This window comes from Emticicia fontis, assembly GCF_054779675.1.
The window spans coordinates 74,881-132,551 of record NZ_BAAGXU010000052.1 but is presented as its reverse complement, the minus strand read 5'-3'; the positions used below and the strand labels follow the sequence as shown (position 1 = coordinate 132,551).

Annotated in this window: 48 protein-coding genes and 1 pseudogene (1 of these 49 running past the window's edge); 35 read left to right on the top strand and 14 right to left on the bottom strand. The window is 39.1% G+C overall.

Annotated elements, in window-relative coordinates; translation table 11 throughout:
- From ACYVFA_RS22755 to ACYVFA_RS22735, 5 genes are all read left to right on the top strand, one after another.
- Window positions 1-690, top strand: the final stretch of a protein-coding gene (locus tag ACYVFA_RS22755) for a SusC/RagA family TonB-linked outer membrane protein (RefSeq protein WP_460474169.1). It extends 2,499 nt beyond the left edge of the window; 690 of the gene's 3,189 nt are visible here — the last part of the coding sequence; its start codon lies beyond the left edge, outside the window; it ends in the stop codon at window positions 688-690.
- Window positions 691-761: 71 nt separating this feature from the next.
- Complete coding sequence (locus tag ACYVFA_RS22750; RefSeq protein ID WP_460474168.1) at window positions 762-2,207, top strand: SusD/RagB family nutrient-binding outer membrane lipoprotein; 1,446 nt, start codon at window positions 762-764, stop codon at window positions 2,205-2,207.
- Window positions 2,208-2,537: 330 nt separating this feature from the next.
- On the top strand, window positions 2,538-5,570 hold the full coding sequence (locus ACYVFA_RS22745; RefSeq protein ID WP_460474167.1) for a SusC/RagA family TonB-linked outer membrane protein: 3,033 nt from the start codon (window positions 2,538-2,540) through the stop codon (window positions 5,568-5,570).
- A 23-nt stretch (window positions 5,571-5,593) separates the two neighbouring features.
- Window positions 5,594-6,985 (top strand): RagB/SusD family nutrient uptake outer membrane protein, encoded by a 1,392-nt coding sequence (locus tag ACYVFA_RS22740; protein WP_460474166.1) that lies wholly within the window; start codon window positions 5,594-5,596, stop codon window positions 6,983-6,985.
- A 105-nt stretch (window positions 6,986-7,090) separates the two neighbouring features.
- Complete coding sequence (locus tag ACYVFA_RS22735; protein WP_460474165.1) at window positions 7,091-7,750, top strand: hypothetical protein; 660 nt, start codon at window positions 7,091-7,093, stop codon at window positions 7,748-7,750.
- 102 nt (window positions 7,751-7,852) lie between these two features.
- Here the strand turns inward: ACYVFA_RS22735 and ACYVFA_RS22730 are convergent, their stop codons facing one another.
- Together ACYVFA_RS22730 and ACYVFA_RS22725 are read right to left on the bottom strand one after the other, a co-directional pair.
- Window positions 7,853-9,001 (bottom strand): cysteine desulfurase family protein, encoded by a 1,149-nt coding sequence (locus tag ACYVFA_RS22730; RefSeq protein WP_460474164.1) that lies wholly within the window; start codon window positions 8,999-9,001, stop codon window positions 7,853-7,855.
- Window positions 9,002-9,105: 104 nt separating this feature from the next.
- The gene (locus tag ACYVFA_RS22725; protein ID WP_460474163.1) at window positions 9,106-9,573 is read right to left on the bottom strand and encodes an Lrp/AsnC family transcriptional regulator; all 468 of its coding nucleotides are present in this window, start codon (window positions 9,571-9,573) and stop codon (window positions 9,106-9,108) included.
- A gap of 150 nt (window positions 9,574-9,723) precedes the next feature.
- Between ACYVFA_RS22725 and rocD the strand changes: the two genes are divergently transcribed.
- Both rocD and ACYVFA_RS22715 read left to right on the top strand, forming a co-directional pair.
- The gene (rocD, locus tag ACYVFA_RS22720) at window positions 9,724-10,962 is read left to right on the top strand and encodes an ornithine aminotransferase (RefSeq protein WP_460474162.1); all 1,239 of its coding nucleotides are present in this window, start codon (window positions 9,724-9,726) and stop codon (window positions 10,960-10,962) included.
- 2 nt (window positions 10,963-10,964) lie between these two features.
- Window positions 10,965-11,588, top strand: coding sequence for an FMN-binding negative transcriptional regulator (locus tag ACYVFA_RS22715; protein WP_460474161.1), 624 nt, complete (start codon window positions 10,965-10,967; stop codon window positions 11,586-11,588).
- On the opposite strand, the gene ACYVFA_RS22710 is transcribed toward ACYVFA_RS22715, so the two are convergent.
- The 4 genes from ACYVFA_RS22710 to ACYVFA_RS22695 all read right to left on the bottom strand — a co-directional run bounded on the left by ACYVFA_RS22710 (window position 11,569) and on the right by ACYVFA_RS22695 (window position 15,060).
- Window positions 11,569-12,123 (bottom strand): hypothetical protein, encoded by a 555-nt coding sequence (locus ACYVFA_RS22710; RefSeq protein ID WP_460474160.1) that lies wholly within the window; start codon window positions 12,121-12,123, stop codon window positions 11,569-11,571. The two genes, ACYVFA_RS22715 and ACYVFA_RS22710, sit on opposite strands and share 20 nt — an antisense overlap.
- A 90-nt stretch (window positions 12,124-12,213) precedes the next feature.
- The gene (locus tag ACYVFA_RS22705) at window positions 12,214-13,101 is read right to left on the bottom strand and encodes an FKBP-type peptidyl-prolyl cis-trans isomerase (protein ID WP_460474159.1); all 888 of its coding nucleotides are present in this window, start codon (window positions 13,099-13,101) and stop codon (window positions 12,214-12,216) included.
- A gap of 15 nt (window positions 13,102-13,116) precedes the next feature.
- Window positions 13,117-13,959 (bottom strand): FKBP-type peptidyl-prolyl cis-trans isomerase, encoded by an 843-nt coding sequence (locus tag ACYVFA_RS22700; RefSeq protein ID WP_460474158.1) that lies wholly within the window; start codon window positions 13,957-13,959, stop codon window positions 13,117-13,119.
- Window positions 13,960-14,019: 60 nt separating this feature from the next.
- The gene (locus ACYVFA_RS22695; RefSeq protein WP_460474157.1) at window positions 14,020-15,060 is read right to left on the bottom strand and encodes a DHH family phosphoesterase; all 1,041 of its coding nucleotides are present in this window, start codon (window positions 15,058-15,060) and stop codon (window positions 14,020-14,022) included.
- Window positions 15,061-15,290: 230 nt separating this feature from the next.
- Here ACYVFA_RS22695 and ACYVFA_RS22690 point away from each other — a divergent pair, with 230 nt between their 5' ends.
- Window positions 15,291-16,793: a glycoside hydrolase family 32 protein gene (locus tag ACYVFA_RS22690; RefSeq protein ID WP_460474156.1), complete on the top strand. Its 1,503-nt coding sequence runs from the start codon at window positions 15,291-15,293 to the stop codon at window positions 16,791-16,793.
- 40 nt (window positions 16,794-16,833) lie between these two features.
- On the opposite strand, the gene ACYVFA_RS22685 is transcribed toward ACYVFA_RS22690, so the two are convergent.
- Window positions 16,834-17,040, bottom strand: coding sequence for a hypothetical protein (locus ACYVFA_RS22685; protein ID WP_460474155.1), 207 nt, complete (start codon window positions 17,038-17,040; stop codon window positions 16,834-16,836).
- Between the two features lie 66 nt (window positions 17,041-17,106).
- Between ACYVFA_RS22685 and ACYVFA_RS22680 the strand changes: the two genes are divergently transcribed.
- From ACYVFA_RS22680 to ACYVFA_RS22615, 14 genes are all read left to right on the top strand, one after another.
- On the top strand, window positions 17,107-18,504 hold the full coding sequence (locus ACYVFA_RS22680) for a Gfo/Idh/MocA family protein (protein WP_460474154.1): 1,398 nt from the start codon (window positions 17,107-17,109) through the stop codon (window positions 18,502-18,504).
- A 5-nt stretch (window positions 18,505-18,509) separates the two neighbouring features.
- Window positions 18,510-18,902: a hypothetical protein gene (locus tag ACYVFA_RS22675; protein ID WP_460474153.1), complete on the top strand. Its 393-nt coding sequence runs from the start codon at window positions 18,510-18,512 to the stop codon at window positions 18,900-18,902.
- Between the two features lie 232 nt (window positions 18,903-19,134).
- On the top strand, window positions 19,135-19,566 hold the full coding sequence (locus ACYVFA_RS22670; protein ID WP_460474152.1) for a PH domain-containing protein: 432 nt from the start codon (window positions 19,135-19,137) through the stop codon (window positions 19,564-19,566).
- A 5-nt stretch (window positions 19,567-19,571) separates the two neighbouring features.
- Window positions 19,572-20,996: an anthranilate synthase component I family protein gene (locus ACYVFA_RS22665; RefSeq protein ID WP_460474151.1), complete on the top strand. Its 1,425-nt coding sequence runs from the start codon at window positions 19,572-19,574 to the stop codon at window positions 20,994-20,996.
- A 71-nt stretch (window positions 20,997-21,067) separates the two neighbouring features.
- Window positions 21,068-21,634, top strand: a complete 567-nt coding sequence (locus ACYVFA_RS22660; RefSeq protein WP_460474150.1) for an anthranilate synthase component II — start codon at window positions 21,068-21,070, stop codon at window positions 21,632-21,634.
- A gap of 14 nt (window positions 21,635-21,648) precedes the next feature.
- Window positions 21,649-22,635: an anthranilate phosphoribosyltransferase gene (trpD, locus tag ACYVFA_RS22655; RefSeq protein WP_460474149.1), complete on the top strand. Its 987-nt coding sequence runs from the start codon at window positions 21,649-21,651 to the stop codon at window positions 22,633-22,635.
- 31 nt (window positions 22,636-22,666) lie between these two features.
- Window positions 22,667-23,455: an indole-3-glycerol phosphate synthase TrpC gene (trpC, locus tag ACYVFA_RS22650; RefSeq protein ID WP_460474148.1), complete on the top strand. Its 789-nt coding sequence runs from the start codon at window positions 22,667-22,669 to the stop codon at window positions 23,453-23,455.
- Window positions 23,456-23,564: 109 nt separating this feature from the next.
- Window positions 23,565-24,203 carry a phosphoribosylanthranilate isomerase gene (locus tag ACYVFA_RS22645; protein ID WP_460474147.1) on the top strand — a complete coding sequence of 213 codons (639 nt, stop codon included), beginning with the start codon at window positions 23,565-23,567 and terminating at the stop codon, window positions 24,201-24,203.
- Window positions 24,204-24,236: 33 nt separating this feature from the next.
- The gene (trpB, locus tag ACYVFA_RS22640; RefSeq protein WP_460474146.1) at window positions 24,237-25,445 is read left to right on the top strand and encodes a tryptophan synthase subunit beta; all 1,209 of its coding nucleotides are present in this window, start codon (window positions 24,237-24,239) and stop codon (window positions 25,443-25,445) included.
- A gap of 86 nt (window positions 25,446-25,531) precedes the next feature.
- Window positions 25,532-25,867: a Dabb family protein gene (locus tag ACYVFA_RS22635; protein ID WP_460474258.1), complete on the top strand. Its 336-nt coding sequence runs from the start codon at window positions 25,532-25,534 to the stop codon at window positions 25,865-25,867.
- Window positions 25,868-25,953: 86 nt separating this feature from the next.
- Window positions 25,954-26,730, top strand: coding sequence for a tryptophan synthase subunit alpha (gene trpA / locus ACYVFA_RS22630; protein WP_460474145.1), 777 nt, complete (start codon window positions 25,954-25,956; stop codon window positions 26,728-26,730).
- 181 nt (window positions 26,731-26,911) lie between these two features.
- Window positions 26,912-28,183, top strand: a complete 1,272-nt coding sequence (locus ACYVFA_RS22625) for an aspartyl protease family protein (protein ID WP_460474144.1) — start codon at window positions 26,912-26,914, stop codon at window positions 28,181-28,183.
- A 377-nt stretch (window positions 28,184-28,560) separates the two neighbouring features.
- On the top strand, window positions 28,561-30,417 hold the full coding sequence (locus ACYVFA_RS22620) for a tetratricopeptide repeat-containing sensor histidine kinase (RefSeq protein WP_460474143.1): 1,857 nt from the start codon (window positions 28,561-28,563) through the stop codon (window positions 30,415-30,417).
- On the top strand, window positions 30,414-31,037 hold the full coding sequence (locus tag ACYVFA_RS22615) for a response regulator transcription factor (protein WP_460474142.1): 624 nt from the start codon (window positions 30,414-30,416) through the stop codon (window positions 31,035-31,037). The genes ACYVFA_RS22620 and ACYVFA_RS22615 overlap by 4 nt, the downstream gene beginning before the upstream one ends.
- A gap of 85 nt (window positions 31,038-31,122) precedes the next feature.
- Here ACYVFA_RS22615 and ACYVFA_RS22610 read toward each other — a convergent pair whose 3' ends face one another.
- Complete coding sequence (locus ACYVFA_RS22610) at window positions 31,123-33,369, bottom strand: S8 family serine peptidase (protein ID WP_460474141.1); 2,247 nt, start codon at window positions 33,367-33,369, stop codon at window positions 31,123-31,125.
- 20 nt (window positions 33,370-33,389) lie between these two features.
- Complete coding sequence (locus ACYVFA_RS22605) at window positions 33,390-33,692, bottom strand: LytTR family transcriptional regulator DNA-binding domain-containing protein (RefSeq protein WP_460474140.1); 303 nt, start codon at window positions 33,690-33,692, stop codon at window positions 33,390-33,392.
- A gap of 285 nt (window positions 33,693-33,977) precedes the next feature.
- Here ACYVFA_RS22605 and ACYVFA_RS22600 point away from each other — a divergent pair, with 285 nt between their 5' ends.
- Both ACYVFA_RS22600 and ACYVFA_RS22595 read left to right on the top strand, forming a co-directional pair.
- Window positions 33,978-35,306: a dihydroorotase gene (locus ACYVFA_RS22600; protein WP_460474139.1), complete on the top strand. Its 1,329-nt coding sequence runs from the start codon at window positions 33,978-33,980 to the stop codon at window positions 35,304-35,306.
- A 114-nt stretch (window positions 35,307-35,420) separates the two neighbouring features.
- Window positions 35,421-36,137 carry an SIMPL domain-containing protein gene (locus tag ACYVFA_RS22595; RefSeq protein ID WP_460474138.1) on the top strand — a complete coding sequence of 239 codons (717 nt, stop codon included), beginning with the start codon at window positions 35,421-35,423 and terminating at the stop codon, window positions 36,135-36,137.
- Window positions 36,138-36,217: 80 nt separating this feature from the next.
- Here the strand turns inward: ACYVFA_RS22595 and ACYVFA_RS22590 are convergent, their stop codons facing one another.
- On the bottom strand, window positions 36,218-39,163 hold the full coding sequence (locus ACYVFA_RS22590) for a S9 family peptidase (protein WP_460474137.1): 2,946 nt from the start codon (window positions 39,161-39,163) through the stop codon (window positions 36,218-36,220).
- Window positions 39,164-39,249: 86 nt separating this feature from the next.
- On the bottom strand, window positions 39,250-39,432 hold the full coding sequence (locus ACYVFA_RS22585) for a hypothetical protein (RefSeq protein WP_460474136.1): 183 nt from the start codon (window positions 39,430-39,432) through the stop codon (window positions 39,250-39,252).
- A 288-nt stretch (window positions 39,433-39,720) separates the two neighbouring features.
- Between ACYVFA_RS22585 and ACYVFA_RS22580 the strand changes: the two genes are divergently transcribed.
- From ACYVFA_RS22580 to ACYVFA_RS22530, 11 genes are all read left to right on the top strand, one after another.
- A complete protein-coding gene (locus ACYVFA_RS22580) occupies window positions 39,721-41,484 on the top strand; it encodes a phospho-sugar mutase (RefSeq protein ID WP_460474135.1) in 1,764 nt (587 codons plus the stop codon).
- 235 nt (window positions 41,485-41,719) lie between these two features.
- Entirely contained in the window at window positions 41,720-42,898 is a 1,179-nt protein-coding gene (locus tag ACYVFA_RS22575; protein ID WP_460474134.1) for a sensor histidine kinase, read from the top strand.
- Between the two features lie 155 nt (window positions 42,899-43,053).
- Window positions 43,054-43,806: a LytR/AlgR family response regulator transcription factor gene (locus tag ACYVFA_RS22570; protein ID WP_460474133.1), complete on the top strand. Its 753-nt coding sequence runs from the start codon at window positions 43,054-43,056 to the stop codon at window positions 43,804-43,806.
- 455 nt (window positions 43,807-44,261) lie between these two features.
- The gene (locus ACYVFA_RS22565) at window positions 44,262-44,672 is read left to right on the top strand and encodes a LytR/AlgR family response regulator transcription factor (protein WP_460474132.1); all 411 of its coding nucleotides are present in this window, start codon (window positions 44,262-44,264) and stop codon (window positions 44,670-44,672) included.
- A gap of 298 nt (window positions 44,673-44,970) precedes the next feature.
- Entirely contained in the window at window positions 44,971-47,052 is a 2,082-nt protein-coding gene (locus tag ACYVFA_RS22560; protein WP_460474131.1) for a bifunctional aldolase/short-chain dehydrogenase, read from the top strand.
- A gap of 252 nt (window positions 47,053-47,304) precedes the next feature.
- Window positions 47,305-48,315, top strand: a complete 1,011-nt coding sequence (locus tag ACYVFA_RS22555; RefSeq protein ID WP_460474130.1) for a GntR family transcriptional regulator — start codon at window positions 47,305-47,307, stop codon at window positions 48,313-48,315.
- Window positions 48,316-48,334: 19 nt separating this feature from the next.
- Window positions 48,335-49,615, top strand: coding sequence for a TIM barrel protein (locus ACYVFA_RS22550; RefSeq protein WP_460474129.1), 1,281 nt, complete (start codon window positions 48,335-48,337; stop codon window positions 49,613-49,615).
- Between the two features lie 111 nt (window positions 49,616-49,726).
- Complete coding sequence (locus ACYVFA_RS22545) at window positions 49,727-50,599, top strand: 3-keto-disaccharide hydrolase (RefSeq protein WP_460474128.1); 873 nt, start codon at window positions 49,727-49,729, stop codon at window positions 50,597-50,599.
- Between the two features lie 115 nt (window positions 50,600-50,714).
- Window positions 50,715-51,455: a (Fe-S)-binding protein gene (locus ACYVFA_RS22540; RefSeq protein ID WP_460474127.1), complete on the top strand. Its 741-nt coding sequence runs from the start codon at window positions 50,715-50,717 to the stop codon at window positions 51,453-51,455.
- Complete coding sequence (locus ACYVFA_RS22535) at window positions 51,452-52,840, top strand: lactate utilization protein B (protein WP_460474126.1); 1,389 nt, start codon at window positions 51,452-51,454, stop codon at window positions 52,838-52,840. Before ACYVFA_RS22540 ends, ACYVFA_RS22535 begins: the two co-directional genes overlap by 4 nt.
- A gap of 6 nt (window positions 52,841-52,846) precedes the next feature.
- Window positions 52,847-53,410: a LutC/YkgG family protein gene (locus ACYVFA_RS22530; protein ID WP_460474125.1), complete on the top strand. Its 564-nt coding sequence runs from the start codon at window positions 52,847-52,849 to the stop codon at window positions 53,408-53,410.
- Between the two features lie 212 nt (window positions 53,411-53,622).
- Here ACYVFA_RS22530 and ACYVFA_RS22525 read toward each other — a convergent pair whose 3' ends face one another.
- The 3 genes and pseudogenes from ACYVFA_RS22525 to ACYVFA_RS22515 form a co-directional block, all read right to left on the bottom strand.
- Window positions 53,623-54,528 carry a DUF4249 domain-containing protein gene (locus ACYVFA_RS22525; RefSeq protein ID WP_460474124.1) on the bottom strand — a complete coding sequence of 302 codons (906 nt, stop codon included), beginning with the start codon at window positions 54,526-54,528 and terminating at the stop codon, window positions 53,623-53,625.
- Window positions 54,529-54,558: 30 nt separating this feature from the next.
- Entirely contained in the window at window positions 54,559-56,919 is a 2,361-nt protein-coding gene (locus ACYVFA_RS22520) for a TonB-dependent receptor (protein WP_460474123.1), read from the bottom strand.
- 430 nt (window positions 56,920-57,349) lie between these two features.
- Window positions 57,350-57,671, bottom strand: a pseudogene (locus ACYVFA_RS22515) (hypothetical protein); the annotation flags it as partial.

Below are 57,671 nucleotides of genomic sequence, written 5' to 3'. Positions count from 1 at the left end.
AGAACCTTAACAGTAAATGCTCGCGTAGGTGAGCAATGGGGTCTTCTGGAAGGCAAAGGCTATGTAACCAATGATAAAGGCGAAAGAGTAATTGGCCCGGACGGACATTATTTAGTAAAAGATACTAAGCCATTAGGCTCTGTACTTCCTAAATTCAAAGGTGGATTCCTGAACGTATTTACTTATAAAAACATTTCGTTACGTGCGAATATCGACTTCATTGTTGGTGGTAAATTCTTCTCTACTACCCGTATGTTTAACGCTTATGCAGGTCTGGCAGCAGAAACAGCAGGCTTAAACGAACTGGGTAAACCAAAACGTGACGCAGTAGCAGACGGTGGGGGTATCTTATTACCTGGTGTAACAGCTGACGGCAAACCAAATACGGTTCGTGTAGAAACACAGTCATTCTACGAAGATAAAATGTTTGGTTTTAACGAAGCCTGGATTTATGATCAGACCTATGTAAAATTGAGAGAGGTTGCTTTAAACTACAATGTTCCTAAATCATTATTCAACGGAAAAGTATTCAAATCAGCTAGAGTTGGTTTAATCGTACGTAATCCTGTCTTGATTTATAGTGCAGCTGGTGGTGGTATTGATATTTCAGAAGCTGAGCTTTACTGGACAGAAGGTGGTCAGTTACCTCCGGTTCGCTCATATGGTATCAACCTTAATTTAGGATTCTAATCATTAGAGACTCGGCAATAAATGCTTTATTTTCCCGTTAAGTATTACTGCCGTTAAATACTATTAAAAAAATGACAAAAATAACAACATACAAATCATTAGCAGTGGCGCTTGGTTTAGCAATTGCCACTACTTCGTGCGATCCGGGTGATTTTGATAATATGAATCTCAGCCCCAATAACCCGTCGACACCTAATACTTCTGCCTTCCTTACAGGGGCTTTGCGTAATATAGGAACTATGGTTACTGAAATGGTTCCGGCATTATATACGCAACAATTCGGTGATGTAACCTATATTGAGGATTCTCGTTATAAAACCATCAATTTCAACTTCAATGGTTACTATACCGGCCCATTGGTAACATATCAGAATATTATTGATTTAAATACCAACGAGGCTACTAAAGTTACGGCAGCTGCCAATGGCTCAAACGCCAATCAGATTGCCATTGCGCGTATAGCCAAGGCGTATACGTTTATGTGGATGACTGATAAATGGGGAGATATTCCTTACTCTCAGGCATTGAAAGGCAAAGAAAATTTTAGCCCTGCGTATGACACTCAACAATCAATCTATACCGATTTGTTTAAAGAGTTGAAAGAAGCACAGGCACAGTTTGATGGTGGTGCGACTGTAAAAGGTGATATTCTTTTAAGCGGTAATGCTACACGCTGGAAGAAATTTGCTAATACTTTACGTATGATTATGGCACTTCGCCTATCTAAAGTAGACCCGGCAAAAGGTAAGACTGAGTTTGCTGCAGCTATGGCTGATGGTCCGTTGGCATCAAACGCTGATAACGTAAAATATGGTTATCTGGCAGAAGCAAACAATGAAAACCCATTGTATAACAACTATATTACGACCAACCGTAAGGATTTTGCCGTAAGTAGTACATTTATGAACTATCTGGTTAAAGTAAATGACCCTCGTATTCCTGGCATGGCCGATCAAAATATCCTACAAAAATATGTAGGTGTTCCTTATGGTGTATTCCCTCCTACCTGGAAAGCACAGGATGTTTCGTTGGCAGCTAGTTCAATTCGTCAGCAAAATTCACCTGCAAACGTAGTAACTTATGCACAGGTATTATTCTCTGAAGCAGAAGCTGCTAAATTGGGATGGATTCAAGGTGATGCGAAGGCTTTATATGAAAGCGCAATTAAAGCATCCATTCAACAATGGATTGGCGCAGCTGGTACTGATGCAGTAGTAGAGGCATATTTAGCACAGCCTGATGTAAAATATGATGATGCCAAAGCATTAGAGCAAATAGGTACGCAAAAATGGATAGCATTGTTCTACCAAGGCAACGAAGCATGGGCAGAATGGCGTCGTACTGGATACCCTGCATTGACTCCGGCATCTAACGCGCTAAACCCAAGCGGCCAGATTCCTCGTCGTAATGCATACCCTGTTACAGAGCAGACTCTGAACAAAGTTAACTACGACAAAGCAGTATCCACTCAAGGAGCTGATACTCAGGATACACGCGTGTGGTGGGATAAAAAATAAGCATAATTACCGAAACACATATATCGCAAAGAGGCAGTCATTAGGCTGCCTTTTTTGTTTTTTTAGCCTCGACTTAAAAAAAATTAATGTCTTTAATGCACAAATATTCTAACTAAAAAAAATACACAATTTCAATTTCATAATCGCCTGAAAATCAATAAAATACGAAAAGACTTTTTTATATTTTATTGAAAATATTCAAACTTTTTCTTTGTTTTTTTAGAAAAAAACTGTTGTTTTTTGAATTTTCTCTCCATTATTTTTGTAGAAAGATTACTCTAAAAGGGGTATTTTTTCTAATAAAACAAACTAAAAACCAAACAAACGATTATGAGGAAATCTCTTCTACCAAGTCTTTTATTGGTGTTGTTTTGGAGTGTGCAAGTATTTGCACAAGACAGAACTGTATCCGGAAAGGTAACATCATCAGACGATGGTTCTACCCTTCCGGGTGTAAGTGTCACCGTAAAGGGCTCTACAAAAGGTACAACAACAAACGCAGAAGGTGTTTACAGCATCACGGTACCTGGCAACGCCACGCTTACATTTAGTTTTATCGGTTTTGTTACACAACAAGTTCAGGTAAACAACCGCGCAGTAATTGATTTACAATTAGCTTCTGACGCTCAGGAACTGGCCGAAGCGATTGTAGTAGGTTACGGTACTACTTCTACCATCAAAAAAACGGGTGCAGTAGGTGTAGTTGGCTCTGAAAAAATTGAAAACTCACCATTTACCTCTGTCGACAAAGCAATTCAGGGACGTGTGGCAGGTTTGCAATCGGCCGGTGGTTCTGGCCAACCTGGTTCAATCCAGAATATCCGTATCCGCGGTATTGGTTCAATGACAGCGGGTTCAGATCCGTTATACGTGGTTGATGGTATTCCGATTAACTCAGGCGACTTAACAAGAACTACTACTACTGCCAATGCGCTGGCAGGTATTAACCCTAACGACATTGAGAGCGTAACTGTATTGAAAGATGCCGCTTCTGCTTCTATTTATGGTTCTCGTGCAGCCAATGGCGTTATCCTGATTACTACGAAAAAAGGTAAAGCCGGAAAAACAAAAATCCGTTTCGATACTGAAATCGGGGTAGCTAACATTGCTTACTTAAGCGATGCGAACCGCCCATTAACTACTTCAGAATGGCGTGATTTAACAGCAGAAGGTCTTGTAAATAGCGGTCAGGCTACAGATAAAGCACAAGCCCTGACACTAGTAGATGGAAACTTCAGAACTGATAAGGGCGTAAATACCAACTGGCTTGATGAAGTAACCCGCACAGGTACACAACAACAATACAACCTTTCGGCGAGTGGTGGTAATGAAAAAACACAGTTCTATTTTTCGGGTGGATACTTCAAACAAGAGGGTACCGTTATTCAGTCTTTGTTCAATCGTTACACAGGTAACATGAACCTGACTAATAAAATTACAGATAGATTGACATTGAAAGTGAACCTAATGCTTTCTTCTACTGGTCAGAAAGGCCCTGGCACAGGAGGTTTATTTGCTAATCCTGTATTGAATGCGTATTTCTTATTGCCTTCTTATAATCCAAGAAATGCCGATGGTACACCAAATATTTCTGCTCCTGATTTCCCAGCTGGTGGGCTTTACAATCCGCTTGCTATTGCATCAATGGATAAAAGAAAAACCAATGGCTTGAAAGGTATTACTACTACGGCACTGGAATACCAGGTTTTAAAAGATTTGAAAATCTCTACAAAAATCGGTATTGATTACAATAACTACGAAGAAGATGTCTACAACAACCCATTCTATGGTGACGGTAGAAATGATGGTGGTCGTTCGTATAGATATTATACCCGTTATTTCAACTGGGTTTGGACAAACTTAGCTGATTATACATGGGATATTACCAAAAATGATGATTACGTATTAAACGTAATTGCAGGTTATGAGGCACAAAAATCTCAAATGCTTAACTCAAATGTAATAGCCTATGGTTTACCTTCAAATACCAATGTAATTGTTCCGTCGGCGGGTTCGGTTTATAACTCAGCCGTTGGTACAAACAGCGATTATTCGTTCTCTTCAGCTTTGGCAATGGCTAACTTTTCAGTACAAAACAAATATGTTTTATCGGGTAGTTTCCGTAGAGATGGTTCTTCAAGATTTGGTAGCAACAACAGATATGGTAATTTCTGGTCAGTAGGTGGTGCATGGAATATCCACAAAGAATCTTTTATGACTGACCTGACCTGGATTGATGCCTTGAAATTAAGAGCTTCTTATGGTGTAAATGGTAATGCTGCTATTGGTGACTATGACTGGCAACCAACTTATTCTTACGGTGCCACACTTACTACCAACTACAACTATCAAGGCTTAACAGGTAGTGGCCCTAGCGCTGTAGGAAATATAAACCTAACCTGGGAAGAAAACCGTCCGTTTGATATAGGTTTTGATGCAACGTTATTGAAAAAACGATTGAATGTTACGTTTGAGTGGTATACCAGAAAAACAAACAATTTGTTGTTAAATGAGCCATTATCAAGAACAACCGGATTTACCAGTTTCAAAAACAACCTGGGTTCAATGCAAAACCAAGGGATTGAAATCGCTCTTTCAGGAACACCTGTAATTGCCGGAGATTTCACCTGGGATGCCAGTTTCAATATCGCATTGAATAAAAACAAAATTTTATCGCTTGTAAACAATGCCGACCAAGTAGATGGTGCGTTTATCAGAAGAGTAGGCCAGGATTATCAATCATTTTATGTGAGAGAATGGGCAGGTGTTAACCCTCAGACTGGTGCTCCACAATGGTGGATTGACAATACACATGCCGAAAAAACAGGAACATATAATAGCGCAAAACAACAAATTGTAGGTTCAGCTACCCCTAAGGCATTTGGTAGTTTTGGTTCTACATTTTCTTATAAAGGCATAAGTCTTGACTTCTTGTTCTATTATAATTTCGGGAATTTAGTACGTGATACCTGGGCTAATTATACACAAAGTGATGGGTATAACGCTACCTTCAACAGAGTGGCTGCACAGTTGAATAGATGGCAAAAACCAGGTGACATTACCAATGTTCCAAAATATGTATACGGTGGTGCAAATGCATCAAACTCTTTTTCAAGCAGATATTTGTATGAAGGAGATTATATCCGTCTGAGAGATGTATCATTAGGTTATACATTGCCATCAAACATCGTTTCGAAAGTGAAATTGAGCAATGTAAAAATATATGTGAGAGGAAGTAATCTTTGGACTTGGGTAAAAGACAAAAACTTACCTTATGACCCTGAGACTGCTATCAACAGTTCGACTAACTTAGATATCTATCTTCCAAAAACGTTTACAGGTGGTTTACAAGTCGCGTTTTAACACAAAATTTCTAAAGAATTATCATGAAAAGATTCAATTATAAAATTGTAGTCCTGGGAGTTCTTATTACAAGTTTTCTTTCTTCTTGTAAAGAATCTTTCCTCGAACTATCTCCATATACCCAGGTTCCGAATGAGGCAGCTGTTGCCACTGAAGCCGATTTAATTGTAGCTTTAAGAGGAGCTTACTCACAGTTAAGAAATGCCAATTTGTTTGGTCGTACGATTCAGGTTATCGGAGATTTAGGTGCTGATAACGTATATCTTTCTTCAAGAAACTCTGGTAGATATTTTGCCTTTGACCAATATGTAATTACGATTAATAGTGCCGATTATGAAGGTTACTGGAATAATGCCTATTCAGGTATTTTAAGAGCTAACAACATTATTGATGCAAAATTGACTGATAACGCCAATGTAAGCCAGATTAAAGGTGAAGCTTATGCATTGAGAGCTTTGTTGTATTTCAATTTGCTCCGCAGTTTCTCAAAAGCTGGCGAACCAGCAACAGAAGGAGTACCTATTGTATTGCATTATGACCCAACCTTGAAACCAAAACGCAATACTGTTCAGGAAGTATATACGCAGATTCAGGCGGACTTAGACAAGGCTTATACCTCAATGAGTGCATATAATGGTTCTGCCAGATTCTCTAAATTTGCCGCTCGTGCTTTAGCAGCGAAAGTTAGCTTCTACCAAGGTGATTACGAAAAAGCATTGACCTATTCACAAGATGTAATTACTAACGGCGGTTTCACTTTACTGACATCAGACGCAGTAGCAGCCTATTGGGCTAATCCGGCATCTACCTCTACCAAAGTTGAAACGTTATTTGAAGTATCAGCAGATGCTACTTTGAATGCAGGTACTGATGAGCTAGGTTATATCTACAATCAGGCTGGTTATGGCGATTTATTGGCAAATGAAGAGTTATACAAATTATACGCAGATACTGACGTTAGAAAAAAACTAATCATCATTGGTTCAAGAGCACAAGCTGAAAACCCTGCTTATATTGTAAATAAATATCAGAACGTAGCAGGTGACAGAGATGATAAAAAAGTACTTCGTATCTCGGAAGTATACCTGATTGCAGCAGAATCGGCCGCTCGTACAAACAAAGAAGCAGATGCCTTGAAATATCTGAATACTTTGGTTGCACAAAGAGACCCTGGCTTTGTTTACGCTTCAACAGGCGCTACTTTGCTTGAAGATATCATTACAGAACGTAGAAAAGAACTGGCTTTTGAAGGCGATAGATTCTTTGACTTGAATCGTCTGAAGAGAGACATTGTTCGAGTAGGTGGTAAATATTCTGTGAGAACTGTTCCATTCACAAGTAATTTCAGAATCGGGCCAATCCCGCAAACTGAAAGAAACGCGAATCCGAATATTTCTCAAAATCCCGGGTATTAATCCTATTTTCTATAAAAAAGCCCGGCTTAGTCATAAGTCGGGCTTTTTTATACCATAACTACCTATTTGTCGTTGTATCATATTATTTGCTAAAACTATTCCATTATGAAAAAAACTATTTTGTACACGGCTCTTTTTCTGGCTGCTCTGACTACACAAGCGCAATATATGCAGGATGTTAACGGTAAGCCTTTGATGTCTGGGAAGTATATGGACATAGTCGGTTCTCCTTATCTTTTTGAAAACTGGACAAAAGGTGAAGTCACTTTAGATAATGGAAAAAACCACAAAGATCTTGATTTGAAGTATGACCAGATAGAGGGGATTGTATTCTTTAAAGGCAAAAACGGTGCTGATTTAGGCTTTACCTCAACTGTAAAATCTTTTATTCTGTATCCTAACAATGTGGCAATGAGCTTTATTATGGTGCCAGAAATAAAAGAAAAAGAGGCTGAAAAAGACCCTTATTTTGAAGTACTGAGTGATGGCAAAAAAGTGAAGTTTTTGAAGAAAACCATGAAGGTAATCAGAGAAGGAAGTGGTTATGGCTCAGCCACCGTAACAAAGAAGTTTTCTGAAAATACTGCTTATTATCTATTAAAAACAGATAGTACTTATACTAAAGTAAAGAAAGATAAAAAAGCAATTACGAGCATATTAAACGATAAATCGGCAGAAGTAGAACAGTACATTAAAGACAATAAAACAAACTTCAAAGAAGACGCTTCTATCGCCGCCTTGGTAAATTATTATAATACTTTGTAAACGTATAAGGGGCTTTTTAGCCCCTTATACTAACCTAATTTTTTCTAGTATATGTCTTTTTTTTCCCCTTTAGGGACGGTCCGCCGCTGCGGCTAGGGATTTTTACACCAAAACCTTCTTGGCATATATTTCTGTCAACACTTCTATCACTTTATCAATCTCTTCTTCTGTATTGTACTTGCCAAAAGAGAAACGAACATTGCCTCTGTCAGGATGTACATTTAAAGCGCCTAAAACATGAGAACCTACATCAGTACCGCTTGAACAGGCGCTCCCTCCCGAACAGGAAATCTGCGCAATATCCAGATTAAACAGCAACATATCGTTATCTGCACTTGGTGGGAAACTTACACTTAATACTGTATAAAGGCTATTCTCCACATCTGCCGAATCTCCATTGAAAGTTACACCCGGAATATTAGCGGTCAGCTTCTCAATCATTCTGGTTTTCAGCCCTTTGATATGATTTTGGTGTGCTTCCATTTCACGATAGGCGATTTCCAAAGCCTTTGCCATGCCTACAATTCCGTATACATTCTCGGTACCGCCACGCATATTGCGCTCTTGCGAGCCTCCATGAATGAATGGGTGAATCTTGTTGTTGGCATTGATATACAAGAAACCTACCCCCTTAGGTCCATGAAACTTATGCGCTGCTCCTACAATGAAATCTATGTTTAAATCTTGTAAATTATGGGTATAATGTCCCATTGTCTGCACTGTATCAGAGTGGAAAATGGCATTATATTTTTTACATATTTCGCTAACCTGCTTCAAATCCAATAAGTTACCAATCTCATTATTTCCATGCATCAAAGAAACCAATGTCCGGGGTTTGGTACTTAGTAACTCCTCCAAATGTGTAAGATCTACCTGACCTTTTTCGTTCAATTTTACATAACTCAGCTCAATAATGCCTTGTTTGGCGAGATGCTCTAAGGTATGCAAAACCGCATGATGCTCGGTTGGAGAAGTGATAGCGTGTTTGAGTTGATAGGTATCAATACTACAGGTAATAGCAGTATTGTCTGCCTCGGTACCGCCTGAGGTAAAGAAGATTTCTGACGGTGATGCACCCAGCAAAGTAGCGATACTTTTACGCGCTCTTTCAATGGCCGAACGCACCTGGCGCCCATGTGCATGAATAGAAGATGGGTTCCCAAAATTTTCCGTCATCAGAGGTAACATGGCCTGCAAAACTTCGTCGTCAAGACGAGTAGTAGCGGCATTATCAAGATATATACGAGGCATTTTTTATTTGGTTTCTGCAAAATTAATATTTGTTTTTGTATTGTACAACCCACAAAACCAATAGACTAAGCAAATTTTATTTGGCAAAACTTACTTATCTAAGGCTAGAGCTCTACACTCACATTTCTTTTGAAAGCTGCTCCAAAGTCAATCATTGATTCTGTTTTGAGTACCCCACTGATGTTATCGATTTTATCATATAGTACCTTCCGCATATGCTCACTCGACTTAGCGACAATACGCGCATACAAAGTGTACTCACCTGTAATATAATAACATTCGGTTACTTCAGGTATTTTTCTCAGTTCTTCAATAATCAGTTTTGAGTCTGAATCTTCTTTTAGAATAATGCCTGTAAAGGCGCTCCATTCATATCCTAACTTCCGTTCGTCTAAAATAATTCCTGCGCCTTTCAGAATTCCTACTTTCTTCATACGGGCTATGCGTTGGTGTACCATTGTATTGGAAATGTTCAGATTTTTGGCAATTTCCGAATAAGGTTTGCGCCCATCTTTTTCTAATTGAATCAGAATCTGTTTATCAAAATCATCTAAAAAAGTTTCATTTAACATAAGTCAAAATAAATTTTATCAATCACAAAATCAACATTATTATCTTTATATTTTATTATTAAAGTAAATATAACTTAATTATTGTTTATTAAAAGTCATTTTAACATTTTTGTCGTATATATATCCAGAGAAAATTAAAACACTACAGATATGTTAGTAGATACTCAACTAAGCGAACAACTAATTGAATTAGAAGAACGCTACGGAGCTCATAATTATCATCCGCTTTCGGTAGTTTTAGATAAAGGGAAAGGCGTGTATGTATGGGATATTGAAGGGAAACGTTACTACGATTTTTTATCAGCTTATTCTGCAGTTAATCAGGGACATTGTCATCCACGAATTATCAATGCTTTAATTGAACAATCACAAAAACTGACATTGACCTCAAGGGCATTTTATAATTCAGTGCTCGGGCGTTTTGAAGAATATATCACGCAATACTTTGGCTATGACAGAGTATTGCCTATGAATACAGGCGTAGAGGCTGTTGAAACTGCCATGAAATTATGCCGTAAATGGGGTTATCAGGTAAAGGGTATTCCTGAAAATAAGGCAAAAATTATTTTTGCCGGAGGTAATTTTCATGGTCGTACTTTATCAGTTATTTCGGCCTCTTCTGATCCAACAGCTAAAAAAGATTTTGGCCCATATATGACAGGCATTGAATTGGTGCCATATAACAATATAGAAGCGCTGGAAGAAGCCCTAATCAACGACCCATATGTGGCGGGTTTTATTGTGGAACCTATCCAGGGAGAAGCAGGTGTGGTAGTACCTGACGACCAGTATTTACCAGAGGCTTATCGCTTATGTAAAGCCAGCAATGTTCTTTTCATTGCGGATGAGATTCAGACAGGTATCGCCCGTACAGGTAAGTTACTCGCAACCGACCATTATAATATCCGCCCTGATATGTTAATCTTAGGCAAAGCCCTTTCAGGAGGAGTTTTACCGGTATCAGCAGTATTGGCAGATGATGAAATTATGCTTACCCTGAAACCTGGTGAACATGGCTCTACTTATGGTGGGAACCCACTTGCCTGTGCTGTAGCAATGGAAGCTTTGAAAGTTGTAAAAGAGGAGAATCTGGCACAAAATGCTGAATATTTGGGCAATATCTTCCGCCAGGAAATGCAGAAGCTGGTGAATGAAACTTCTATTGTTACGCAAGTCCGTGGTAAAGGCTTACTGAATGCTATTTTGATAGATACTGAAGAAGATTCTGATTTAGCCTGGGATATTTGTAACAAACTAAAAGATAATGGAGTATTAGCGAAACCTACCCATGGCAATAAAATACGTTTGGCTCCACCATTGGTCATGACAGAATCTCAATTATGGGATTGTATTGATATTATTTCAGACACTATCAGAAGTTTTGAGTAGGCATGTATATACCTAAGATATTCAGAAATGAAAATCCTGAAGAGATAGAGGCATTTATTAGTCAGAATAGCTTCGGGATTTTGGTGAGTACAGAAAACGGGATACCACTTGCTAGCCATATTCCGATTGAATTAGAAGAAAGAGAAGGTAAAAAAGTGCTTTGTGGACATTTGGCAAGGGCAAATGGGCAATGGCGCAGTTTTGAAGAGAATAAAGAAGTACTAGTCATTTTTACAGGCCCACACGCCTATATTTCGTCTTCCTGGTACACAAACGAAAGCGTGCCAACCTGGAACTATATAGCTGTACACGTGTATGGAAAAATCAGGATTATTGAAGGGCCGGAATTATGGCAATCGTTAAAGAAACTGGTAGATAAATACGAAAAAGCTTCTGAAAATCCGGTTAGTCTGGAAACTATGTCAGAAAAAATGGTAGAAAATCAGATGCGGGCAATTGTAGGTTTCGAGATTGAAATTACGGATATTCAGGCCAAATACAAACTTTCACAAAACCGGAATGCCGAAGATTATCAGCGGGTAGTTGAGCAATTACAACAATCGTCTGACCCTATTGCCTTTCAGGTATCCGAACTTATGAAAAAGATTAATACTCCCAGCTTGTAGGTATGCCCATTTGTTTGGCATAATAAGCAGGCGCATACTTATGCACTCTTTCCAGTAATTTATTTACATCCCGCTCAAATTCTATATAATAATCTTCATGGAGTTTGGGCAATTTTTTTAGAACAAACTCTGTCCGTTTAGCTATATACAAAGCTACTGTATCAGATTTACTGTTATATTTCTCTAATAATTTCATTTGATTATCGAAGAAACTATTCAGAAGGTTGAGTGTCAATTCTATCTCACCATATTTATCTTTGGTTACTTTTACATGTTGCGTGATTCTACTATTCAGGTCCCGCATATCCATCATCATCCAACCGGGGGTATCATGATACATCTTCGATACCCGCTGAATACTCTTTTTAATTTCATCACGTCTATCCCCTAAAAACGATTCGTTTTCGAGCAATTGATAATGCAATTGTTCTATCAATAAATCACTCTTTGCGATGAGTTTTAAAAGCATCTTGTCTTTTTCCTTGGCCGGAAGCAACAGAATTGCTTTTTCCAGTTCCTTAGGTATTTTTCCCATAGATAATAACAGTAAACATATATTGATACTATTAAACGATAAAGCCCCCGAAAAGTTCAGGGGCTTTAAATTTACAAAAAATAATGATTTTTATCTTGTGCTCTTGATCTCTACTACAAATATCAGAGGCGAATAAGGCGGTATAACATACGCTCCTGTTGACTGATTTTGAGAACCTTGCGCACCATAGCCCAGAGCCGACTTGAAAACCAGAACAGCTTTATCACCTACGCTTAGTGCCTGCAAACCTTCATCAAAACCTTTAACAACACTACCACCAGCCAGATAAACATCTAACTGACCTGTATCGAACTGTTTAATAGTACTGGCCAGGTATCCCGTATATTTTACAGTAGCTGTCTGGCCCGCGGCTAGTTTAGTACCTGTTCCTGCTACCATTTTAAGGACTTTCACACCAGATGCCGTGGTATCGCTTGATAGAAAAGTAGTGTTAGTACCAGTGGCAATATATTCGTCTATCTGTTGTGCCTCCGTCCGGTATCTCATTACTTCCAGGTCTAAAGCAATGACTGACTTACCAGGCACAATACCTTGAGTGCTAGAACCAAAAGCCAGATAAGATGGAAGTAAGAATAAGCCTCTCTCCCCTTCTCTCAGTTTAAGAAGCGCTTCTAGTACGCCTTGTATACCAATAGTACCACCGAAAATAGCCGATAAAGGAGCATTTTTTAATCTTTGTGTACTATCGATTTTTGTACCATCCAATAAAGACATCACATAATGTACTTTTACCTCATCTCCCACATTTACAGTTTGCCCTGTAGGATTTGTCTGGGTAATCTGGTAATACATTCCGTTGTCTGCTTTGGTCATCTTGAGATTTTTGGCGTTGATATACGTCAACATCTGCTGATCATTCAGCTTAGTAGTTTCTTCCAGATCATTGGACAAAAAACTATTACAAGAAGCCAATAAAACAGCGCAACATACAACTAGTCCGAGTACTATCTTTTTCATTTACAATTATATTATTTATTTCACATCGATAACTTCCATTTCAAAAATCAATGGGCTGAATGGTGGAATCGGGCCACTACCTTGCTCACCATAAGCTAAGTTTGACGGAATAAAGAAAATACTCTTTTCTCCATTTTTCATCATCATCAATGCTTGCTCCCAGCCTGGTATTACCGCACCCTGACCTATCGGAACTTCAATTGGTTGTTTGCCAATTGAACTGTCAAAAACAGTTCCGTTCATCAATTTTCCTGTATAATGTACTTTGACGGTTTTTCCACTAGGAATGGTTGCACCGGTACCCTCTTTTAAAACGACATAATACATACCATATTGCGTTTTAGTAGCCGTAGGGAAGTTTTTCTTAGCAAAATTTTCCATCAATTTTACTTCATTATTTTTCTTCTCTTCCTGTGCTTTCTGGAATTGAGCCATCGTCTGAATCGCTTTAATTTTGACGATAAATTTCATATCTGAACCTTTTGGTACGCCAGGAGGTAATGGTTGTTGCACACGCATAAATAATGAATCGGCACTTACTAAAACTGTTGCACTATCACCTACGGTTAAGTGTGTCAATGAATTTTCGAATGAACCTTTGAACGCACCTTTTTGAATAGGCATCGTAATCGGCTCTTTTCTTTTATATGTGTCTGTAAATACTGTATCGTTAGGCGCTTTTATTACTAAATCAAAAGTTACGATATCACCTTCTTTTGCTTTTGTTTTACCATCTCCTGCTTCATGGATCTGATATTTTGAGCCATCGGCCTCTTGGGTTACTTTAAAATCACCGCAAGAAAAAAGCAAACTTGTTGCTACCGCAATACCCAATGTAGGTTTCAAAAATTTTGTCATGAAATTTATTGTTATAATATATTACGTAATCAGATATTTATTCGCTGTTTAGTTATCTACTTATTCGCCGCTTAATAACTGCGCTTTGTATTGAGGCAAAAGACTAAGAAATTTTTCAAGTGTTTTAGCCAGACTCTCGTAAGAACGCCCGCCTGCCGCATTTTTGTGCCCACCGCCATTAAAATGATTTCGGGCAAATTCACTTACCGAAAAATCCTTTACTGAGCGGAAAGAAATACGTATCATGCCATCTTTCTCTACCATCATGGCTGTCATTTCTACACCTTTAATTGACAGCCCATAATTCACAATTCCTTCAGTATCGCCATTTTTAGAACCATATCTTGCTAATTCTTCGCTAGAAATAGTCATATAAGAGACTCTATATTCAGGTAAATAGACTAATTTTTGGCTGATGGCAAATCCTAAAAACTGAATCCGATCTAAAGAATTATTATCAAATATTTTTCGGTGTATGCTGTTAGTTTCCACACCTATTTCAATCAGTTCTCCCGCTACTCTGTGCAAATCTTTGGTGGTACTATCAAATCGGAAAGAACCGGTATCAGTTACCAGACCTGCATACAAACATTCAGCACAAGGAACATCAATCAATGCTTTATCGCCAAGAATTTCTATTAATTGATAGATTAACTCACAGGTAGCCGCCGCCTTCTCATTCCAGAAAATGAAATCAGCGAAACTTTCCGGTTGTTGATGATGGTCTATCAATACTTTTTGGGCAGATGCTTTCTTTACATATTCTTCCATGCTCTTGATGCGCCCTAAAGCCGAAAAATCAAGGCAAAAGATAATCTCTGCATCAGCTATTAATTGCTTGGCAAGCTCTTGTTTATCACTTTCGAAATTAATTACATCTTCCTCACCCGACATCCATTCCAGAAATTCCGGGTAATCGGTAGGTGTAATAACCGTTACAGCATGATTTTTTTTCTTTAAATAGGAAGCTAAACCCAACGATGAACCAAGTGCGTCGGCATCTGGGTTTTGATGAGTAGTGATAACAATTTTTCGGGGTGACGCCAATAAATCGTTAAATTCTTGTAATTTTTGTACTGAATCTGTGAAAAACTCTTGCATAGCGGCGCAAAGGTACAAAGTAATGACGGGAAAACAAACAAGCCGAAAATAATGTAAACGCCTGATTATATATTTTTTATAGAAACTTCAATATTATCTTAAAAAATAGAACAATTAAAATATTCTGAATTTTCAATATTTAATGAAAATAAGATAATTAAGCTATTGGATACCTAATGATTGATTATTTCTTTTATGTTTGTAAAATAGATTTCCTTAATCTTTTTCCTATGAAAAACCTTATCCTTGCCTTGTGCATGCTTGGCTCTTATGTAGCTTGCGCACAACAAACACCCACCGAACAATGGAGGCCGAATTTTCATTTTTCACCTGCTAAAAACTGGACAAACGACCCGAATGGGCTAGTGTATCATGATGGAGAATGGCATATTTTTTATCAACACAACCCGTTTGAGAATAAGTGGGGACATATGAGTTGGGGGCACGCCATAAGCAAAGATCTGGTAAACTGGGAGCATCTGCCAGTAGCCATTCCTGAAGATTCCGTATGGATTTTTTCGGGTGGTGTTGTGATTGACAAAGACAATACAAGCGGCTTTGGCAAAAACAGCATGGTGGCTATTTATACCGCCGACTATCATGGCAAAAAAGAAAATCAACATCTGGCTTACTCTATCGATAAAGGCAGAACCTGGACAAAATATCAGGGCAATCCTATTATTCCAGCTCCCCACCCGGATAAAAAGCCCATCAAAGATTTCCGTGACCCGAATATGTTCTGGCATGAGCCAAGTAAGCAATGGGTCATGGTTGTGGTATTGCCGCTTGAATTTAAAGCACAATTCTACGGCTCAAAAAACCTGATTGACTGGACTCTATTAAGCGAATTCAGCAAACAGGGTGACTTAAGAAAAATGTGGGAGTGTCCCTCATTTACAGAATTACCAATCGAAGGAGAACAAGGCACAAAGTGGGTATTAATGTTATCATCCAACGGCCCGCATCAGGATTTTATAGGGATGCAATACTTTGTTGGCAGTTTTGATGGAAAAACCTTTACGAACGATAATCCGGCTGACACAAAGCTTTATGTAGATTATGGCAAGGACTTTTATGCGGCCATTCCTTTCAACAATGCCCCTAAAAAAACTATGCTAGGCTGGATGGCAAGCTGGAATTATACCGATGCCCTACCAACTTTCCCCTGGAAAGGGCAAATGAGTATCCCGAGAGAGATTTCATTAAAAAGAACACGGGAAGGATTAAGATTGATACAAAAACCTGCTGAGGAAGTATTAAAAGCCAAAAACTGGCGAGGCATTGTACAGATGGAAGAAATGGGTATTGAAGAAGATAATGGTATGATGTGGAACAACCAGCCTAGTTCTTATATGATTGATGTAGAATTTGAATTAGGCAATGCCAGAGAAGTAGGTGTGAAAGTAATGAAGAATCCGGCAAGTAATCAGGAAACTTTGATAGGCTACCAGAAAGACAGTGAACAATTGTATGTTAACCGTATCAATTCGGGTAAAGTCATAGCACCTAATTTTGCATCAATGGATGCCAGCCCTATGAAAGTTGACAGAGGCACTGTAAGACTATTGATTTTTGTTGACCAGTCTTCGATAGAAGTATTTGGCAATGATGGACAGGCAGTTGTAACAAGCCTTGTCTATCCGGATGGAAGTAACGGCAACTGGCAATTATTCAGCAGAGACGGCAGGGCCAAAGTAACAAAGCTGAAAGTATGGGAATGGCAGAATAATTAATGATTCTAAAAAGAGAAGCTGAATAAACGAGATGGTTTATTCAGCTTTTTTTCTTTTGCTGGCGTTGCTTAAATAGTAAAAACAAACTTACTATTGTTCCTATACCCACCGCATAGAATTGAATTTTCTGGATTCGAAGTGCCAGTTCCGGCTTGCCCGTATAATACGTTACCAGCACAGCAGCTGTAATCAATATCATGCTAATCAACATTACAACAGGTAATATTTTTGCTAATTTCCCTTGCATCAATCTAAGTATTTGTGTTTGTACTATATTTGCAAATGTAACAAGTTTTAACGATTCTACCCTACTATGGACAGTTTTTCAAGACGCGATATACTTAAAACCTTTGGCTTGACTGCGGGCGGTTTGTCTTTCATGAGTACAGATTCTCTGGCAGAAAATCATTCGGAAGAATTGAGCGAAATACCTCATGATGACCGATATATTACACTCGAAAAACCTGTGACTGCTATTGTTTTAGGGGCGGGCAACCGAGGTAATGTATATGGCCGTTTTGCGCTGGCTTTTCCGAATGAATTAGATATAGTTGGGGTAGCAGAGCCAATCCCGTTCAGAAATGATAAGTTTACCAAAGACCATAATATAGCCGAGCAAAATCGCTTTAAAACCTGGGAAGATGTTTTTAAGGTTCCGAAATTTGCCGATGCCATCATTATCTCAACACCTGATACGCTGCACTATGGCCCAGCCATGAAAGCGCTGGAAATGGGTTATCATGTATTACTCGAGAAACCGATTTCTCCCTCCTATCAGGAATGTATGGATATATTGGCTATGGCTAAAAAAACTAAAAGAATCATTGCTGTTTGTCATGTATTGCGCTATACACCTTATTTCAGAAAACTGAAAGAAATTGCACAGAGCGGACAGTTCGGCCAATTAATCAGTGTCAATCACTTAGAGGGTATTGAATACCAGCACATGGCACACTCGTATGTTCGGGGCAACTGGCACGTAGCAAAAGATACCAATCCAATTATTCTGGCAAAATCTTGTCATGATCTAGACATTCTCCGTTGGATTATCGGTAAGCCTTGTAAAAGTGTGGCAGCCTATGGTTCTTTGACCTGGTTTAAAAAAGAAAATGCTCCTGAAGGCAGTACCGAGCGCTGTACGGATGGTTGTAAGGCAGAACCAACCTGTGCATTCTCGGCTCTTAACATTTATCATAAACAACGCCTGCGTGTACGAGTATTGGATGTAACTGATGACCCAGCTAAGCAAGGCGATGAAATTTTAGAGAAGTTGAAAACTTCTCCCTATGGTCGTTGCGTTTATAGAATGGATAATGACCAACCCGATCATTACACAACTTCGATGGAATTTGAGGGAGGCGTGACGGTTAATTTTGCGATGGAAGCTTTTACTTCTTTTGAAGCACGTAAAACCCGCCTGATGTTTTCGCAGGGTGAAGTTTGGGGAGACATGGATGAGATTCAGACTTATGATTTTCGTACCAAGCAAAATACTAAATGGCGAGCCAGCGAATTGCCCGAATATAAAAGTCAGGCATCAGGCCATGCCGGAGGAGACTATGGCTTAGCCCGCAATTTTGTGCAGGCAGTAGCCCAGAATAAACCAGAATTATTAACATCAACCATTGATGCCTCTATCGAAAGTCATGTCATGGGTTTTATGGCTGAAAAAAGTCGTTTAGGTAAACAGATGGTAGAAGTAAAAATTTAAATAAAATGCGTAAACTATTAATAATTGCTTTGTTGGCACTAGGTGCCTGTAAAAATAAGAAAGCAGATTTGGGTAATTTTGATTTACAGAGCTTCAAGACTGACAGAGGGGGGTGTGAAGATAAAAGAGTAAAGTTGATTGACCCTCTAAAAGCGCTAAGACCTAAAATATTAGGCTTAACCGAAAACCAGATTATTGAAAACTTCGGCCGATACGATTATCAGATTCTGAGCCGACGAAACGAAAAAGTGTTTGTCTATTTTCTGGAAAAAGGCCCCCAATGCGAACATATTCAGAATCCGACCAATTCTCGGTCTATGTTGCTGTATTTTAATGCTGCCAGTCTGGTAAAAGAAGTGTCTTTTCAGAATGGGGGGATTATTGATACGTATAAATAAACTAGGCTTCTAAGTTGTGAGATTTTACATCAATCCACCAAATAAAAAAAATCTCAAAAAATTTTGTTTTAAAAAATTACTCAATACTTTTGTAACAAGATAGTAAACAAAGACAATGACTCAACACAATATCATAGCTAACATCTGGTGGTGGCGTTCTTCCGACAAAGGATGAACAGCGTAGCTATGTATTGAGAAATCAAAATATATTCAGCGGCTTACAGTTCATCCTGTGAGCCGCTTTTTTTATGCCATTATGCAAAGATTTAACTCAAAAATAAGTTATTGGCTTTTCGCCCCGCTACTAGGTTTTCTGGTGGTATTACTGGTGATGATGGCCATAAAGCAACTCTGGGGAGGGGCAATTATTCTCTTAATAGTAATAGCTTTAATTCTGAGTTTATTATTTAGAACTTATTACCAGATTGAGGGGAATACTTTAAAGATTGTCTGTGGATTCATAATTAACCAGAAAATTGATATCATGAAAATCCGGAAAATAGAAAAGACTAATAGTCCACTTAGTTCTCCGGCTTTATCAATAAAGCATAGAATTGAAGTTTTTTATAATACCTATGATTCTGTCATTATTTCGCCTGAAAGGCAAGCAGAATTCATTCAAGCAATGAAATTGATTAACAAAAATATTAGCACAAACCTCTGATAGAAATGCAAAAGTTTGGTATAACCACCCGTCACAAACGTTTATTGGCCGATATGCTTACTCCGGTCGGGATTTTTCAAAGAATCCGCAATCACTTTCCGCATTCGGTTATTCTCGAAAGTGCCGATTACCACGCCATGCACAATAGTTTCAGCTATATTGCCTGCGACGAAGTAGCCAGTTTCGTTCTGGATAATGACATTGTTACTCAGAAATTCCCGGATGGCACCAAAAACGAGTTTCCATTAGCCAATCACAAAGAAGCAGTAGGCGTTTTGCAGAGTTTTGCTTCCCAGTTCGAAATGCCTAAAAGTGATTTCAATTTTATCACCAATGGTTTATTCGGACACATCACTTACGATTCGGTTGAATATTTTGAAGATATTGAAATACAGGAAAAAAGTGCCGAAACGACCATTCCACAAATCCTGTATCGTGTTTACCGATATGTGATTGCCATCAACCATTTCAAAGACGAATTATATATTTTTGAACATACTTATACACCGGAAGGGCAAGAGCCTCAACCTGCCAAGGATGGATTGGAAACACTAGAGTTCTTTGTAAAAAATCCAAAAGTTACTAATTCGAAATTTAAAGCAGATAGTGAAGAAACGACCAATATCAACGACGATGATATGCGAGACATCATCAATAAATGTATCGGTCATTGTTTACGCGGCGATGTTTTCCAGATAGTTCCTTCCAGACGTTTTTCAAGAAAATTTGAAGGTGATGATTTCAATGTTTATCGTGCCCTTCGTTCTATTAATCCTTCTCCTTATCTATTCTATTTCGACGGTGGCGATTATCATATCTTCGGAAGCTCACCCGAAAAACAGATTTATATCAAAGATGGTCAGGCCGAAATTCACCCGATTGCAGGTACTTTCAGACGCACAGGCGACGACGAAAGCGATGCAGAATTAGCCCGTCAATTACATGCCGACCCTAAAGAATCAGCAGAACACGTGATGCTGGTAGATTTAGCCCGCAATGATTTATCCAGAAGCTCAGATTCGGTTAAAGTAGATATTTTTAAAGAAGTACAGTTTTACAGCCACGTAATCCACCTGGTTTCAAAAGTAACCGGAAAAATGCACAAAGGAACGAATCCACTACAATTAGTAGCCGATACGTTTCCGGCTGGCACGCTCTCAGGCGCACCTAAACACAATGCCATGACAATCATTAACCGATTCGAACCAACTAATCGTAGTATTTACGGAGGTGCCATTGGTTTTATGGATTTCAAAGGTAATTTCAATCATGCCATTGCTATCCGTACATTCCTGAGCAAGAACAATACATTATTCTATCAGGCAGGTATGGGTGTAGTAGCAAAATCAGACGTTGAATTGGAAATGAAAGAAATTCATCTGAAACTGGCTGCTTTGAGAAAAGCTATTGAAATGGCAAGCGAAATATAGAGGATGGAGAACAGAAAAGATTAATCACTCAATCGCTAAATCACTCATTCACTAAATTATTTGATAATAAAATGAAAATTCTGGTTCTTGATAATTATGATTCATTCGTTTATAACCTGGTCTATATCCTGAAAGACCTGGGTGGAAACGTAGATGTATTCAGAAATGATAAAATAGCTTTAGAAGACGTTGCTCAGTATGATAAAATTCTGCTTTCACCAGGGCCGGGCATACCGGAGGAAGCAGGGATTATGCTTGATTTAATTAAAGAATACGCGCCTAAGAAAAGCATTTTTGGTGTATGCTTAGGTCATCAGGCGATTGGAGAAGCTTTTGGCGCTAAGCTACATAATATGGGTGACGTACTGCATGGCGTCACAACCTCTTGTATCATCACCGATACAAACGAAAAGCTTTTTCAAGGCGTACCGGAAAAAATAGAAGTATGCCGCTACCACTCATGGACGGTTGTACCAGAAACTATGCCTGACGAACTAAAAGTAACAGCCATAGACGAAAAAGGCTTTGTAATGGCAGAAGCCCATACCAAATATGATGTCAGAGGCGTACAATTCCACCCGGAAGCCTACCTCACACAACATGGGGTAAAAATGGTTGAAAACTGGTTAAGAAATTAATACCTATTATTCCAATGAAACAGTATTTGCAGATTTTATTACATAATCAAACACTATCCAGCGAAGAAGCGAAGGAAGCTTTATTGAAAGTCGGACGAGGAGAAATCAATAATTCACAGATTGCGGCTTTTCTGATGGGTATTCAGATGCGTGACGTTACAGTAGAAGAATTAGAGGGCTTCCAACAAGCTATGCTAGAACTAGCCGTACCGATTGATTTATCTGATTTTGACCCAATGGATGTATGTGGCACAGGTGGCGATGGTAAAGATACATTCAATATTTCAACCACTTCGGCGTTTGTAGTAGCCGGAGCCGGACAAGCCATTGCCAAACATGGGAATCATGGAGTTTCTTCTGCAGTAGGTTCAAGTACTGTTCTGGAATATTTAGGCGTAAAATTCACCAATGATACCGATTTCCTGAAACGCAAAATCGAAACAGCAGGCCTCTGCTATATGCACGCACCTTTGTTTCATCCGGCTATGCGTTTCGTTGGGCCTATCCGTAAAGAATTAGCGATGAAGACCTTTTTCAATATGTTAGGGCCTTTATTGAATCCTGCCAAAGTGCAAAAACAGTTGACGGGTGTATATGATATGAAAGTATTTGATTTATATACCCAATTATTCAACCGTACAGCAGCACAGTTTGGCATCATCCATGATTTAGGGGGGTACGACGAGATTTCTTTTACTAACGATTTTAATATAGGTACTCGTCACGGTGTATTCGTACACTCCCCTTCGCATTTCAGCTTTGATTTAACCGATCAATCAGATTTGCACGGAGGTAATACCTTAGAAGATTCAGCCAACATTCTGGTAAATATATTGAATAATAAAGGCACCAAAGCACAGACCAATGTAGTATTAGCCAATGCCGGAGTAGCCTTGAGCGTAGCCAGAGGAATCAGTATTGCCGAAGGTATTGCGCAAGCCAAAGAATCGTTAGAGAGTAAAAAAGCCCTGAATGCCTTAAAAAAATTAGTTGAAGAATAAGCCATAAAACTACCCATTGAATACCTAAGACATGACCATTTTAGATAAAATAGTTGCACAAAAAGCCATAGAAGTAGCCGAAGCCAAATCAAATATTTCGATTGAAGATTTAGCTAAAGAACCGCTTTTTTCAAGAAAAACCATTTCATTGAGTGAGAGATTAAAAGCTAATGGCTCTTCCGGAATTATAGCTGAGCATAAGCGCAAATCACCATCAAAAGGAATTATCAACGACCAACTAACAGTTGAATTTGTAACCACTGGCTATGCCACAGCAGGCGCATCAGGCTTATCGGTGCTGACAGATACTGATTTTTTCGGTGGTGCAAAAGAAGATATTCTTAAAGCCAGAGCAGCTAATCCAGATATACCTATCCTCAGAAAAGACTTCATGATTGATACTTATCAATTGTATGAAGCCAAAGCTTGGGGCGCTGATGTTATTCTTTTGATAGCCGCTTGTCTAAGCCCTGCTCAGATAGAAGAACTAAGCCAGAAAGCACATGAATTGGGTCTGGAAGTATTGTTGGAGATTCATGATCAAGAAGAATTAGAGGGAAGTCCACTGGAGAATGTAGATATTATTGGGGTGAATAACAGAAATCTGAAAAACTTTGCAGAGAATAATGTGAATGCTTCTTTGGTATTGGCGGATAAAATTCCGGCAAGGATTGTGAAGATTTCAGAAAGCTGCATCAGTCAGCCTGAAACTATTAACCAATTGAAGGCAGTCGGCTACAAAGGTTTTCTGATTGGTGAAACCTTTATGAAAGACGAGAATCCGGGTGCAAAACTCGCTGAATTTATTGCTAAAATCTAAGAAAAAATGTTAATTTTGACGTCTTTTTTATAGGTTTTTCTAAAATTCATGCTTTTGTCCCGAGTATGAGTAAAATTAAATTTCCTTTGGGGGCAAGGAAATATTTTTTATGAAACTGAAAGTATGTGGCATGCGTGATGCCGAAAACATTAAAGCACTTGTTGAATTAAAACCTGACTTTATCGGCTTTATTTTTTACGATAAGTCTCCGCGATTCGTCGGTAATACTTTAGATGCTGAATTGCTTCAGTCAATTCCCAGAGAAATCAGAAAAGTAGGTGTGTTTGTCAACCCAACGGTTGACTACATCTTGCAGAATGTCAAAAAATACGGGCTTAATTATGTGCAATTGCACGGCAACGAAACGCCTGATTTCTGCAAAAGCCTACGTACCAAGGGTGTGAATATTATCAAGGCATTCCGTTTAGATGAATCATTTATTTTCAGCCAGTTGAACAACTACAAACCACAAGTTGATTTCTTTTTGTTTGATGCCAAAGGAGACGGTTACGGTGGCAACGGAGTACCATTCGATTGGAGCGTTCTGAAAAAGTATGATAACCAGAAGCCTTATTTCTTAGCCGGAGGTATCAGCCTTGATAATCTGGACGAACTGGCAAGCATTACGCCTAAACCTTACTCGCTTGATGTAAACAGCAAATTTGAGGTTGAACCGGGTGTGAAAGACATTGACAAAATAGCGGAACTGATTGCAAAATTGAAAGAGCGAAAAAGTGTGCAGGTATGACAGAAAATTTACTATAGAAAAATAATTAAAAAGATGACGAGTACAGAACAGCATAAAGGACAAGAAACAGCCTTTGCAGTAAATGCAAAAGGCTATTACGGAAAATTTGGTGGAGCCTATATTCCTGAAATGTTACATCCGAATGTAGAAGAATTGCAACAGAACTATCTTCAGATTATTCATCAGGCTGATTTTCAGGAAGAATTTCAGGATTTGTTGAAGAATTATGTGGGTCGTCCAACTCCTCTATATTATGCTACTCGCTTGTCGGAAAAATATAAAACCAATGTTTACCTGAAACGTGAAGACCTGTGCCATACAGGAGCTCATAAGGTAAATAATACCATCGGCCAGATATTATTAGCCAAACGTTTAGGCAAACACAAAATAGTAGCCGAAACAGGTGCAGGTCAGCATGGCGTAGCTACAGCAACTGTTTGTGCCTTGATGGGCTTAGAGTGTATCGTCTACATGGGAGAAATTGACATTCAACGTCAGGCACCAAACGTGGCTCGTATGAAAATGTTAGGTGCAGAGGTTCGTCCTGCCACCAGTGGTTCAAAAACATTGAAAGACGCTACAAACGAAGCACTAAGACATTGGATTAATAACCCGGTAGATACACATTATATTATCGGAAGCGTGGTAGGCCCTCATCCATATCCTGATATGGTTGCCAGATTCCAATCGGTTATTTCAGAAGAAATGCGCGCTCAGCTCTTAGAAAAAACAGGCAAAGAAAATCCTGATTACGTAATTGCCTGTGTGGGTGGTGGCTCTAATGCTGCCGGAGCATTCTATCATTTCCTGGATGAATTAGATGTAAAACTGATTGCAGCCGAAGCAGGTGGACATGGGATTCATTCGGGTATGTCGGCAGCTACTACATTCTTAGGCAAGCCGGGTGTTTTGCATGGTAGCAAGAGTATTCTGATGCAAACCGAAGACGGTCAGGTAGTAGAACCACATAGTATCTCTGCCGGATTAGATTATCCGGGTATTGGCCCATTGCATGCCCATCTATGGGATTCAGGCAGAGCAAAATTCTATGCTATTACTGACGACGAATCTATTGAAGCAGGTTTTGAATTAACCAAATTAGAGGGAATTATTCCTGCCATAGAATCAGCTCATGCACTTAGTGTCTTGAAATACCTGAATGCCGGAGCAAACGAAACAGTAGTTGTCAATCTTTCTGGTCGTGGTGATAAGGACTTGGCTACTTATATGAAATATCTATAATTCAAGATTTAATTCAATCAAATAAATATCCAAAATAAATAATGAAAAACCTCCTATTAATCATCGCTTTATTTTCATTCAGTTACATGGCAAATGCACAAAAAAAAGAGCCAGCGAAAATGCTTCGCCACGCTGTTTTATTCAAATTTAAAGATACAAGTAGTCCAGAGGACATCAAGAAAGTAGAAGAGGCTTTCAAGGCTTTACCAAGCCAGATTAAAGAAATTGCTGATTTCGAATGGGGAACTAATAACAGCCCTGAAAACCTGAACCAAGGCTTTACTCACCTATTCTTCGTAAGTTTCAAATCAGAAAAAGACCGTGAAGTATATCTGCCTCATCCGGCACATAAAGCTTTTGTTGGCGTTTTAGGGCCACATTTAGACAAAGTTCTGGTACTTGATTATTGGGCTAGTAAATAATATCTTCTATCAGGCGAGCAATAGTATATCGAACAGGTTATGCTCGCCTGGTTCTTCTCTTCGCATTATTTTATCTCATTTTACTTATGAATCGTATTACAGCGCTTTTTCAAACTAAGCTTCATAGCGTATTGAATCTCTATTTCACGGCAGGCTATCCAACGCTAAACGATACAATGCCAATATTGGAAGCATTGCAGGAAGCGGGAGCAGATATTGCTGAAATCGGTATGCCTTACTCTGATCCTGTGGCAGATGGTGAAACTATCCAGCAATCAAACCAGGTTGCCCTGGATAATGGTATGAGCCTGAAAGTACTTTTTGAGCAACTAGAAGGTATGCGCGAAAAGGTGCAGATACCAGTTATTCTGATGGGTTATATCAATCCGGTTTTACAATTTGGTATCGAGAACTTCTGTCAGAAATGTCAGGAAGTTGGCGTGGATGGAATGATTCTTCCAGACTTACCAATGGACGAATATTATGAAGAGTATAAGCCTGTTTTTGATAAATATGGTTTGCTGAATATCTTCCTGATTACCCCACAGACCACAGAGGCTCGTATACGCCGTATCGACGAGATTTCAGATGGCTTTATTTATATGGTAAGCAGCGCCAGTGTAACCGGAAAAACTTCGGGTATTTCTGAAGAAATGGAAGCTTACTTCAACCGTGTAAATGCCATGAATCTGAAAAACCCAAGATTAATCGGTTTTGGTATAAAAGACCACGAAACCTTCTCAAAAGCCTCAGAATATGCCGCAGGAGCCATCATCGGTAGCCAGTTTATTCGTGTTTTACAAGCAGCCTCAGACATCAAAACTGATGTGGTAGAATACATAAAATCTGTAAAAATAGGTTGAGTACAAGGAAATTTAGAGTAACATATTCATTTTTTAGCCTTTTTCCTCAAAAAAGCGTTCAAAAGGCGTTCAAAATTAGTTCAAATGTGAAAACTCTTTTGAAAAATCTTTTGTTTCTCTAAAATATGTTCTAAATTTCCTTAGAATTTTAATACCTATATTTTTAGAAAAGGCTATAGCTATGGAAAAGTTTTATAAACTCTGCATAATAGCTATCTTCTTGATTACTAGCCAGTTGGCTTTTGCTCAAAAAGACAGGAAGAAAGATACCAGATATGGGTATCATTTTAGAGGGAAAAAACAGAAATTTGCCAAATTCCCGTTTGACCTACATGCTAATCTTATCGTTTTAAAAGCTACACTTGACGATTCAGATACCCTACGATTTATACTAGATACGGGGGTAACTTCAACCATTGTAACTGACCCCAAACGAGCCCTCACACTAGACGTGAAATATGTACGTAGAGTGAAAGTAACAGGCGCAGGCGAAGGAGGAGATTTAATGGCGAATGTATCGGTAGGGCATACGATTAGAATGGGAGATATAGTGGCAACACAGCAAAACATTGTTGTGTTAGATGAAGATGTGCTGAAACTATCAGAATTTTTGGGTGTACCTATCCATGGTATTTTCGGGCACGACATTTTTAGCAATTTTGTAGTTACTATTGACTTCGAGCACAAAATGCTTTCGCTTACAGACCCTAACAAGTTTAAGTACAAGAGGTCAATGGGTACTATTTATCCAATCGTTTTAACCCAATCAAAACCTTATACCGATGCCATCGCAATGGTGAGTAACGATAATAAGGAAATACCAATGCGATTGGTGATTGATACCGGAGCAGGGCACGCGCTTCTACTAAGCACCAAAGAAAATGACCCCATCCAATTACCAGGCAAGGTCATGAGAGCCAACTTAGGTAGAGGACTGAATGGCGAAATAAACGGCCACATTGGTAGAGTTGATAAAATTCGTCTGGGTACGCTTGAAATGAAAGATATTCTGGCTTCATTCCCTGATAGCCTTTCTTTCAGTATGAAATTCCCTCCGAGTAACCAAGGCAGGCAAGGAAGTATCGGTTGCGAATTGTTAAGACGTTTCACTGTAACGCTCAATTATAGAGATGGCTATATGATTCTGAAACCTATCAAGAATCGCATCAAAGAAACCTTTGAACATGATATGAGCGGCATGGATGTTCGTGCCAGAGGAGACAATTTTAATCAGTATTACATTAACAAAATAATTGAAAACTCTCCGGCTTATGACGCGGGTTTAAAGGAAGGCGATGAGATTATTTTCGTGAATAACCAGAATGTAAAAGAGATGGCTATCAGCGAGATTTACAAAATCCTGTCAAGAAAAGAAGGGAAAGATGTTGAATTATTTATCAGACGTAAAGGAGAACTGAAATTTGCCAGCTTTAAGCTACGAAGAATGATTTAAACGTATTGACATAAGAACTTATAAACGGGATAATTGCGTCGCAATTATCCCGTTTTGTCTAATATATAACCTTATTTATTTTTAACTAAGTGTATCTGCTCGGCAGAATTGAGTAAAGCTAAATAAGGGGAAACCCCCGATTTCAGACCACAAAGAAATATTTAAAAAAAATATTTTAATTTTGATTGAGCACTTCTTTTAAAGACCTTTTAATTATCCTTATATAAGCTCTGACCTATTATATATACCCTATGCTGAGATTATTTATTTCATTACTCATAATTACTATAAGTTTTATTTCTTGTTCGGAACAAGAAACATATAATGTCCAATACCGACAACTCCCAGAAGAAAAGCTCGATACATATGCTAAATATTTGAGTAATCAGGAAAATTTTGCCGATAGCACTTTTATGCCATTTTTTTATAAGCGCTTTAATCACCTGATTTCTCAGGATAAAATTGATTCAGCAGCTCAGATAGTATTTTTAACTGGTAAAAACTTCTATAAAAATGCGATTTACGATTCTGCGTTTGTCAGGGTTTCAATTAATTTTTTAAACAAATATAGCTCGAAAATTTCGAGCCGCTACATCTCCGGTATTTATTCAAATATAGGCAATAGCTATTGCGATATTGGCCAATATGATAGCAGTATATTTTACCTCAATAAAGGTATTATTCCATCTAAAGATTATTATACGCATCAGAATGTGGCGCAGCTAAACTATTATCTATTGTTCTGTTATCTTAGTAATGGAAAACTCGAACAATCGCTTAACTCCGCTTTCAAAGCACTTGAAATGTTTGAGAATCAAAAAGACAGTGCTTTTCAAGCTGCCACTTACTCCGGAATTGCCTGTATTTATCGTTATCAGGATGATTATTCAGAAGCAGAAAAATATGAAAATAAAGGCTTTAAAATTGTAAAAATGACGCGGGATACCAATGCCTTAATGACAATTTGTTTAAATAAAATTACTCTTTATAATCAGATGGAACATCCGAATCTATATCCATTTATAGATTCAACCGTCAAGATATTCAGAAAATGGAGTAAGAAAACAGAAAATGATATACTATCGGTCGATAGCTGGTATGCATTTAAGTTAGTTCATGATAGTAAGCTTCCAGAAGCTAAGAAAATAATTGATAAATTAAGGCCTCTAGCCTTAAAAATAGTTAATAGAGCTACAACCGATTATTATTACAATGCTGTGGCCGAATATGATGAAAAAACAGGAAAGCCGTCTGAAAGTATTGATTTTTATATTAAAAAAATCCCCGAACTTCAAGAAAATGAAGACTATTTAAGACTTATACTTTTTAATCAGATATTGCGCAGCGACGCTCTGTTGAAAAAAGACTATAAAGCAGCCCAAAAATATCTGGAAGGCGAAAAAGTAGCAAACGATAGCCTCACCAATAAAACTCTAAGAATAAAAGTAAAAGAGTTTGACAGGAAGTATCAGACTGAAAAAAAAGAGCAACAGATAGAGTTACAGAAAAAAGAATTGACTCAGAAAAATACTTTTATTGCACTACTGATTGCCTCTATCATTAGCCTAGTAACAGCAGCAGCAGCCTATAGTTTATGGCAAAGGCAAAAAATACTAAAACAAGAAAAAGAAAGCAGTGCTAATTTTACCAAGCAACTTCTTGAAAATACAGAAGAAGAACGTAAACGTATTGCCGGAGATTTGCATGATAGTATCAGTCACGAACTACTGAATCTGAAATCAGCTTTAAGTCAGGATATTAAGGCCGTTAGTAATAAAATTGATACAATTATTAATGATATCAGAGGCATCAGCCGGAATTTACATCCAGTTATGTTTGATAAAATTGGCTTAATACCTAATATCGAGCAACTAGTTGAAAGGATTCAAAACCAGAACAATTTTTTCGTAAGTACCGAAATGAATTATAGTGGCTCACTTACTTCGGCTAATGAGTTACAGATTTATCGGATTATTCAGGAATCGCTGAGCAATATTATTAAATATGCTAATGCCTACGCAGCCAAAATTACGATTGATGAAAACCCCAAAAATATATTGATAGAAATAAAAGATAATGGTAAGGGATTTAATGTAAAAGAAGCTCTTAATGGCGGTAAAGCTTTTGGGTTGCACAATATAATTGAAAGGAGCCGTGTAATTGGCGGAGAGGCGCAAATTAATTCTTCGACTGATGGTACAATTATTACAATCAACATCTCTACGAAAATATGAGAATACTCATTGCTGACGACCACCCATTGACATTGATGGGTACCAAAGTTTTTGTTGAGACTTTAGGATACAAAATAGAAGACGTCTGCTCAAATGGAATAACAGCCTTCAATCTGATTCTAGCACATCGACCTACTATTGCTATTTTAGATATTAATATGCCTGGAATGGATGGACTTGAAGTTTTGGAAAAAGTCTATCGCCAGAAACTACCCACAAAAGTCATTCTTCTGACCATGCATAAAGAAATGACAATTTTCAAAAAAGCCAATCAATGGGGCGTATCTGGTTATATTCTGAAAGAAAATGCCCATGATGAATTACAGAAATGCCTGGAAATAGTAAAAAAAGGAGAACAGTATATCAGCAAGAATCTAGCAAATGATTTAGTGATTGACAACCATTCTTCCGGGCAAAATTATGCCCTTGAGAAACTTACTTTTACGGAGAAGAAAATTCTGGAACTGATAGCCCAACAAAAAACCTCTAAACAAATAGCCGACATGCTCTTTATTTCAGAGAAAACAGTTGAAGGACATCGCACTAATATTATTCAAAAATTGGAATTGCCTAAAGAGAAGAATATTCTGCTGATATGGGCGACCAAGCATTTTAAATGACAAAATGTAGGGGTTCAAAATTTTGAACCCCTATCAGATATTAACAAACAAGATGGTATTTCTAAAAGGAAATAACATCTACTCATTAATTCGCACAACCACCGATACTCGCTTGAAATACTGCTCCATTAGCTACTTCAAAAGTGTTACCTCCACCATTTGTACTTGGTTTCAATTCGATTTTATTACCTGCCGTCATTGTTATTTTGGCAGTACCAGAAATAACATTGCTGGCTGTAATAGAATTACTTGCTCTTAAAGTATTCGTACCGGTAAACACATTATCTGTTGGGTTTACCAGGGTAAGTGTTGCCGGACAAGGTGTACCCTCGCCATTAATGGTAACCGTTACAGCCAATCTGGCACTCTCACAACCATTAATAGTCTGTGAAGAATAATAAGTAGTGCCATCTACTAATGGTGTTGAATTGTCTAGCAAAGTACCATCTGTAGCTGCATTATACCATTTAATACCTGTGCCAGTAATCACAATATCTGCAAGCGTAGAACCGTCAGCTAGTGTTTGACTGGCATTACCAGCTGGTGCAGCCATCATTGTTCCGGTAACCACCAATGAAACCATTCTTGCATCTGATGGAGAACCCGTTTTTTTTCTGATAGCAATCCGATATACTTGATTTGGTGTTGGATTAGTGATTTTAACCTGTTTATAATTATTGCCATTACCATCAAACCACGTAGTTGAAATAGTAGCAGCCGCTGTTCTATTAGCCATCGTGACTGGCTTCCATGTGCGAGATTCGGCATTGGTACCTATGTTTTTTACCAACATATCAAAATCATATACCATTCTGCTAGCTGTTGGGTCTACTCCATTTTCTTCCATTTGTTCTGTACCCTCATCATCTGTCCAGGCAATTGATACAATTAGTGGCTCACAACCGCTTGCTCTTACACTTCTATACATTTCAGCCGTAGAGTTATTAGTCGGATTATAAGTAATTTCTTCGATATAAGCTCCTTTGCTGGAAGCATCTGTAAATGACTGACTAGCTGGACTTACTGACGAGCTTCTGTATTTAATCGCATTGGCAGCCTTCTCCACATTTACTAATCCCCAACCAAATTTAGAGTCAGGGCCGGGTTGCCCTAAATCTTCTGCAGTACCTAGCAACAGGGCTTTTAGTGTAGATGCCTTCATATAAGCACTATTAAGGCTATTGTAATATTGCTGTAATAATAAACCTGAAGCTGCTACTGCAGGTGTAGCATAAGAAGTACCACTCGATCCCTCACCATTGCCACTATAGGCATTATCAGAAGGCATATTGGTGGTTTCATCAGCAAATAAAGAAGAGTTAATCCCTGTACCTTTAGCTACTATATCAGGTTTTACACGTCCATCATCGGTTGGACCCCAGTTACTATAACTCGACATAGTTTTATCGCCATTTACGGCTCCTACTGTTACCACGTTTTTGGCAGCAGAGGTCCCCGTGACCATATCAAAGCCCAATTTTGTCCAGTTACCGTTCATATGTTTATTATTGTCGTCCATAGCATTAGGGTCTTGCTCATTCCCTACGGCTATAAATGGTAAATAATTTGGCGCGTTTTTTACAACAGCATCTATGGCTATAGACGACGCATCATAAGCACCGAACCGCCAGATTGGGTCTCCCTCGCCATTGGTATAGCCATAGGAATGGTTAGAAATCAGGTATCCTTGGCCTGCAAACGTGGTCATCTCTGTATAATCATTATCCCAGTCATAGTTTTTGGCGGTTGCCCCATAAGCAATCCCACGTGCCGATGGTTGGTTAGCAATATCTTTTCCAACTATAGTACCTGACACGTGAGTCTGGTGATTATTCCCTTTATAATTATCTCCACTTCCATCCATTGTTTGTCCTGGCTGCATGGCTACTTTCCCTGACAGCAGCTCATGAGTTGCTCTCACTTGTCCCCCATCCCATATACCAGCAACCATATTAGTTCCTGTAATATTTACACCAACAGCCCCCCCACTATATAACTGATTGGCTTTAATCAATTCGCCCGAGGCCCTGTTTTTTGTATTGATGTACACAGGATTACCTTTGGTATCAATATATTTCAGATAATATAAAGAGTTATTTTTAACGAAACTTCGGCTTTGTAGTGGATTCTTTACTAAAAACGCTTCCACTTTCTTTTCTTCCTGCTCAAATTTTCTTTGTGATTGTTGCACCAAAGCAGCAATACTCACACGGGCATTGCCATTAGTATATGATTGAACTATTTTTTGTCTTTCTTCTTCAGTTTGTGCTTTCACTGATAGGGAAATGCCCAAAAGAAAAGGCAATAATAGGTAAGTACATGTTTTTTTCATGATTAAAGAGGGACTAAAATTTATGAGAGAGTTTTGTATTTACGACGTGAATAAGTAAACCGGGAATTATCAATGAGTTCAACCTCAACGCTTGTGATAGGGCTAATGATTTTCTGCGGATTTATCAGAACTCCCTTGTTAATCCGCTTAAAGTCCTGAAATACACTATGCCAGTAGCTAAGACTATAGCTAACAATTACTTTTTTTCCACAGTCAAATTTTACTTCATTATAAGGTTGATTACCCAAATGCTTAATGTAGATAATGGCACTTTTTTCAGTAGGAGTTAAAATCCTTGAATTTCTAATAATAGGCGTGAACATACAGTTTGTACTTGTTGGGTTAAATATTAGGTTAGTTTATACTTCAGCAATTCAGAAGCTTCATTATAAGCAATGCTGATTGAAGTAGTATCAACATCACAAAAGTAAAATAAGTAAGTATGGTGAGAAATAGGGGGAAACCCTTGTTTTAGGCGCGTGTGGGCAGTACCGCAATAACAAAAAATCATATTCAATTTTCTACTATACTTCAACTTATATCTTTCTTATAAAGACCTTGCTAGTTTTATTTATTAATTTCGTGCCGGACTTTATCTTTAGTACTCCATGACTATTCTTATATTAAACGCCCTGGTGGTAAATGAAGGAAAAATTGAACCACGCGATGTATTCATTAAAGATGGCTTTATTGACCAGATTGGTTCAGATTTATCTAGCCTGAAAGCCAACCGTATCATTGATGCAACTGGCAAATACCTACTTCCAGGCATAATTGACGACCAGGTACACTTCCGTGAGCCGGGTCTTACGCATAAAGCTAACATCTACACAGAAGCCAAAGCAGCTGTGGCAGGTGGCACCACCAGTTTTATGGAAATGCCCAATACTGTTCCGAACGCGCTTACGCAGGAATTATTAGCCGATAAATATCAGATAGGTGCCGAGACCTCATTAGCGAACTACTCTTTTTACATGGGAACATCAAACGATAATTACGATGAAGTAATGCGTACAGATATTCAGAATGTATGTGGTTTGAAGATATTTATGGGAAGTTCTACGGGGAATATGTTGGTCGATGACGAGCACGTATTATCGAAAGTATTTGCCAATTTCCCAGCCTTGATTGCAACCCATTGTGAAGATGAAGCAACTGTAAAAGCCAGACTCGAAGAATTTAAAACCTTATATGGTGATAACCCGCCTTATGATATTCACGCCATTATCAGAAATGAGGAGGCTTGTTATAAATCTTCTTCAATGGCCGTCGAATTAGCGAAAAAGCATAAAACGCGCTTACATATTCTGCATATTTCGAGCAGTGAAGAGATACCTTTATTTGCTAACGGTCCTATTTCAGAAAAACATATTACCTCTGAAGTATGTGTGCATCACTTATGGTTTGATGCCGAAGATTATAAGCGATTGGGCAATCAGATTAAATGTAATCCTGCGATTAAGCATGACCATAGAGAGAATCTCTTAAAAGCCTTATTGGATGACCATTTCGATGTAATTGCTACTGACCATGCGCCTCATACATGGGAAGAAAAACAGCAACCTTACTGGCAGGCACCGTCAGGCTTACCGTTGGTACAACACTCTTTGAATGTGATGCTTGAGTTCTATAAACAAGGTAAAATATCCCTCGAAAAGATTGTGCAGAAGATGTCGCACGCTGTAGCCGACTGTTTTCAGATTGAGCGTCGTGGATATATCAGAGAAGGCTACTGGGCTGATTTAACATTAGTTGATTTGAATGAAACTACTCTGGTTGATAAAAACAGCTTATATAGCAAGTGCGCATGGTCGCCATTTGAAGGGACAGAATTCCATTCAAAAGTGACGCATACCATTGTTTCGGGGAATATTGTCTATGCAAATGGCAAGTTTGATGAGAGTAAAAAAGGACAAAGACTGAGATTTGCGCGTTAATCCATTAACGCATCATTAACAGTTTTACGGAGAGCGATTTGTAACAAATGTGAGAAGTATAGCGTTATGCTTCCGAAACATGACTTTTATTTCTAAACGTAAAATTGAGACACAATGAACAGATTATTCCTGGCCTTTCTCTTATTAGGCTACACATTTACTACTCACGCACAAGACAATATGGCAAAAGACCCCATCAAGAAAATTGAGGTAACAGGCTCGGCAGAAATGGAGATTGTTCCTGATGAAATCTATTTTTCGATTTCGCTCAAAGAATATTTTAAAGACGAGAAAAATCAGAAAGATAAGGTTACGATTGATGTACTGGAGAAACAATTGATTGCTGCCGTAATCAAAGCCGGATTTCCTAGAGATAACCTGACTATCAAAGCCATAACGGGTTATAGAAACTGGACAGGCAAGAAAAAACCTCAGAATTTTCTGGAAAGCAAACGCTATCTTCTGAAAATGAATAATCTCTATAAAACCGACGTGATTCTGGATGAAGTGGATGATAAAGGGATTGAATTTGTGAATATCGATCATGTAGACCATTCGCAAATCAAAGAATTCAGAAAAGAGATCAAGATTAATGCTTTAAAGGCAGCCAAAGAAAAAGCCACTTATCTTTTGGAATCTATCAACGAAAAAGTAGGTGATGTGCTGCTGATTGAGGAACTAGACGACCAGTTCTACACCCCGCAACCGATGATGGCTAATATGCGGATGATGAAAGCCAGTGGCGATGCTGCTCCGATGGAAGACAGCAGTCTGGAATATCAGAAAATAAAGCTAAGCTATAAAATGAAAGCGGCTTTTAAGATCAAGTAATCTTTTTTAATGTATCACGATTTTTCAAATCGTTAAAAAAATGAAAAGACGATTTGAAAAATCGTGATACACAATATCTACTATTCCACTCCCATCACACGCTTATCCAGATGCTCATCTAAAGTCAATCGGTCGATACCTTTTTCTAACCAATCCGGGGCTGGTTTGCCTTTCAGATGGTAATCAAAGAATTCCATCATACGAACCGCATAATCCTTACGGTTAGGCAATTTTACCAGACCATGATTTTCTCCTTTGTATTGGATTAATACCACAGGCTTTTTCAGACGGCGAAGTGCATTATAGTACTCAATGCCTTGGGTAAAGTCTACAGCCCCGTCCGCATCATTATGCAATAACAATAGCGGTGTATTTACTTTCTTTACATGATACAAGGGTGAGTTACGGTTATAAGCTTCCCAGTTTTCCCACGGTGGTAATAAACGTCCCTGTGAGGCTTCGAAGATAGCGCCATTTGACGAACCACTGTTTTTATAAATCAGATTATACATCGAAATCATATCTGTCAAAGGAGCTCCTGCGGCAGCGGCTTTGAACATATTGGTTTGCGTAATCAGGAAGCTGGTCTGATAACCACCCCAGCTATGCCCATGAATACCCATTTTGGTTTCATCGATAATGCCTGTTTTAATGGCCGCTTTTACACCCGGAATCACACACCATACAGCCGACATACCCGGGTCATTCAGTTTATACACAATGTCCGGAATAAATACCGCATACCCATTTGAAGTATATACACTCGGATTCCAGCCACCACCAGGGTAAGATGGGTTCGCAAAATTGTTGATGGTCTGAGAGAGTTTTTCGTAATAATAAATGATAGTCGGGTATTTTTTACCAGCTTCATAACCAGCCGGCAGGAATAATGCACCTTGTAGTTTATCACCCTTATCACTTTTATAATCAATCAATCTCACTGATGGAGACCAGGCGTATTTTTCTAACGATGGCGTATTCTGCGTAAGCTTCTGCCCATTTTCAAGGTTGGCTGAATTGGTCAGGTAATAATCAGGCGAGGTTTGGAAAGTCTGGCGGGTATATACATACGCATCAGCCTTTTTTGCTTTAGTCAGGCCACCTAAAGAAGTATCTTCCCAAAGCAAACCTTTTATATGTCCGTTTTCCAAAGCTACAAAACCACTCTTCTTCGTCCATTCGCCATAAGTTTTAAAGTATTGTGTTTTGGCTAAATCAATACCTTTTTCTTCGGGGTCAAGTACATATCGGTTCTGGTAACGGAGTTGTTCCGCTTTTCCATTCTTCGTCAGATTCTTTGGTGTAGCAGAACCATCCGCTGATAATTGCCAGATGTCCCAGCCATCGCCTACAAGCACTGAGCGACTGTCGCTTGTCCAGCCTACTACATCATAAGGAGGTTTACGCACATTATGGTCGTCTTCTACGTCAATGAATGAAGTGCCTGCTTTATCAGAAATATTGCGCGAAGACTGCCCATTTAAATCATACACCATCCAGTTACCATCTTTCCAGTATAAGAACTTAGTTCCATCAGGCGATGCACTTGGATTAGAATAGAAATTCGGCACATAATGTTTCTCTATCACTTTCGTGCGCTTTCCAGTTTTCAGGTCAACCACATATACATCGGTGTAGTTTTGCCCGTCAAGGTTATTATCCAATTCATAATTGGTAATATCCTGCCCTACGCCATACAATTGTTTCGGCGCGATGTTCAGATTTTTAAGACTACTATCAGCCAATCGCAAGAATTTCTTGCTGCTTACATCATAATTCGCAATAAAGCTGAAATTCTTATCCTGTGTTTCCTGCACTTGCTGACGAGACTGTAAGCGTTTATCCTGCCAATGCCAGATGGTCATATCAGGTTTTTCTTTATCCGTATCTGGCGCAGCCGCTACTTTCTTCGTTGAGTCAGTTTTTACTTTCGCAATAGCTTTGGTTAAATCTTCAATCGTTTTAATGCTGGTATCAGCCTTTATTTTAGCTAATTTTTCAGCATCTGTTTCCTTTTTCGTAGAGTCTTTTTTAGCATCGGCTTTTGGCGTTTCTTTCTTTGTCAATTCCGTTTTAGTGATTCCAAAGAATAAACGGCCTAAGTCTTCAGACCAGTAAGGCGTTCTGTTTGCACTAATCGTCATACCTTTCGGGAAAGCCACAGAGTCTTTTTTAGGCTCATAGATACTCAATTCAGGCACGGCGCTAAAATTCTTTACCCCTATTACACTATTCAATTCGGTTTTATACTTATCATCTTTTATGCCTTTCAGCAAAGCTAAGCCATCACCTTTTTCTGTCCAGTTCAATGATTTGTAGGCGGCCTTATCATTATCCAGAATCATCACTACGTTGGTATTCATATTGCGCAGCCATAAGCCATTACCCGCTTTTTCAGCGGCATCTACTGTCAATGCCAGCCAATCGCCTTGTTTGTTAAATGAATATTCTGAAATATTCCCGATGTTCTGCGTTTTACCACCAGCTAAGTCATATAATAGTAAATCCGAACCTTTAGGGCCATCTGCATTGGGGCCACCTGGGGCATTAGCAGGAGTCAATTGCAAAGCTAATACCGAAGATTTTTCGCCATTGAAAGCAAAAGACCTTACTCTTTCGAATTCGGTTTTCTTTTTGTTTGTCAGATTAATCAGAAATACTTTGTCAGTTACAGGTTTGCCACCCGGTTTGGCAGCCGCTTTTTTATCTTTATCTTTCGGATAAACCTTGAAAGCAAACCATTTGGCATCATCAGAGAAGTTCATCGAAAAAGAAGTGCTTGAGCCAAGCGGATATTTAATTTTGGTAGTATCGCCCGTTTTTCTGAGAATCAGTTCTGCATCTCCTTCATTAGGGTTTAATACATAGGCAAACCAGGCACCATCAGACGAGAGTTGAGTACCATTAAAGGCCGGAATCGCCTTCCATGCACCAACGTCTTTCCAGGTAAGCGGGGGTTTAGGTTTATCTTGCGCCAGTGCTGCAAGCGAGCAGAGTAGTAAATAGGTGATGAAGTATTTTTTCATTGAGTAAGAGAGGTATTGTTATGAGTTTATAAAATTATAACAAATTTTTAAAACAGAAAAACTGAATAGACTAATGCCACCAAAGCTCAGGCTGACGGTTGTTGAGCCAGATTGTCTGAATCTTGGTATCCGGAAACCATCGCACTATCCTCTGGCAAAAAGGTAGTCACCGTAGCGTCTACCTTTTCTGATGCCGTTTCTGTGGCTGGTTCTTTGTCTCTTCTAACAAATCCCCAAAAACCCGGATACCACTTTTTCCATTCTTCCATTTCAGTAATTTTATATCCCGACTAAGCATCCCCTAAATTTCCGACTTAGAATTGTGTTTTGAAAGTAATCAGGAAGGTTTCTGGTAAAATCATACTATTGTATAGTTCTTGGCGCCCGCTCCTTTTTTACAGAAAAAAAGACGCTATAAGCCATTAATTTTTTATTCTTGTGCATTCATAAAGCATGATTTAAAGAAATATTAGTAAAATCTAAATCATTCTTGAAAAACATCAAAAACTTGTTTTAATTTGCCCAAAACTTTTTCAATTAAACTCATTCGGATAGTCATGCTACAAAATCTTAAACTAGATACAACGGCAGAAAAGAATATCAAAACCTGGCTGAAAGGCAGGTATGATGAAGAAACCAAAACTGCTATTCAGAAACTTATTGCTGATAATAATGCTACGCAATTGACAGATTCTTTCTACAAAAATCTGGAGTTCGGAACAGGCGGTATGCGTGGCGAAATTGGTGTAGGGTCTAACCGTATGAACAAATATACCGTTGGCGCGGCTACGCAAGGTTTAGCAAATTATCTGAACAAAGCGTTTCCGGATCAGGAGATAAAAGTAGCCATTGCACACGATAGCCGTAATTTTTCACCAGAATTTGCACGTGTAGCAGCCGATATTCTTTCAGCCAATGGCATTACAGTTTATTTGTATAAAGAACTTCGCCCTACGCCACAACTGTCATTTACGGTGCGTCAGTTGGGCTGCCAGAGCGGTATCGTTATCACGGCTTCACATAATCCGAGAGAATATAATGGTTATAAGGTGTATTGGGTAGATGGCTCACAAGTTGTAGCGCCACACGATAAAAACATTGTAGCAGAAGTAAATGCGATTACGAATGTAAAAGACATCAAGTTTAAAGGTGTAAAGAAACGCATCAAAATGATTGGTGAAGTGCTGGATAAGGCTTATCTGAAAGCAGTAAAAAGCATTTCGGTGAATCCGCGCATGATTAAGCGCCAGTCTGACCTGAACATTGTTTTCTCTTCTATTCATGGTACAGGAATCACGATGGTGCCAAAAGCATTGGCACAATTAGGCTTTACCAATGTGAATATTGTGGAAGAACAGGCAACACCAGATGGAAACTTCCCGACTGTGGTTTATCCAAACCCTGAAGAACAGGAAGCGATGAGTCTGGCATTGAAAAAAGCACAGGCAACCAATGCAGATTTAGTAATTGCTACCGACCCTGATGCCGACCGTGTGGGTATGGCAGTAAAAGATCCGAAAGGCGAATGGCAGTTATTAAATGGGAATCAGGCGGCAAGTTTGATTATTTATTATTTGTTGAAAGCGTGGAAAAAAGCTAAAAAACTGACAGGTAAAGAGTTTGTAGCCAAAACCATTGTTACCACAGATTTGATTGATGAAATGGCAGCTAAAGCAGGAGTAAATTGCTATAATACTCTGACAGGCTTCAAATATATTGCACAGGTTATCCGTGAATTGGAAGGTCAGCAAACCTTTATCGGTGGTGGTGAAGAAAGTTATGGCTACCTGATTGGTGATAAAGTGCGTGATAAAGATGCCATTGCCAGTTGTGCTATGATTGCTGAATTGACAGCCTTTGCCAAAGATCAGGGCATTAGCTTGTTCGATTTCTTAGCAGAAATGTATCAGAAAAACGGTTTCTATTATGAAGGCTTGATTTCGTTGACCAAAAAAGGCAAAACCGGAGCAGAAGAAATCCAACAGATGATGGTTGATTTCAGAGCGAAGCCGCCGAAGAGTCTGGCAGGTTCAAAAGTTATCCGCATGGATGATTATAAGGCTTTGACAACTACCGACTTGAAAACGGGCGAAACCAAGGATATTCCATCAGGCAAGATGGGAATTGAATCATCAAATGTATTGCAATTCTTCACGGCCGATGGCACCAAGTTTACCTGTCGCCCATCAGGAACTGAGCCTAAAATCAAATTCTATGTAGGGGTAAGAGCCAAATTGAAAAAGAAAGACGAATTTGATGCCACATTAGCCTCTTTAAAAGAAAAAGTAAAAACCATTCAGGCAGAACTGAATCTGGTGTAACTGAGAAAGAGCACAGGACGTCCGGTTTATTAATAAACCGGACGTTTTTCTTTTATAAGTACACTCTTTGATTTATTTCTCTACTTCTTTATCTCCATTCAGGTCAATTGGTACATAAATTGCTACGTCAAGAGGGTAAACGATTAACAAATAGTAGGTACTGCTTTCAGACTTTCATTTTAAAATGTATTTTTACATCACAAGGTTAACCTATTTTAATCTACTAATTTCGCTGATGCCAAAGCCACTTTTAATAATTGTTTTGATAGGTTTATTCGTCAATACTACTACTTATAGTCAAAAGACAGATACTCCACAAAAAATAAACAACTTCAAAGCAAAAATTGCCCGTATCGAAATTGCTGGTCGTGATATGCCTCCACAGGAAAATTATCATGTTGATTATGATAATAACGTACTGGAATTTGAATTTTCAGCCACTCCTTTACAACCTAATCTAAGCTATAAGTATCGTATTATTGAAAATAGTTTTGAAGGGGCTAAACCTTCAGCCTGGTTTTATACACCTAAAACAACGGTAAAAGTTGATAGCCTAAAACCTGCGGTATATCACTTTGAACTGGTAGCGCTGGATGCAACAAAGAAAGAAAGCCAGCCCGCCATTGTTGAGTTTAAAATAGAGTATCCCTGGTGGCGCTCTTGGTGGTTCTGGGGTTCGTGTTTTATTACCTTGTTTGGTCTGTTTTATGGTCGCGAGCGTTTCCTGAAATTCTGGTCGGATGAAGAACAGAGACACCACCGCCAGGTGACAGAACTTGAATTACGTACCTTGCAGTTACAGATGAACCCGCACTTTGTATTTAATGCACTAAATGCCGTACAAAGTTTTATCCTGAACCGTGATACCATTTCTGCCAATAATTATTTATCAAAATTCGCCAATCTGATTAGGCTCTTTCTCGATTCGTCGCGTAGTAAATATATTACCATTGCCGATGAGATAAAGCTATTGAGCCTGTACATTGAAATAGAGATGTTACGTTTTGAGAATAAATTTGAGTTTCATCTCAACGTGGCCTCTGATGTAAATCGTTTTGTTGAAATTCCGACCATGATTTTACAGCCTTTTATCGAAAATGCGATTAATCATGGCTTGCGGTATAAAGAAACCAAGGGGAATTTATACATGAGTTTTTTTACTCAGGGAAAATACCTGGTATGCAGAATAGAAGACGATGGTGTAGGCCGTGAAAAGGCCAAACAGATTCAGTCAAAATCAAGGAAGGGCTACAAATCACAGGGTCTGAAAATTACGGAAGAGCGCCTGCAAACCTTTAATTTGATTAATGATGCAGACATCCATTTTCTTGTTGAAGACCGTTTAAAACCGCCTTATGAACCGGGAGTCGATATTGGCACTACAATTGAAATTAAATTTCCAAAATTTGGTTAATTTGGAATGTTTCTTTTCTTTTGTACCGAGTAAATATCCCTCTCCCTATACATATAAAATAGTAGTAATAAAAATTTGTGTGGCTATTGGCATGGTTGCTATGGCTGGTGCCAATCTTATTGACAGTAGAGTAAACTTGTAAACAAATCCTTTTTATGTATAAGGCTATTATAGTTGATGACGAAAATCGAAGTGTTGAAACCTTAAGCAGTATTATTTACCTGTTCTGTTCTACAGAAATCGAGGTGATTGGTACGGCTAATTCAATACAAGAGGCTTATCAACTGATTCAGGAAAAATCGCCCGATATTGTTTTTTTAGATGTGGAGATGCCTCACGGCAGCGGTTTTGACCTGTTAGAGAAATTCACCAACCCGAAATTTGAAGTTATTTTTACTACCGGATTCGACCATTATGCCGTTACGGCCATTAAATTCAGTGCTTTAGATTATCTGTTAAAACCGATAAATATTGAAGAGCTTAAGCAAGCAATTGCCAAAGCCAAAGAACGTATTGAAAAGAAAAACAGCCAGCAGAATTTTGACCATCTGATTCAGAATCTGCGTAATCCACGCGACAAAACGAATAAAATACCTCTTCCTATACTCAATGGTTTTCAGTTTGTGCCTGTTAATAATATCATTTATTGCGAGGCAGACGAAGATTATACGCATATTTATCTGAATGATAATACTAAAATAACCGTCTCTAAGAGCATCAAAGACTTTGAAGACCTATTGGCTAATTACGATTTCTTCCGTATTCACCATTCTTTCCTTGTCAACCGGGATTATATAAAGAGATATACTAAAGGGGAAGGCGGAACTATCACCACCGAACAGGGTACAGAGTTACCGGTTTCACGCCGTCGTAAGTCGGAGTTTCTTGAGTGGTTAAGTAATATTTAGTTTCTGGAGCACAAGCCCTTTTCTTTATTAGCATAAATGTTTCTAAATTATTATTAATTTTATTGACAACGAATTAAAATCTGGCATACTTTTTATACCTATTTCAGGTGCAGAGGCAACCGTTTCTGCACCTTTTTTTTCGCAATTTCTTTCCAAATTTTCTATTTTTAAACGTATCCGTTTAATCATTTTTTCTTGGAATTATCAAAAAAAAACACCCATTTATGCAAATGTAATTTCTCGTATCACTTTTCTAACTTCGCAAAAAGTTCGATTATTTAAGTTTATCTGCCACTTATCTAATTTATCCTGCCACTTACCGAATCGTAGTTGTAATAGTTATACGTCGAAATTAACTTGCTATAAAATTCAACAATTTTAAAGCTTTCCTTATAATGAATAAGCTGATTTACAAGACTCCGTTCAGCCCGGAAGGGTTTACGGTCGTCCAAAATGTGGAAAGCCAAGCTACCGGAGCTAATATGTCCATGCGGGTTGCTGGCAAGCGTAACATGGTTAAGCTCGGTGATATCTTATACTTGAAGAGTGCAAAAAATTATACAATTTTTAAGCTTGCTGATGGTAGAGAGATTATTAGTTCTAAAACGTTGAGAATCTTTGAAGAAGAGCTTGACGAGATAACTAATTTTGTAAGACTACACCGTTCGTACATCATCAATTTAGAACACGTAAAGGATTTATATTTCAATTGCCGTGGAGGTGAGGTTCTGATTCATGATGAGAAAATTATTATTTCAAGAAGAAAGGCTGCCGAGTTCCGTCGTAAGTACAGAAGATTCTTACGTACCACCGGACAGAATGTTACTTCTACAATTAAACTGAAGACAACAATACGAATGGCCTAAGTGCCTTCGCAAGAATATTTTTTACTTTTTGGGTTACGATAATAGAGTGCTGGCTAATCTGGCACTTTATTTTTTTATAGGCCTGTCAAACTTTTCTACGCTCTAAAATCTTTCTGCGAAAACAACATCTTACAGGAGAGTACATGAGGATTTTTATAAAAAATTGTTGAATTTTGTATCGATACCAGAGTAGATATAAATATTTCTATACCGACCGCACGGATGTCTTCCCGCGTCAAAAGATACAATTGAAAGCTACTCTTACACATTATACCGTAACAAATTATTCTATAAAAGCATGGAAAATACCCTAACATTCAAACATGTTAGCTACCTATGGGATGACAACAAAGCCGCAGAATTAGCCAATAATGAAGTTGATTTATTTATCTATCGCTCTAATCTTTTAGGAGCCGACTTAAGATTGACCAACTACGCCGGTGGAAATACATCTTGTAAAATCACAGAAACTGACCCATTAACAGGCGAGCCTGTTGAAGTGATGTGGGTAAAAGGTTCTGGTGGTGATATTGGTACACTTACCAAAAAAGGGTGCGCTAACTTGTACGTCGACAGATTGCACGCCTTGAAAAAACGTTATCGCGGCTTAGCCTTTGAAGACGAAATGGTAGGTTTATTTGACCATTGCTTGTTTGACCCGAAATGCGCGGCCCCTTCTATTGATACACCTCTACATGGCTTACTTCCATTCAAACATATTGATCACCTACACCCTGATGCCTTGATTGCCATTGCTGCCAGCAAAGATGGCGAGCAGATCATGAAAGAAATCTGGGGAGATACCATTGCCTGGTTGCCTTGGCAGCGTCCGGGTTTTGACTTGGGCTTGAAGCTGGAAGAAACTGTTAAAAGCAATCCGAATCTAAGAGGGGTAATTTTAGGTGGTCATGGCTTGTTTACCTGGGGCGACACTTCTTATGAATCTTATATCAATACGCTAGAAGTCATAGAAATGGCTTCGGTATATTTGGAACAAAACTATGGCAAAAAACGCCCTGTTTTTGGTGGTGCGGTAAGAGAATCAAAGGCTGAAGCTGATCGAAAAACTGCCGCTGCTGAGGTAATGCCTACGCTTCGAGGTCTGGCCTCAAGTTATAGAAGAATGGTAGGTCATTTCACTGATGATGCCCGAGTGCTGGAATTTGTTAACTCAGCTGATTTGGAAAGACTGGCGCAAAAAGGCACTAGCTGCCCAGACCACTTCCTACGCACTAAAATCCGTCCATTGGTTTTAAAAGGAACTACAAAAGAAGAAATAGAGAAACAGTTTGAAGATTATAGAGCTGATTATGTGGCTTATTATGAGCGTTGCAAGCACTCGAATAGCCCTGCCGTAAGAGATACCAATCCTGTAGTAATCTTATATCCGGGTGTAGGTATGTTCTCTTTTGCGAAAGACAAACAAACAGCTCGCGTAGCAGCAGAATTTTACACCAATGCCATCAACGTAATGAAAGGTGCAGAGGCTATCTCTGAATACGTAGGTCTGAGTGAGCAGGAAGCCTTTAATATTGAATACTGGTTGTTGGAAGAAGCCAAACTACAAAGAATGCCTAAACCTAAATCATTATCTGGCAAAATTGCTTTTGTTACAGGTGGAACAGGTGGTATCGGCAAAGCGATTTGTGAAGAATTATTGAGAGAAGGTGCATGTATCATAGCGGCTGACCGTGACCGTCTGGAAGAAACTCAAACAGAACTACGCAAACAATTTGGCAAAGATGTGGTGCTTACAGTAGGCATTGATGTTACCCAATCAGAGCCAATTGCCGAAGCTCTTAAACAAGGTGTGCTACAATTTGGCGGGGTAGATATCGTAGTCAATTGTGCAGGATTATCTATTTCTAAACCATTGGAAGACCATACTCTAGCTGACTGGAATATTCTGCAAGATGTATTAGTAAAAGGTCAATTCCTGGTATCGCAGGAGTCTGTTAAGATTATGCGCCAACAAGGCCTGGATGGAGATATTGTAAACATCGCCAGTAAAAACGCACTCTTTGCAGGGCCAAACAATGTAGGTTATGGTACTGCCAAAGCAGCGCAGGCACACATGAGCCGCTTATTAGCTGCTGAATTAGGTAAAGATAAAATACGTGTCAATACGGTTAATCCTGATGCTGTATTGCGTGGTAGCAAAATATGGGAAGGCGAATGGGCAGAAGGTCGCGCCAAAGCGTATGGCATTAAGGTAGAAGACCTGCCTAAAATGTACGCTGCCCGTACGTTGCTGAACGAAGAAATATTAACAGAAGACATTGCCAAAGCCGTAAGAGTATTTGTAGACGGCAGCCTATCCAAATCAACCGGAAATATCCTGAATGTTGATGGTGGTGTAGCTGTGGCTTTTGTAAGGTAGTAGAATCTTCTATTAGACATAAAAGTTTTTTTACTTGTCCCCTCATTTTCAAGGAGGGGAAGCAAAATCCTGATAAAGTAGGATTTTGACGGGGGTGGTTAAATGGTTTAAAAATACTTTACGAAACCTTTAACCACTTCACCTCAAAACAATGAAAAATTGTTTTGAGGTACTACTGCTCAATGTGACGCTGCGCAGTAGTAATTGAAGAAAGTCTGAAAAGGTTTTTGCCCTTTAATATTATTCGAAAAAATGTACAAGTTACAACTTAACCCCAATGACAAGACACCCAAGTACAAGCAGATTGTGCGGTCTATCATTACGGATATAGATCGGGTAGTTTTAAAGAAAAACGAGCAGTTGCCCTCTATCAGTGAGTTGAGCGAGGAGTACTATCTGGCTCGTGATACAGTAGAAAAAGCCTATCGGGAATTAAAAGAGCAAGGGTTCATTACGGCAGTACAGGGTAAAGGCTTTTATATCAACGGCAAAGAGCATAATAAAATGAGAATCTTACTGATTTTCAATAAATTAAGCTCTTACAAGAAATTAATTTATTACGCTTTTCTAAGAGGATTAGGCGATAAGGCTTCGGTTGATTTGCAGATTCATCATTATAATGCCCGCATTTTCGACGAAATCATTGATCAAAGCTTAGGCAAATATAATTATTATGTAATTATGCCCCATTTTTTTCCTGAAACTGAAAAGCCCGCAGCCTTAAAAACAATAGAGAAAATTCCTGCTGAAGAGTTAGTTATTCTGGACAAAGATTTACCCGACTATCAAAAGCCTGTATTGAGTGTTTATCAGGATTTTGAAAATGATATTTTTGATGCATTAGAGTCTGCCAATGATCTGCTCGAAAAGTATGAACGAATGGTGTTGATTTTTCCGAGTGATGGCAACTATCCCAAAGAAATTGTAAAAGGTTTTCGCTTTTTCTGTATAAATTCTAATAAAGAATATACCATTAAAGAAAACGCTTTCGACGAAATCCCGCAGCCTAAAACAGCTTATGTTGTAGTAGAAGAAACAGACCTTGCCGAGTTAATCAAAAAAACCCGACAGACTAACTACGAAATAGGGCAGGATATCGGCATCGTCTCTTTCAATGAAACTACTTTAAAAGAATTACTTGAAATAACGGTTATTACCACCGACTTTGAAACAATGGGGCGCACAGCCGCAGCTTTGTTGTTGGATAAAAAACAGATCAAGGTAAAAAATCCGTTCTATATTATCAGGCGAAAGAGCCTTTAACCCTAAAACCTATACAAACATGCTCACTACTGATATTATTCAAGACCATAATAAAACCTTAGAGGCTGACCATCAGTTTAAATTAGCTTATATCAGCGAACTACTCGACCGTAAAGGTATTGATGCCCAAAGCATCATCGAGAAAATAAAGGCTTTTCAGGTAGCTATCCCAAGCTGGGCTTTGGGTACAGGAGGTACACGCTTCGCACGTTTTCCAAGTGGTGGCGAGCCTCGCAATCTGGAAGAAAAAATTGAGGATGTAGGTTTAATTCACAAACTAAACGGTTCGTCTAACTCAATCTCTTTACATATTCCCTGGGATATTCCGTCTGATGCCACTGCCATCAAACAATTATTGAAAGCGAATCAACTGACAATTGACTCAGTTAATTCTAATACTTTCCAAGACCAGAAAGACCAGCCTTTTTCTTATAAATTCGGCTCATTGTCTCATACCCAAGCCGATAGCAGAAATCTGGCTATTGAGCATAACATTCAATGCGTTGAATACGGCAAGCAACTGGACTCAAAAGTATTGACAGTCTGGTTAGCAGATGGCTCAAACTTCCCGGGTCAGTCCCACTTCCGTAAAGCATACCAACGTACAGCAGATTCATTGGCGACTATTTATGAAGCCATGCCTTCTGACTGGACCATGTTGATTGAATACAAGCCTTACGAGCCGTTTTTCTACTCAATGGTGATTCCTGATTGGGGTACCTCCTATTCGCTGTGCCAGCAAATCGGCAAAAATGCACAGGTATTGGTCGATTTAGGTCATCATTTACCAAATACTAATATCGAGCAAATTGTGGGACGACTCATGCACTTCGGACGTCTGGGCGGCTTCCACTTCAATGGCTCTATGTATGGCGATGATGATTTGACAACCGGAAGCATCAAACCTTATCAGTTCTTCCTGATTTTCAATGAACTGGTAGATGGTATGCAAGACCCGAATGTAAAAAATCCGCCATTAGCCTGGATGATTGACGCCAGTCATAATACTAAAGACCCTATCGAAGACTTATTACAGTCAGTTAATGCTATTTTATTTACCTATGCCAAAGCTTTATTGGTAGATAGAGTTGCCTTAGCTGATGCACAAGAAAATAATGATGTTGTAAAGGCTGAGGAATTGCTAAGAGATATTTTCTTTACCGATGTGAGAGCCTTGGTATCAGAAGCGAGCCGTCAGGTAGGTGGCGCGCTTGACCCGGTAGCTACTTTCCGCCATACCAAAGTACGTGAGGGTCTGGTGGAGAAAAGAGGTAAATTCAGCGTAGCTACAGGTCTGTAAAATTGATATCTAAATTTTTCATGTAAAATATCATCTGGTCTTGTCTTTCTTTGCAAAACTTGATGTTATTTTGCATGGACAGTTTAATCTACTCACCCGACTATTCATCTGATGAAAAAACTCCTGACCCTTTTTATTGTATTATGTTTCCCAGTACTGGCTTTCTCACAATTGCAGACAGTAGACCAGAAAGAATGGAAGCAATTATTTAATGGAAAAAACCTTGATGGCTGGCAGCCAAAAATCAGAAACCATGCTTTGAATGATAATTTCGCCAACACCTTCAGAGTAGCCGATGGAATGATGCAAGTGCGTTATGATGGCTACACTTCCTTCAACGAGATGTTCGGACATATTTTCTACAAAGACAAATACTCTTATTACCGAATAGCTACCGAATATCGTTTTGTAGGCGAACAAGCCACTGATGGTCCGGGTTGGGCAACACGCAATAGCGGTATCATGATTCATTGCCAGGCACCTGAAACAATGGGCAAAGATCAGGATTTCCCGATCTCAATTGAAGTACAGTTGTTGGGAGGTCTAGATAAAGGTAAACGTACTACCTGTAACCTTTGTACACCAGGTACAAACGTATTTTATCAGGATAAACTTGATAAACGCCACTGTATTAACTCTACCTCACAAACTTATAATGGCGACCAATGGGTTCGCGCAGAAGTATTAGTTTTAGGAGATTCGTTGATTCAGCACTTTATAAATGGTGAGAAGGTATTGGAATATACTAAAACTCAAACCGGTGGTGGAAATGTCAGTGGACACGACCCAAGCCTAATGGTAGAAGGCAAATCGTTAAGTGAAGGTTATATCTCACTCCAAAGCGAAAGCCATCCGGTTGATTTCCGTAAAGTAGAATTATTGAATCTTTGCGGTTGTACAGACCCTAAAGCAAGCAATTATAAGTCTTACTACGTGAAATCGGACAATAAGACTTGCGAGTATAAGAAGAAAAGAAAGAAATAGATTAACTAGACCCCGCCCCAACCCTCCCCAACAATGGGGAGGGAGTTAAAGTCCCCTTCCCCACTGTTGGGGAAGGGTTAGGGATGGGGTTATTCTGAATATCACTTTTTAAATCATGAAAGTAGCCCTGTTTGTTCCATGTTATGTTGATCAGTTTTACCCGAATGTAGGGATTAATACCTTACAGTTGCTGGAAAAACTGGGTGTAGAAGTAGCTTATCCGACCCAGCAAACCTGTTGCGGGCAACCGATGGCGAATAGTGGCTGTGAACAGGACTCTAAAGAAGTGTATCATCATTTTGTAGATACCTTTGCAGATTATGATTATATCGTGACACCCTCAGGCAGTTGTACCTATCATGTGCGCAAACACTACGATATAATCGACCAGACACCTGCCGTACAAAAGGTACGTAAAGGTGTTTATGAACTGGTTGATTTTCTGGAAAACGTATTGAAAGTAGAAGAGATACCTGTCGATTTCCCTCATAAAGTAGGTTTGCATTTAAGTTGCCATGGACAAAGAGGGCTTCGCCAAGCCAATGCCTCTGAAATAACAGGCGATAAGGGCGGACAGATTCTGACCTTACTCAAAAAACTGAGAGGCATAGAAATTACTCAACTGGAACGCAATGATGAGTGCTGTGGCTTCGGTGGTTCTTTTTGTATCACAGAAGAAGCCGTGTCGGCCCGTATGGGACAAGATAGAATTTCCGATCATGTGCGCCACGGAACGAAAGTACTGACAGGAGGAGATATGTCTTGCCTGATGCACCTGGAAGGAATTGTAAAACGGCAACAAGTGCCGATAAGAGTGATGCACATTGCAGAAATTTTGAACGGAAGCCAACCATGAACCACCCTGCCCTGGCCGAAAAATTTGCCAAAGATTTTAATAGAACTACCTGGCATGACGAAACACTTTGGTTTGTCCGTCAGAAAAGAGATAGAGCGGTCTACCCTATTCCTGAGTTTCAGGAATTGCGTCTGCTTGCTTCTCAAATCAAAGACCATACGCTAAGTAATCTGGATAATTACCTGATTCAGTTTGAAGAAAACGCTAAGAAAAACGGCGTGACAGTACACTGGGCAGCTGATGGCGATGAGCATAACAGAATCGTATTGGATATTATCCGGAATGCGCCTCACATAAAAGGCAAAACGGGGCCAATCAGGATGGTAAAAAGTAAGTCGATGCTGACAGAAGAATGCCATCTGAATCCGTTTCTACAAAAAAATGGCGTTGAGGTAGTAGATACAGATTTAGGCGAGCGCATTGTACAGTTCAGAAACGAGCCCCCTAGTCATATTGTAATGCCTGCCATCCACCTTAAAAAGGAAGACGTGGGCGAAACCTTTCACGAGCATTTAGGCACACCTAAAGGAGAGAAAGACCCGCAGGCTCTTACAGAAGCGGCCCGCCAACATCTCAGACAAAAATTCGTAGAAGCTGATATTGCCCTGACGGGTGTAAACTTTGCAGTAGCTGAAACAGGCAGCTTTGTGGTCTGTACCAATGAGGGCAATGCTGATTTAGGTGTCAATCTGGCCAATGTACATATTGCCTGTATGGGTATGGAAAAACTCATTCCCAAGGTAGAGCATTTGTCAGTCTTTATTCGAATGCTGGCGCGTAGTGCTACCGGGCAGCCCGTTACTACCTATACTTCACATTTTACGAAGCCAGCTGATGGCAAAGAAATGCATATTGTGATAGTAGACAATGGCCGTACCCAACAATTAGGCCGCCCTGATTTCAGAAACTCGTTGAAATGCATTCGTTGCGGAGCTTGTATGAATACGTGTCCTGTCTACCGCCGTAGTGGTGGGCATAGTTATGATTTTACAGTGCCGGGGCCAATTGGGGCTATTTTATCGCCTAATATTGATTTACATAAATATAGCTCTCTTCCATTTGCCAGCACGCTTTGTGGCTCCTGCTCTGATGTATGTCCGGTGAAGATTGATATTCATGTTCAGCTCTATAAATGGCGTCAGGTGGTATCGAAAGAAAACGAACTACCCGCAGCCAAGAAATGGGGAATGAAGGGCTTAGCCAAAATGCTGGCTATGCCGCGAGTATATAATATAGGCGGAAAACTAGCCAGAAAAGCTTTGCGTATCTTGCCCCATGGTATGACACACGCTAAAAGCCTGAATCCCTGGGCCATTGCACGAGAATTACCCGATGCTCCCAAACAAAGCTTTAAGGAGTGGTATAGTAAAAACAAAAAGTCCTGATAGCCGATGAGTAGCAGAGAAAAAATATTAGCCAGTGTCAAAGCCAATAAACCTGCTTTGATTGAAATGCCCGTGATTCCGGTATTTGAAGGAGACAGCAGCATTGAACGATTCAAAACGGTTTTAACAGGTATCGGTGGCCATGCCGTTGAGGTAGAAAGCAAAGCCGATTGCCAGCAAGTAATTGATACGCATTATTCTGATTTAAAGAATGTGGCTTCAAAACTCGTAAAAGCAAGTGTTACCATAGATACTACTACTTCCAAAGAAGTATTAGAGCAAGTAGATTTGGCAGTAATTGATGGTTTAATCGGCGTAGCCGAAAACGGTGCCATCTGGGTACCGGAAACGAATATGATTAACCGCGCCCTACCTTTTATTACCCAACATCTGGTTCTGGTTCTTGACAAAAAGAATCTGGTAGCCAATATGCACGAGGCCTATAAAAAACTGGATACCATCGGCAATTACGGCGCCTTTATCGCCGGCCCTTCTAAAACAGCAGATATTGAGCAAGCATTAGTGATTGGTGCACATGGCGCACGGAGTATGATGGTAATTTTATATTAAATAATGCCTTTCTGTTCAAAATTAAAACAGATTTGCTTGTACCCGTGTTCGGTGAATGCAACGGTTCGCCATCGCAATCACCGCCTAAGAAAACAAAGGTTTTTAATTTAAAGCCCGACTTAAGTCGGGCGTGTATGAAAAAAATATCCGTTGTTTTCTTAGACATCCAATTCTATTGGGTGAATCGGCGAATCTGTAAATCAGCGAAAATGCTACTCCTTAGGCTTCGCCTTCGCCTTATCAATAACCGCCTCAGCCGAACTCACCGCCATAATCCCAAAGAAACCTACCGCCTTCTTCGTTGATTGGGAATTATAATTCAGAATATTAGTTGGCAAATTAGACAGTGGCGTGGCAAAAAGCCCACCGTTTGATGACACCTGCTGTACAATCTGCAAATAATAAAACTGCTCTTTGGTAATTGAATATAAATCGACTGTAAGGGTATCTTTATCAGAATATAATTCGCCACCTAAAGACTGGCGGATTGGCAAAATAAAGAGTAAACCATCTGTTTTTGAACCCGGACTGAAGCCGGCATCATAGGCCACACTAATCTGAGTCGATTTATTGAAGTATTTATGATTCTTAGCCGATTTTATCCAGTAGCAATCGCCTTCTCCTTCAAAATCATGCGCATAGAATTGCGGCTGAAAACCCTCTTGTGGGCCATTATCAGGTTTTATCGGAAACTTCTCTACTGCATAATTAATCGAGTCGATTTTAGGTACTCTATTGAGCTTTGACAAGGATACATATTCTTCTCCCGCATATTTAACATATAGTACATACTGCTTGCCTACTTTAGCCAAAGGTTTAGTTGTGCCGTCATAGATATAGTTGCCATCATTCTTGATGTCTACAAAATCATGCGCCACGCTGTCTTCATCAAATACGGTTACGGTTGCACCCAGGGCAGGTTTTACAGGAGTATTATCAAAATAGGCTTGCGAGAGCGTAAGTTTGATCGTTTGCTTTTCAGCTTTACTGGTAATCAGGGCATCAACCGCTAATTGTGAAACACCCTCCTGCACATTAATATCTACCACATCTTCGCACGAAAAAAGCGAGACAGAGACAAAAAGAGTAATAAATATACTTAAAAATCTATTTTTCATTGCTTGTATCATGTTATAGTGTCGGATTTGTCAGAATTTGAAATTATAGGTTACCGCCGGAATAATTGTTCCGAAAACGGCATAGCGAACTGCCTCCGTCTTGGTCTGGTCATTTTCATTCTGACGAACGAATACCGAGAAAGGATTACGACGATTATAGACATTATAAATCGAGAAAACCCATTCACTCGTTCCGCGCTTAAAGAAAGCGTGTTTGTTTTGTCGGGTAGCTGATATATCCAAACGGTGCGAAGCCGGAATACGGTAGGTGTTGCGGGTGTCGTAATAATTATGTGGTAATGCTATATCCTGCCACACAAACTTATTGGTCGGGAAGCTAGCCGGAGTACCCGTACTAAAGGTAAAGTTGGTCGAGAAAGTCCATGTTTTGTTCAAATCATAGATACCAACAATGGCAATATTATGAGTCTTATCAATTCTGCTCGGAAACCATTGATTCAGATTCAATCCGGCGATTTTTCTTTCGGTGCGAGCCAGCGTATAGCTTATCCAGCCATTAAATTTACCTTTGGTTTTCTTGGCATAAAACTCTGCGCCATAGGCTCTGCCATCACCAAACAATAAATCTCCCTCCACACTCGGATTCAGCAATAAATCTGCATTACGGATATAATCAATCTGATTATAGAGCTTTTTATAATAAACCTCAACCGAGGTTTCATACATATTATCATCAAAATTATGGAAATAACCTAAGGCAAACTGATCGGCTAGCTGAGGTTTAATGTTATTACTACTCGGTGTCCAGACATCTAATGGAGAGGATGCGGTGGTATTAGATAATAAATGCAGGTATTGAGCTAAGCGATTATAGCTCAGCTTAATGGAATTATTCTCGCCCAAACCTATATTGGCTGCAAAACGAGGCTCAAAATTGCCATATTTCTTGATTGATTTCCCCCAGTTAAAAGGTGTACTGTTTACCACTGGCCGGCGCTCTCCTTCGGCTGGTGCTTCTCCTAATTCCAAGGCATTCCCTTTTCCCAGATAATCATATAGAGAATAACGCAAACCATATTGTAAGGAAATCTTAGAATTGATTTTCTGCTCATTGCCTATATACAAAGCTGATTCTGATGCAAATTTATCATCTAAACCAATAGCTCTTTCAATCCCTCCTGAAATAGCTACCGCCTGTCCCGGATTAAAGGTATAATAAGTTAATTGTCCACCAAAAGTGATGGTATTGTTGGCATTCGGGTAATAGGTAAAATCTGGCTTGATACTATAGGTAATAATATTCGATTTCCAACGGAAGGCGTCTTGCGTATTCTTCTTTTTTAAATCAGACTGCAACGCATAATCGTAGTTACTATAGAAAATGGTATTGTTCAGGAATAATTTATTATTGAATACGTGATTCCAACGTAGACTGGTGGTAGCATTTCCCCAATTAAATCCAAAATCCGCTCCGAAAGTATCTCTTCCAAAATAACCAGACAGAAAGAGCGTGTTTTTATCATTTATCCGCACATTGCCTTTCGCTGTGAAATCATAGAAATAGAAACGTGACCCTTTTAAATCGTCTTTCAGGAAAGGTTTCGCCAGAATGTCGATATATGAGCGACGAAGCGCCACAATAAAAGAACCCTTATCTTTAAAGATAGGTCGTTCATAAGTAAAACGGGAGAAAATACTACCAATGCCACCCGAAAACTGTGGTTTCTTGGCATTTCCCTCTTTCATCCGCACATCTAATATAGACGAAACACGCCCACCATATTGTGCTGGAATACCTCCCTTAATCAATTTCACATCTTTTACGGCATCAGGATTAAAAACTGAAAAGAAACCAAATAAGTGAGAGGAATTATAAACAGGCGCTTCATCCAATAATACAAGGTTCTGGTCAATTCCACCACCACGAACATTGAAACCAGAAGTTCCTTCTCCAACAGAAGTAACACCTGGCAGATACTGGATACTCTTAATAATATCTACTTCGCCTAATAAGGCAGGCATTTTCTGAATGGTCTTGATGTCTACTTTATTGACCGACATTTCCAGACTCTTTACATTCTCATCTGCTTTTTTGGTAGTTACTACCACCTCTTGCAAAACCTTCGAATCATCTTTTAATTCAATATCCAGTTTTTGATCCTGAGCTGACAAATCAACAGCTTTCAGCACTTTTTCATAACCTACATACGTAAACACTAAATTGTACTGGCCTTTGGGAAGCGTGAGCGAATAAAAGCCGTAAGCATTGGTAGTAGTACCCGTTTTTATCTCTTGTACATACACAGAAACGCCAATCAGGCCCTCGCCGTTGGCTGCATCTTTGATATAACCACTCACAGTAGCTTTTTCTTGGGCGTGTAGATGAGTAAACAAAAACGAACTCAAAATAAATAGGAGTATTCTTTTCATAAATTGTATTTTTTCAAGCAATTACCGTTGATAATAAATGTTTTATGTGGAAATAATAAAACAAAAGGAAGTTGGCTGCAAAACTATTAACGTTTACTCATGCCTGAAAGTTTTAATTGATAAAGCAGAATTTTTCGATGATGAACGTCAGTTCTATACGCGTAAAAATTGATGGGATGAATAGCAGCTCGTTGAAATCGTCTGGCAGTGTCATTTAAATTAACCCATAATGCATTTAGGATTTATTCATAGAAACTTTAGAGCGACTGAAACGGTCCGCTGTGCGGTCACCGTCTAAGGTCTATTATTACAATGCCAGACTTAAGTCTGGCATGAACTGTTCCTTTGTTATCTTAGACACCGACTTCAGTCGGTGAAACCAATGGAAGATTTTATCTAAATAAATTACGATAAAATGAAATCCTCTATTTTAGGGTTCCGGATCGTTTCGCCCATCATTCGGTAATTCAAAGATGGTGATGGTCGAAACTTTTTTACTGTCAGACTTGTGATTAATCTCCTGTTTATCACGCCACAATTCAGGCTGACGATTCTTAAGCCAGAATATCTGTGCCCTTACACTTGGCATTACCTCTCTGGTAGTTACTTTGGTAATCCGGAAACCATCGATATCTTCTGGCAAAAAGGTAGTCACCGTAGCGACTACCTTTTCTGATGTCATTTCACTAGATGATTCTTGTATCGGCTCCAGAACTACTTGCTGATAATTATAACCAACCGCCCTTTTATAA

What these genes read in the sequence shown, in the direction of transcription:
- ACYVFA_RS22635 (WP_460474258.1), top strand. Translation starts at nt 25,532, where the DNA reads ATGGCAAATGCACAAAAAAAAGAGCCAGCGAAAATGCTTCGCCACGCT.
- ACYVFA_RS22685 (WP_460474155.1), bottom strand. Translation starts at nt 17,040, where the DNA reads ATGCAAGGGAAATTAGCAAAAATATTACCTGTTGTAATGTTGATTAGC.
- ACYVFA_RS22690 (WP_460474156.1), top strand. Translation starts at nt 15,291, where the DNA reads ATGAAAAACCTTATCCTTGCCTTGTGCATGCTTGGCTCTTATGTAGCT.
- ACYVFA_RS22660 (WP_460474150.1), top strand. Translation starts at nt 21,068, where the DNA reads ATGAAAATTCTGGTTCTTGATAATTATGATTCATTCGTTTATAACCTG.
- ACYVFA_RS22560 (WP_460474131.1), top strand. Translation starts at nt 44,971, where the DNA reads ATGGAAAATACCCTAACATTCAAACATGTTAGCTACCTATGGGATGAC.
- ACYVFA_RS22585 (WP_460474136.1), bottom strand. Translation starts at nt 39,432, where the DNA reads ATGGAAGAATGGAAAAAGTGGTATCCGGGTTTTTGGGGATTTGTTAGA.
- ACYVFA_RS22740 (WP_460474166.1), top strand. Translation starts at nt 5,594, where the DNA reads ATGAAAAGATTCAATTATAAAATTGTAGTCCTGGGAGTTCTTATTACA.
- ACYVFA_RS22550 (WP_460474129.1), top strand. Translation starts at nt 48,335, where the DNA reads ATGCTCACTACTGATATTATTCAAGACCATAATAAAACCTTAGAGGCT.
- ACYVFA_RS22695 (WP_460474157.1), bottom strand. Translation starts at nt 15,060, where the DNA reads ATGCAAGAGTTTTTCACAGATTCAGTACAAAAATTACAAGAATTTAAC.
- trpA (WP_460474145.1), top strand. Translation starts at nt 25,954, where the DNA reads ATGAATCGTATTACAGCGCTTTTTCAAACTAAGCTTCATAGCGTATTG.
- ACYVFA_RS22610 (WP_460474141.1), bottom strand. Translation starts at nt 33,369, where the DNA reads ATGAAAAAAACATGTACTTACCTATTATTGCCTTTTCTTTTGGGCATT.
- rocD (WP_460474162.1), top strand. Translation starts at nt 9,724, where the DNA reads ATGTTAGTAGATACTCAACTAAGCGAACAACTAATTGAATTAGAAGAA.
- ACYVFA_RS22680 (WP_460474154.1), top strand. Translation starts at nt 17,107, where the DNA reads ATGGACAGTTTTTCAAGACGCGATATACTTAAAACCTTTGGCTTGACT.
- ACYVFA_RS22710 (WP_460474160.1), bottom strand. Translation starts at nt 12,123, where the DNA reads ATGGGAAAAATACCTAAGGAACTGGAAAAAGCAATTCTGTTGCTTCCG.
- ACYVFA_RS22625 (WP_460474144.1), top strand. Translation starts at nt 26,912, where the DNA reads ATGGAAAAGTTTTATAAACTCTGCATAATAGCTATCTTCTTGATTACT.
- ACYVFA_RS22535 (WP_460474126.1), top strand. Translation starts at nt 51,452, where the DNA reads ATGAACCACCCTGCCCTGGCCGAAAAATTTGCCAAAGATTTTAATAGA.
- ACYVFA_RS22530 (WP_460474125.1), top strand. Translation starts at nt 52,847, where the DNA reads ATGAGTAGCAGAGAAAAAATATTAGCCAGTGTCAAAGCCAATAAACCT.
- ACYVFA_RS22735 (WP_460474165.1), top strand. Translation starts at nt 7,091, where the DNA reads ATGAAAAAAACTATTTTGTACACGGCTCTTTTTCTGGCTGCTCTGACT.
- ACYVFA_RS22525 (WP_460474124.1), bottom strand. Translation starts at nt 54,528, where the DNA reads ATGAAAAATAGATTTTTAAGTATATTTATTACTCTTTTTGTCTCTGTC.
- ACYVFA_RS22540 (WP_460474127.1), top strand. Translation starts at nt 50,715, where the DNA reads ATGAAAGTAGCCCTGTTTGTTCCATGTTATGTTGATCAGTTTTACCCG.
- ACYVFA_RS22645 (WP_460474147.1), top strand. Translation starts at nt 23,565, where the DNA reads ATGAAACTGAAAGTATGTGGCATGCGTGATGCCGAAAACATTAAAGCA.
- trpB (WP_460474146.1), top strand. Translation starts at nt 24,237, where the DNA reads ATGACGAGTACAGAACAGCATAAAGGACAAGAAACAGCCTTTGCAGTA.
- ACYVFA_RS22750 (WP_460474168.1), top strand. Translation starts at nt 762, where the DNA reads ATGACAAAAATAACAACATACAAATCATTAGCAGTGGCGCTTGGTTTA.
- trpD (WP_460474149.1), top strand. Translation starts at nt 21,649, where the DNA reads ATGAAACAGTATTTGCAGATTTTATTACATAATCAAACACTATCCAGC.
- ACYVFA_RS22725 (WP_460474163.1), bottom strand. Translation starts at nt 9,573, where the DNA reads ATGTTAAATGAAACTTTTTTAGATGATTTTGATAAACAGATTCTGATT.
- ACYVFA_RS22615 (WP_460474142.1), top strand. Translation starts at nt 30,414, where the DNA reads ATGAGAATACTCATTGCTGACGACCACCCATTGACATTGATGGGTACC.
- ACYVFA_RS22665 (WP_460474151.1), top strand. Translation starts at nt 19,572, where the DNA reads ATGCAAAAGTTTGGTATAACCACCCGTCACAAACGTTTATTGGCCGAT.
- ACYVFA_RS22580 (WP_460474135.1), top strand. Translation starts at nt 39,721, where the DNA reads ATGCTACAAAATCTTAAACTAGATACAACGGCAGAAAAGAATATCAAA.
- ACYVFA_RS22520 (WP_460474123.1), bottom strand. Translation starts at nt 56,919, where the DNA reads ATGAAAAGAATACTCCTATTTATTTTGAGTTCGTTTTTGTTTACTCAT.
- ACYVFA_RS22545 (WP_460474128.1), top strand. Translation starts at nt 49,727, where the DNA reads ATGAAAAAACTCCTGACCCTTTTTATTGTATTATGTTTCCCAGTACTG.
- ACYVFA_RS22705 (WP_460474159.1), bottom strand. Translation starts at nt 13,101, where the DNA reads ATGAAAAAGATAGTACTCGGACTAGTTGTATGTTGCGCTGTTTTATTG.
- ACYVFA_RS22595 (WP_460474138.1), top strand. Translation starts at nt 35,421, where the DNA reads ATGAACAGATTATTCCTGGCCTTTCTCTTATTAGGCTACACATTTACT.
- ACYVFA_RS22675 (WP_460474153.1), top strand. Translation starts at nt 18,510, where the DNA reads ATGCGTAAACTATTAATAATTGCTTTGTTGGCACTAGGTGCCTGTAAA.
- ACYVFA_RS22745 (WP_460474167.1), top strand. Translation starts at nt 2,538, where the DNA reads ATGAGGAAATCTCTTCTACCAAGTCTTTTATTGGTGTTGTTTTGGAGT.
- ACYVFA_RS22555 (WP_460474130.1), top strand. Translation starts at nt 47,305, where the DNA reads ATGTACAAGTTACAACTTAACCCCAATGACAAGACACCCAAGTACAAG.
- ACYVFA_RS22730 (WP_460474164.1), bottom strand. Translation starts at nt 9,001, where the DNA reads ATGCCTCGTATATATCTTGATAATGCCGCTACTACTCGTCTTGACGAC.
- ACYVFA_RS22600 (WP_460474139.1), top strand. Translation starts at nt 33,978, where the DNA reads ATGACTATTCTTATATTAAACGCCCTGGTGGTAAATGAAGGAAAAATT.
- ACYVFA_RS22605 (WP_460474140.1), bottom strand. Translation starts at nt 33,692, where the DNA reads ATGTTCACGCCTATTATTAGAAATTCAAGGATTTTAACTCCTACTGAA.
- ACYVFA_RS22715 (WP_460474161.1), top strand. Translation starts at nt 10,965, where the DNA reads ATGTATATACCTAAGATATTCAGAAATGAAAATCCTGAAGAGATAGAG.
- ACYVFA_RS22570 (WP_460474133.1), top strand. Translation starts at nt 43,054, where the DNA reads ATGTATAAGGCTATTATAGTTGATGACGAAAATCGAAGTGTTGAAACC.
- ACYVFA_RS22575 (WP_460474134.1), top strand. Translation starts at nt 41,720, where the DNA reads ATGCCAAAGCCACTTTTAATAATTGTTTTGATAGGTTTATTCGTCAAT.
- ACYVFA_RS22700 (WP_460474158.1), bottom strand. Translation starts at nt 13,959, where the DNA reads ATGACAAAATTTTTGAAACCTACATTGGGTATTGCGGTAGCAACAAGT.
- ACYVFA_RS22590 (WP_460474137.1), bottom strand. Translation starts at nt 39,163, where the DNA reads ATGAAAAAATACTTCATCACCTATTTACTACTCTGCTCGCTTGCAGCA.
- trpC (WP_460474148.1), top strand. Translation starts at nt 22,667, where the DNA reads ATGACCATTTTAGATAAAATAGTTGCACAAAAAGCCATAGAAGTAGCC.